At 67.6% G+C, this 56385-nt stretch carries 53 protein-coding genes and 1 tRNA gene (2 of these 54 running past the window's edge); 37 read left to right on the top strand and 17 right to left on the bottom strand.

The features are described 5' to 3' along the window. On the top strand, positions 1-279 hold the 3' portion of the coding sequence (locus tag ACIP5T_RS15260; protein WP_400865245.1) for an Lrp/AsnC family transcriptional regulator. 201 nt of this gene lie to the left of the window's left edge; 279 of the gene's 480 nt are visible here — the last part of the coding sequence; the start codon falls outside the window, past its left edge; it ends in the stop codon at positions 277-279. Between the two features lie 3 nt (positions 280-282). Here ACIP5T_RS15260 and ACIP5T_RS15255 read toward each other — a convergent pair whose 3' ends face one another. Continuing rightward, positions 283-1836 (bottom strand): dolichyl-phosphate-mannose--protein mannosyltransferase, encoded by a 1554-nt coding sequence (locus ACIP5T_RS15255; RefSeq protein WP_400865242.1) that lies wholly within the window; start codon positions 1834-1836, stop codon positions 283-285. Between the two features lie 48 nt (positions 1837-1884). On the opposite strand from ACIP5T_RS15255, the gene rsmI reads away from it, so the two are divergent. Both rsmI and ACIP5T_RS15245 read left to right on the top strand, forming a co-directional pair. Next, entirely contained in the window at positions 1885-2703 is an 819-nt protein-coding gene (gene rsmI / locus ACIP5T_RS15250) for a 16S rRNA (cytidine(1402)-2'-O)-methyltransferase (RefSeq protein WP_400865239.1), read from the top strand. Next, a complete protein-coding gene (locus ACIP5T_RS15245; RefSeq protein WP_400865236.1) occupies positions 2703-3317 on the top strand; it encodes a class I SAM-dependent methyltransferase in 615 nt (204 codons plus the stop codon). Before rsmI ends, ACIP5T_RS15245 begins: the two co-directional genes overlap by 1 nt. A gap of 6 nt (positions 3318-3323) precedes the next feature. On the opposite strand, the gene ACIP5T_RS15240 is transcribed toward ACIP5T_RS15245, so the two are convergent. Next, positions 3324-3776 carry a nuclear transport factor 2 family protein gene (locus ACIP5T_RS15240; protein ID WP_400865233.1) on the bottom strand — a complete coding sequence of 151 codons (453 nt, stop codon included), beginning with the start codon at positions 3774-3776 and terminating at the stop codon, positions 3324-3326. Between the two features lie 32 nt (positions 3777-3808). Here ACIP5T_RS15240 and ACIP5T_RS15235 point away from each other — a divergent pair, with 32 nt between their 5' ends. The 10 genes from ACIP5T_RS15235 to ACIP5T_RS15190 all read left to right on the top strand — a co-directional run bounded on the left by ACIP5T_RS15235 (position 3809) and on the right by ACIP5T_RS15190 (position 16281). Then, the gene (locus ACIP5T_RS15235; RefSeq protein ID WP_400865230.1) at positions 3809-4450 is read left to right on the top strand and encodes a TetR/AcrR family transcriptional regulator; all 642 of its coding nucleotides are present in this window, start codon (positions 3809-3811) and stop codon (positions 4448-4450) included. Next, positions 4447-5553 carry a LacI family DNA-binding transcriptional regulator gene (locus ACIP5T_RS15230; protein WP_400865227.1) on the top strand — a complete coding sequence of 369 codons (1107 nt, stop codon included), beginning with the start codon at positions 4447-4449 and terminating at the stop codon, positions 5551-5553. The genes ACIP5T_RS15235 and ACIP5T_RS15230 overlap by 4 nt, the downstream gene beginning before the upstream one ends. A gap of 178 nt (positions 5554-5731) precedes the next feature. Beyond that, a complete protein-coding gene (locus ACIP5T_RS15225; protein WP_400865224.1) occupies positions 5732-7402 on the top strand; it encodes an ABC transporter substrate-binding protein in 1671 nt (556 codons plus the stop codon). Then, entirely contained in the window at positions 7399-8379 is a 981-nt protein-coding gene (locus tag ACIP5T_RS15220; RefSeq protein ID WP_210098511.1) for an ABC transporter permease, read from the top strand. Before ACIP5T_RS15225 ends, ACIP5T_RS15220 begins: the two co-directional genes overlap by 4 nt. After that, positions 8376-9290 carry an ABC transporter permease gene (locus ACIP5T_RS15215; RefSeq protein ID WP_400865220.1) on the top strand — a complete coding sequence of 305 codons (915 nt, stop codon included), beginning with the start codon at positions 8376-8378 and terminating at the stop codon, positions 9288-9290. Before ACIP5T_RS15220 ends, ACIP5T_RS15215 begins: the two co-directional genes overlap by 4 nt. Then, the gene (locus ACIP5T_RS15210; RefSeq protein WP_400865217.1) at positions 9287-11011 is read left to right on the top strand and encodes an ABC transporter ATP-binding protein; all 1725 of its coding nucleotides are present in this window, start codon (positions 9287-9289) and stop codon (positions 11009-11011) included. The genes ACIP5T_RS15215 and ACIP5T_RS15210 overlap by 4 nt, the downstream gene beginning before the upstream one ends. A 12-nt stretch (positions 11012-11023) precedes the next feature. Next, on the top strand, positions 11024-12193 hold the full coding sequence (locus ACIP5T_RS15205) for a glycoside hydrolase family 1 protein (RefSeq protein ID WP_400865214.1): 1170 nt from the start codon (positions 11024-11026) through the stop codon (positions 12191-12193). Positions 12194-12236: 43 nt separating this feature from the next. Further along, positions 12237-13778, top strand: a complete 1542-nt coding sequence (locus ACIP5T_RS15200) for a molybdopterin-dependent oxidoreductase (protein ID WP_400865211.1) — start codon at positions 12237-12239, stop codon at positions 13776-13778. A 38-nt stretch (positions 13779-13816) separates the two neighbouring features. Continuing rightward, positions 13817-15394 carry a methionine--tRNA ligase gene (metG, locus tag ACIP5T_RS15195; protein ID WP_400865208.1) on the top strand — a complete coding sequence of 526 codons (1578 nt, stop codon included), beginning with the start codon at positions 13817-13819 and terminating at the stop codon, positions 15392-15394. 2 nt (positions 15395-15396) lie between these two features. Beyond that, a complete protein-coding gene (locus ACIP5T_RS15190) occupies positions 15397-16281 on the top strand; it encodes a TatD family hydrolase (RefSeq protein WP_400865205.1) in 885 nt (294 codons plus the stop codon). Here the strand turns inward: ACIP5T_RS15190 and ACIP5T_RS15185 are convergent. Then, on the bottom strand, positions 16263-17555 hold the full coding sequence (locus ACIP5T_RS15185; protein WP_400865202.1) for an MFS transporter: 1293 nt from the start codon (positions 17553-17555) through the stop codon (positions 16263-16265). The two genes, ACIP5T_RS15190 and ACIP5T_RS15185, sit on opposite strands and share 19 nt — an antisense overlap. Before the next feature lie 73 nt (positions 17556-17628). Here ACIP5T_RS15185 and rsmA point away from each other — a divergent pair, with 73 nt between their 5' ends. The 7 genes from rsmA to ACIP5T_RS15150 all read left to right on the top strand — a co-directional run bounded on the left by rsmA (position 17629) and on the right by ACIP5T_RS15150 (position 25848). Then, on the top strand, positions 17629-18498 hold the full coding sequence (gene rsmA / locus ACIP5T_RS15180; RefSeq protein WP_400865199.1) for a 16S rRNA (adenine(1518)-N(6)/adenine(1519)-N(6))-dimethyltransferase RsmA: 870 nt from the start codon (positions 17629-17631) through the stop codon (positions 18496-18498). Positions 18499-18507: 9 nt separating this feature from the next. Then, positions 18508-19575, top strand: coding sequence for an L-glyceraldehyde 3-phosphate reductase (mgrA, locus tag ACIP5T_RS15175; protein ID WP_400865196.1), 1068 nt, complete (start codon positions 18508-18510; stop codon positions 19573-19575). Positions 19576-19588: 13 nt separating this feature from the next. After that, entirely contained in the window at positions 19589-20521 is a 933-nt protein-coding gene (locus tag ACIP5T_RS15170; RefSeq protein ID WP_400865193.1) for a 4-(cytidine 5'-diphospho)-2-C-methyl-D-erythritol kinase, read from the top strand. 100 nt (positions 20522-20621) lie between these two features. Further along, entirely contained in the window at positions 20622-21635 is a 1014-nt protein-coding gene (locus ACIP5T_RS15165) for a LacI family DNA-binding transcriptional regulator (protein ID WP_400865190.1), read from the top strand. A 155-nt stretch (positions 21636-21790) separates the two neighbouring features. Further along, positions 21791-23311 carry a multiple monosaccharide ABC transporter ATP-binding protein gene (gene mmsA / locus ACIP5T_RS15160; protein ID WP_400866981.1) on the top strand — a complete coding sequence of 507 codons (1521 nt, stop codon included), beginning with the start codon at positions 21791-21793 and terminating at the stop codon, positions 23309-23311. Continuing rightward, the gene (gene mmsB, locus ACIP5T_RS15155) at positions 23308-24666 is read left to right on the top strand and encodes a multiple monosaccharide ABC transporter permease (RefSeq protein WP_400865187.1); all 1359 of its coding nucleotides are present in this window, start codon (positions 23308-23310) and stop codon (positions 24664-24666) included. The genes mmsA and mmsB overlap by 4 nt, the downstream gene beginning before the upstream one ends. A gap of 60 nt (positions 24667-24726) precedes the next feature. Further along, complete coding sequence (locus tag ACIP5T_RS15150) at positions 24727-25848, top strand: substrate-binding domain-containing protein (protein ID WP_400865184.1); 1122 nt, start codon at positions 24727-24729, stop codon at positions 25846-25848. Between the two features lie 154 nt (positions 25849-26002). Here the strand turns inward: ACIP5T_RS15150 and ACIP5T_RS15145 are convergent, their stop codons facing one another. The 4 genes from ACIP5T_RS15145 to ACIP5T_RS15130 form a co-directional block, all read right to left on the bottom strand. Continuing rightward, positions 26003-26929: a hypothetical protein gene (locus tag ACIP5T_RS15145; protein ID WP_400865181.1), complete on the bottom strand. Its 927-nt coding sequence runs from the start codon at positions 26927-26929 to the stop codon at positions 26003-26005. A gap of 255 nt (positions 26930-27184) precedes the next feature. Continuing rightward, positions 27185-27751 (bottom strand): hypothetical protein, encoded by a 567-nt coding sequence (locus ACIP5T_RS15140; protein ID WP_400865178.1) that lies wholly within the window; start codon positions 27749-27751, stop codon positions 27185-27187. 269 nt (positions 27752-28020) lie between these two features. Then, on the bottom strand, positions 28021-28548 hold the full coding sequence (locus ACIP5T_RS15135; protein WP_400865175.1) for a hypothetical protein: 528 nt from the start codon (positions 28546-28548) through the stop codon (positions 28021-28023). A gap of 171 nt (positions 28549-28719) precedes the next feature. Further along, positions 28720-30054 carry a DUF222 domain-containing protein gene (locus tag ACIP5T_RS15130; protein ID WP_400865172.1) on the bottom strand — a complete coding sequence of 445 codons (1335 nt, stop codon included), beginning with the start codon at positions 30052-30054 and terminating at the stop codon, positions 28720-28722. Between the two features lie 102 nt (positions 30055-30156). Between ACIP5T_RS15130 and ACIP5T_RS15125 the strand changes: the two genes are divergently transcribed. The 7 genes from ACIP5T_RS15125 (at position 30157) to ACIP5T_RS15095 (ending at position 38301) form a co-directional block, all read left to right on the top strand. After that, positions 30157-30894: an alpha/beta fold hydrolase gene (locus ACIP5T_RS15125; protein WP_400865169.1), complete on the top strand. Its 738-nt coding sequence runs from the start codon at positions 30157-30159 to the stop codon at positions 30892-30894. A 9-nt stretch (positions 30895-30903) separates the two neighbouring features. After that, on the top strand, positions 30904-31710 hold the full coding sequence (locus ACIP5T_RS15120) for a hypothetical protein (protein WP_400865166.1): 807 nt from the start codon (positions 30904-30906) through the stop codon (positions 31708-31710). 39 nt (positions 31711-31749) lie between these two features. Further along, positions 31750-33561, top strand: a complete 1812-nt coding sequence (locus ACIP5T_RS15115) for an ABC-F family ATP-binding cassette domain-containing protein (RefSeq protein ID WP_400865163.1) — start codon at positions 31750-31752, stop codon at positions 33559-33561. 123 nt (positions 33562-33684) lie between these two features. Continuing rightward, positions 33685-35487 carry a Na+/H+ antiporter gene (locus tag ACIP5T_RS15110; protein WP_400865160.1) on the top strand — a complete coding sequence of 601 codons (1803 nt, stop codon included), beginning with the start codon at positions 33685-33687 and terminating at the stop codon, positions 35485-35487. A 91-nt stretch (positions 35488-35578) separates the two neighbouring features. Continuing rightward, positions 35579-36499 (top strand): MetQ/NlpA family ABC transporter substrate-binding protein, encoded by a 921-nt coding sequence (locus ACIP5T_RS15105; protein WP_400865157.1) that lies wholly within the window; start codon positions 35579-35581, stop codon positions 36497-36499. 99 nt (positions 36500-36598) lie between these two features. Next, positions 36599-37642, top strand: coding sequence for a methionine ABC transporter ATP-binding protein (locus tag ACIP5T_RS15100; protein WP_400865154.1), 1044 nt, complete (start codon positions 36599-36601; stop codon positions 37640-37642). Further along, positions 37642-38301: a methionine ABC transporter permease gene (locus ACIP5T_RS15095; RefSeq protein ID WP_400865151.1), complete on the top strand. Its 660-nt coding sequence runs from the start codon at positions 37642-37644 to the stop codon at positions 38299-38301. Before ACIP5T_RS15100 ends, ACIP5T_RS15095 begins: the two co-directional genes overlap by 1 nt. Here ACIP5T_RS15095 and ACIP5T_RS15090 read toward each other — a convergent pair. Genes ACIP5T_RS15090 through ACIP5T_RS15080 form a run of 3 tightly spaced genes read right to left on the bottom strand, consistent with a single transcriptional unit; the run spans position 38288 to position 40230 of the window. Next, complete coding sequence (locus ACIP5T_RS15090; protein WP_400866978.1) at positions 38288-39211, bottom strand: pseudouridine synthase; 924 nt, start codon at positions 39209-39211, stop codon at positions 38288-38290. The genes ACIP5T_RS15095 and ACIP5T_RS15090 overlap by 14 nt on opposite strands. A gap of 16 nt (positions 39212-39227) precedes the next feature. Next, entirely contained in the window at positions 39228-39722 is a 495-nt protein-coding gene (locus ACIP5T_RS15085) for a MarR family winged helix-turn-helix transcriptional regulator (RefSeq protein ID WP_042537429.1), read from the bottom strand. 7 nt (positions 39723-39729) lie between these two features. After that, the gene (locus ACIP5T_RS15080) at positions 39730-40230 is read right to left on the bottom strand and encodes a GNAT family N-acetyltransferase (protein ID WP_400865146.1); all 501 of its coding nucleotides are present in this window, start codon (positions 40228-40230) and stop codon (positions 39730-39732) included. An 81-nt stretch (positions 40231-40311) separates the two neighbouring features. On the opposite strand from ACIP5T_RS15080, the gene ACIP5T_RS15075 reads away from it, so the two are divergent. From ACIP5T_RS15075 to ACIP5T_RS15050, 6 genes are all read left to right on the top strand, one after another. Further along, positions 40312-40383, top strand: a tRNA-Gln gene (locus ACIP5T_RS15075). A gap of 1 nt (position 40384) precedes the next feature. Further along, positions 40385-41815 (top strand): bifunctional UDP-N-acetylglucosamine diphosphorylase/glucosamine-1-phosphate N-acetyltransferase GlmU, encoded by a 1431-nt coding sequence (gene glmU, locus ACIP5T_RS15070; protein ID WP_400865143.1) that lies wholly within the window; start codon positions 40385-40387, stop codon positions 41813-41815. An 8-nt stretch (positions 41816-41823) separates the two neighbouring features. Further along, the gene (locus ACIP5T_RS15065) at positions 41824-42858 is read left to right on the top strand and encodes a ribose-phosphate diphosphokinase (RefSeq protein ID WP_400865140.1); all 1035 of its coding nucleotides are present in this window, start codon (positions 41824-41826) and stop codon (positions 42856-42858) included. Between the two features lie 85 nt (positions 42859-42943). Continuing rightward, positions 42944-43414 carry an FMN-binding protein gene (locus ACIP5T_RS15060; protein ID WP_400865137.1) on the top strand — a complete coding sequence of 157 codons (471 nt, stop codon included), beginning with the start codon at positions 42944-42946 and terminating at the stop codon, positions 43412-43414. A gap of 16 nt (positions 43415-43430) precedes the next feature. Beyond that, positions 43431-44288 carry an FAD:protein FMN transferase gene (locus ACIP5T_RS15055; RefSeq protein ID WP_400865134.1) on the top strand — a complete coding sequence of 286 codons (858 nt, stop codon included), beginning with the start codon at positions 43431-43433 and terminating at the stop codon, positions 44286-44288. A gap of 27 nt (positions 44289-44315) precedes the next feature. Next, positions 44316-45890 carry an FAD-dependent oxidoreductase gene (locus tag ACIP5T_RS15050; protein WP_400865131.1) on the top strand — a complete coding sequence of 525 codons (1575 nt, stop codon included), beginning with the start codon at positions 44316-44318 and terminating at the stop codon, positions 45888-45890. Positions 45891-46118: 228 nt separating this feature from the next. On the opposite strand, the gene ACIP5T_RS15045 is transcribed toward ACIP5T_RS15050, so the two are convergent. The 3 genes from ACIP5T_RS15045 to ACIP5T_RS15035 all read right to left on the bottom strand — a co-directional run bounded on the left by ACIP5T_RS15045 (position 46119) and on the right by ACIP5T_RS15035 (position 49576). Then, positions 46119-46952, bottom strand: coding sequence for a DUF559 domain-containing protein (locus ACIP5T_RS15045; protein WP_400865128.1), 834 nt, complete (start codon positions 46950-46952; stop codon positions 46119-46121). A 378-nt stretch (positions 46953-47330) separates the two neighbouring features. Further along, positions 47331-48821, bottom strand: coding sequence for a sensor histidine kinase (locus ACIP5T_RS15040; protein WP_400865125.1), 1491 nt, complete (start codon positions 48819-48821; stop codon positions 47331-47333). A 26-nt stretch (positions 48822-48847) separates the two neighbouring features. Next, positions 48848-49576 (bottom strand): response regulator transcription factor, encoded by a 729-nt coding sequence (locus tag ACIP5T_RS15035; protein WP_140037585.1) that lies wholly within the window; start codon positions 49574-49576, stop codon positions 48848-48850. Between the two features lie 164 nt (positions 49577-49740). Here ACIP5T_RS15035 and ACIP5T_RS15030 point away from each other — a divergent pair, with 164 nt between their 5' ends. Together ACIP5T_RS15030 and ACIP5T_RS15025 are read left to right on the top strand one after the other, a co-directional pair. Further along, positions 49741-51204: an ABC transporter permease gene (locus tag ACIP5T_RS15030; RefSeq protein WP_400865122.1), complete on the top strand. Its 1464-nt coding sequence runs from the start codon at positions 49741-49743 to the stop codon at positions 51202-51204. A 39-nt stretch (positions 51205-51243) separates the two neighbouring features. Then, positions 51244-51969 (top strand): ABC transporter ATP-binding protein, encoded by a 726-nt coding sequence (locus ACIP5T_RS15025; protein WP_400865119.1) that lies wholly within the window; start codon positions 51244-51246, stop codon positions 51967-51969. Positions 51970-52027: 58 nt separating this feature from the next. Here ACIP5T_RS15025 and gndA read toward each other — a convergent pair whose 3' ends face one another. After that, positions 52028-53476, bottom strand: a complete 1449-nt coding sequence (gndA, locus tag ACIP5T_RS15020) for an NADP-dependent phosphogluconate dehydrogenase (RefSeq protein ID WP_400865116.1) — start codon at positions 53474-53476, stop codon at positions 52028-52030. Positions 53477-53573: 97 nt separating this feature from the next. After that, complete coding sequence (locus ACIP5T_RS15015) at positions 53574-53699, bottom strand: hypothetical protein (RefSeq protein ID WP_256381367.1); 126 nt, start codon at positions 53697-53699, stop codon at positions 53574-53576. Positions 53700-53920: 221 nt separating this feature from the next. On the opposite strand from ACIP5T_RS15015, the gene ACIP5T_RS15010 reads away from it, so the two are divergent. After that, positions 53921-54529 carry a 50S ribosomal protein L25/general stress protein Ctc gene (locus ACIP5T_RS15010; RefSeq protein WP_400865112.1) on the top strand — a complete coding sequence of 203 codons (609 nt, stop codon included), beginning with the start codon at positions 53921-53923 and terminating at the stop codon, positions 54527-54529. Between the two features lie 121 nt (positions 54530-54650). Further along, positions 54651-55232: an aminoacyl-tRNA hydrolase gene (pth, locus tag ACIP5T_RS15005; protein WP_400865109.1), complete on the top strand. Its 582-nt coding sequence runs from the start codon at positions 54651-54653 to the stop codon at positions 55230-55232. Positions 55233-55264: 32 nt separating this feature from the next. Here the strand turns inward: pth and ACIP5T_RS15000 are convergent, their stop codons facing one another. Together ACIP5T_RS15000 and trpS are read right to left on the bottom strand one after the other, a co-directional pair. Continuing rightward, complete coding sequence (locus tag ACIP5T_RS15000) at positions 55265-56161, bottom strand: hypothetical protein (protein ID WP_400865106.1); 897 nt, start codon at positions 56159-56161, stop codon at positions 55265-55267. A 24-nt stretch (positions 56162-56185) separates the two neighbouring features. After that, positions 56186-56385 carry the 3' end of a tryptophan--tRNA ligase gene (trpS, locus tag ACIP5T_RS14995; protein ID WP_400865103.1) on the bottom strand. 805 nt of this gene lie beyond the right edge of the window, so the window shows 200 of its 1005 coding nt (coding positions 806-1005); the start codon falls outside the window, past its right edge — the gene reads right to left on this strand; the stop codon is at positions 56186-56188.

Below are 56385 nucleotides of genomic sequence, written 5' to 3'. Positions count from 1 at the left end.
TTCTGCCTCGTCGAGATCGATCAGAAGGTCGGCCATGACGACGTCGCCACGGCCCTCGCCGATGCGGTGCCCGAGATCGTCGACATGCACACGGTCACCGGAGCGAGCGACATGCAGCTGCGGCTCGTCGCCCGTGACGCGACCCAGCTGCAGGAGGTGCTCGATCGGGTCGCTCTGGTGCCGGGGGTCGCTCGCACGGCTTCCTCGATCGCGATGCGGACGCACCTCTCCGGGCGGGTGCTGCCTCTGGTCGAGCATGTCGCCGGCGACGCCGGCTGAGGATCAGATCCAGCCGGGCAGCCAGTTGTGCAGCAGCCAGAAGTCGTAGGGCACGCTCATGCCTGTCCACACCGGGTAGTAGAACGCGGAGACGAGCAGCACGATGACGAGGAAGACCATCACCGTGCGCTCTCCCGACTGGCGGCGATGCAGCGGGTCCTCCCGTCGGCCCCCGATCTGACGGAGAGCGACCGCGAGCGCGATCACGAGGAACGGCGCCATGGCCACGGTGTAGAACTGGAAGATCGTGCGCTCGGGGAACAGCAGCCAGGGCACGTAAGTCGCAGCGAGTCCGACCAGCGGGAACGTGAACGCGGGGCCGACCGGCGTGCGGTCGATCCATCCGCGCACGAGCCGGTAGATCAGATAAAGCGCCGCGGCGACGCCGACATACCAGATGAGTGGATTGGGGATCGTCGAGATCACCGCGATGCAGTGGTCGACGCCGCAGGGCGCAGGATCAGTCCCCACCCAGACCGCTGTGGGCCGAAGCAGCAGCGGCCACTCCCAGGCGGGACTCGCGTAGGGGTGGCCCTTGCTGAGACCGACGTGGAAGTTCAGGATCGCCTCGTGGTAGTTCCACAGCGCGATCAGCGGATTGGGATCGCTCTGACGGGCATAGCCGCCGGCCGTGACGAGCCACCCCGTCCAGCTGACGAGGTACGTGGCGAGCGCCGGCAGCACCAGCAACACGAAGGACACCGGACCCTGGCGGAACGCGGCGGCGGTCGGCCACAGCACGATGCCGGCGCGGCGTCTCGCCAGAGCATCCGTCACCACGACGTAGAGCCCGAAGGCGGCGAGCGCGTACAGCCCGGACCATTTGACGGCGCATGCGGCGCCGAGGGCGACACCCGCGGCGATCAGCCAGGGGCGTCGCCAGAGCACGGGCCCCCACATCGGTTCGGGGGAGTCGGGGTCGGTGCGTTCGAGCAGGGGTATCGACCGTTCGCGGTCGACCAGGATGAACAGTGCACCGAGCATCACGAAGAACGTGAGCGGACCGTCCAGCAGCGCGGTGCGGCTCATCACGATGCTGAGGCCGTCGATCGCGAGCAGGCTGCCGGCGACGGTGGCCACCACGAGCGAGCCGGTCAGTCTGCGGGCCACCAGGTAGACGAGCAGCACTGTGGCCGTGCCTAGGACAGCCGTCGCGATGCGCCAGCCCACCGTGTTGTCCGGGCCTCCGACAGCCATCCCCAGGGCGATCAGCCATTTGCCGAGGGGCGGATGCACGATGAACGATCCGGCGTCCGACAGCGGCAGCTCCTGCAGTGTGATGAACGCCTCGTTGGCGTCCTTTCCCCAGGTGCCCTCGTATCCGAGGGTCCAGAGCGACCAGGCGTCCTTGACGTAGTAGGTCTCGTCGAAGGCGAGCTGGTGCGGGTGGCCGAGGTTGACCAGGCGCAGCACCGCGGCCAGGGCGGTCACGACGAGCGGCGCGAACCAGCGCATCGTGCGCCCCCAGTCCGGATCCCGCAGGACGCGGTCGCGCAGTCGCTCGTAGCGTGTCAGACGCTCCTCGGGTGGAGGAAGCAGGGGCAGGGGCGCGGTCACCGCACCAGCCTAGACACTCCGCCGATGGGCCCCGCCTAAGCTGGACGGGTGATCATCCTCGCCGCAACACCGATCGGAAACCTCGGTGATGTCTCGCGTCGCCTCGTCGAAGTGCTGGAGAACGCCGAGGTCGTCGTCGCGGAGGACACCCGCACCACCGGACGGCTGCTGCAGGCGTTGCAGATCACGAACCGGCCGCGGCTGATCGCGCTGCACGACCACAACGAGAAGCAGAAGGCGGCAGAGCTCGCGACCCTCGCCATCGAGACCGACGTCGTCGTCGTGAGCGATGCGGGGATGCCGGCCATCAGCGACCCCGGCTACGCGCTCGTCGCCGAAGCCGTCGCGCAGGGTGTGACCGTGACGGCGATCCCCGGGCCGAGCGCGGTGCTGATGGCGCTCTCGATCTCGGGGCTGCCGACCGATCGTTTCACGTTCGAGGGGTTCCTGCCGCGCAAGCCGGGGGAGCGGCGGTCGACCCTGCGGGCGCTCGCCGTCGAGCCCCGCACGATGGTGTTCTTCGAGTCGCCCGCCCGGCTGGCGTCGGCGCTCGCCGACATGGGCGTCGCGTTCGGTGCCGACCGTCGCATCGCCGTGTGCCGCGAGCTGACCAAGTTCTACGAGGAGGTGCGCCGCGGCACCTCCGCCGAGCTCGTCGAGTGGGCGACGGCGGGCGTCAAGGGCGAGATCGTCGTCGTGGTCGAGGGCGCCCCTCACCGGGAATCCTCTGCAGAAGACGCTCTCGCGCAGGTGCAACACCTCGTGGCATCGGGTGTGCGCCTGAAAGAGGCATGCGCCGAGGTCGCCGCGGCCACAGGCCTCTCGTCGCGCGACCTGTATCAGGCAGCGCTGGCCGCTCGCAGCTGATGGGCGCGGATGCCGGCATCGCGGCCGCCTATGACGCCAGGGCCGCGGAGTACGTCGAGCTGGCCGGCGCGATCGGGCAGATGGACGCGCGGGATAGGGCGTCCATCGCAGCCTGGCGCGACGCGGCCCCGGGACAGCTGCTCGATGCCGGCTGCGGGCCCGGGCACTGGACCGAGTTCCTCGGCAGGGGCGGGCGCGAGGTGCGGGGAGTCGACCTGTCGGCCGAGTTCATCGCGACCGCGCGGATGCAGCACCCCGGTATCCCGTTCGAGGTCGGCTCGTTCCGCGATCTGCCGTTCGACAGCGGGTCGTTCGGCGGCATCCTCGCCTGGTACTCGCTGATCCACACACCTCCGGAGGCCGTGCCCGAGATCTTCGCAGAGTTCTCCCGTGCGCTCGCATCGGGCGGCAGCATCCTGATCGGGTTCTTCGACGGAGAGCCGCGCGAGCCGTTCGCGCACGCCGTCGCCCCGGCGTACTTCTGGTCGGCCGACGCGCTCGCCGCACTCCTCGCCGACGCGGGCTTCGAGGTCGTGTCGATGGAGACCCGCGGGCGGGAGCCGGGCGAGATCAGCACCCGCCCTCACGGCGAGATCTCGGCGATCCGTCGATAGCGGGCCTCAGCCCTCGATGGGCTCGGCGAGGGCCTCGTCGATTCCCGAGGCCGCGACGACGGCGAGCGCGTGCTGCAGGACCTGCAGGTCTTCGACCGTCTCCACGTCCGTCACTCGGCCCCATCGCAACGTGAGGAACTGGAACACTGTGTTCTCGTAGCGGGTGCCGTCGGGCAGATCTCCCGATACTCGAGCCCGGGTCGCCACCCTCGTCCGCCAGGGCGGTCCGTTGACGAGGACGTCCAGCAAGGTGAACTGAGCTCCGGGCAGCAGCCGCAGCGTCCGTTCCCACCACCGATTCATGGCGTCCTCGGTCGTGCGCCGGCCACCGAGCGCATGTTCGCCATGAAACACATAGGTGAACTCGTCGGCGAGTCCGTCGACCATGGCGTGGTAATCGCCGCGATTGATCTTCGCGAAGACACCACGCACCGTGGCGCGCACGATCATCGTGTACATCACGACCCCCTAACGTTACGATGAGTCACATAATGACATCGAGCGGTAGGCCGCGTAAAGGGGAGATCGATCGCGCGATCCTCGACGCGTTCGCGGTGCTCGTCGAGGAGCGTGGCTACGCACGCGTCTCGGTGGAAGATGTCGTGCGCCGCGCGGGATCCAACAAGCCCGCGTTCTACCGACGATTTCGAGACCTGGCGTCGGTCGTTCCGCGACTCCTCGAGGATCGGCATGGGCTCGATTCCGACATCGACACGGGGTCGCTGGTGGGCGACCTCTGCGAGATCCAACGCCGTCAGGTTCGTCTCTTCTCCGATCGTGCCATCGCTCGAGGTCTCGTCGGCTGGGCCGCGCACGTCGAGGGGCGTCCGGAGCAGGCCGTGCCGTTCGTCGACGCCTATCTCGCCCCGCGTCGTGCGTTCACGCACGTCGTCCTGGCGCGGGCCGTCACCCGCGGCGAGATCTCGGATGACTCGGATCCTGACTGGATAGCCGACCTGCTCACCGGCCCGCTGCTGATGCGGATCACTCTCCCGGGGCTGCCGCCTGTCACCGAGGCGCTCGGAGTTCAGACCGTGCATGCGGCGCTCGATGCGGTGCGCTTTCGCGGCGATCGTTCTGCTCTCGCGGCGGGTACCCTGGTGCACACGCGACCGGAGGAGGACCAAGCGTGAGCAAGAAGGCGACCGTCTATGACGTCGCAGAGCGCGCCGGGGTCTCGATCGCCACTGTGTCACGCGTGCTGCGGCAGCCGGATGCCGTGCGCCCCGCCACGCGCGAGCGCGTGCTCGACACCGTCTCGGAGCTCGGGTACGTGCCCAGCGGCAGTGCGCGCGGCCTGGCCGAAAGGCGCACCGGGGTGATGGGCCTCTACTTCCCGGGTTTCGACGCGTCGGAGGACGCGCCGGTGCTCGATGTGCTCGCCGAGGAACAGGCCGACGCGCCGCCGTTCACGGTCGAGCAGGCGCCTGCGGACGCCGATGCGCCGCATCCGACCATGCTGTTCCTCGACGAGGTGCTGCGTGGTGCCGAGCTCGAGGCGTGGAAGCAGGGCTTCGTGCTCATGATCGGCGTAGGCAGGGACGATCCCACCCGTGAGACCGTGCGCGACATCGCCGGCCGGGTCGACGGGCTGATGGTGCTGGCGCAGAGCGTGCCGGATGACGTGCTCGCCCGGCTCGCTCAGCGGATCCCTGTGGTCGTGCTCTCGGGCCCCGCGCGGGGCGACAGCTATGACCACGTGACGGTCAGCAACGCCGAGGCGATGACCGAGCTCACGCGTCTCGTGCTCGCACAGGCCGACCCCGGGGGCATCGCCTTCCTCGGCGGTCCGGAGGACTCGCCCGACGGCGCGCAGCGCTGGGAGGGCTTCGCGACCGCGGTCGCCGAGGCGGGGCTCGCGATCGACGACGTGACGGTTCTCCGCGGCGACTTCACCCGCGCGTCGGGTCACGCCGCGGGGGAGCGGCTCATCGCCCACGGGGTGCCGTCTGTGCTGGTCGCGGCGAACGATCAGATGGCTCTCGGTGCGATCGACGCGTTCCACTCCGCAGGCATCCGCGTGCCGGACGACGTAAGGGTCACCGGCTTCGACGGGCTCGAGGCGGCCGCGCTCTCGCGCCCCGCGCTCACGACCGTCCGCCAGCCGATGATCGACCTCGGGCGCGCCGCCGTGCAGCTGCTCGCGCGCCGTCTCGAGCAGCCGGATGCCGATCCGATGACCGTGCGCCTGCCCCTGCAGATCCTCGTCCGCGAGAGCTCGCAGCGCCCCGAGTAGCCACGAGTTTGGCACCGCTCCCATCCCTGTCTCCGAGGGCTATGGGAGCAGCTGAAACCCTTGTCAAGGGGTTGCAATCGCAAAATGTATGCGCTTACAATCGCTCATGCGGCGTATGCCGTGGGGCGCCCCGACCCCCGGGACCCCCTTCATGACACAGACGACATGAGGTGGCAGTGTGGCGAAGACGCACATGCTCCGGCGCTGGCGGAGAGCCGCGATCGTGGGACTGGCGGCAGCAGCCGTCGTGCTCAGCGGTTGCAGCATCCAGATCAGTTCGCAGCCCGATCCATCGATCGGCGACGACACGATGCTCATCAATGCGGACAAGGGGAACCCGTTCTTCACGCGGAACTTCAACCCGTATCTCACCAACACGCGCACCGCGTCGAGGTGGATCTATGAGCCTCTGATCCTGGTGAACCCGCTCGACGGAACCCAGAACCCCTGGCTGGCGAGCGAATGGTCGCAGCCCGACGCCCGCACGATCGTGATGACGATCCGCGATGACGTCGAGTGGAGCGACGGTGAGAAGCTGACGCCCGAGGACGTGGCGTTCACTTTCCAGCTGCTCAAGGACAACCCCTCGCTCGACATCAAGGGCGCCTGGCAGCACCTCGAGACCGTCGAGGTCGACGGCGATGACGTCATCATGCACCTGCAGACCGATGACGCGCCGTCGCTGCCGATCCTCGGCCAGACCATGATCGTGCCCGAACATCTCTGGTCGGATGTGAAGGATCCGGGCACGTATCGCAACGAGAACCCGGTCGGCACCGGCCCGTTCGTGCTCGGCAACTACAACGACCAGCAGTACTCGGTGGACAAGAACCCCGACTACTGGCAGGCCGACAAGATCGAGATCGAGCACATCGTCCTGCCGTCCACGAACTCGCAGCTCGACACCGTCACGCGCGGCTACGACTGGGCGTACTCGTTCATCTCCGATGTCGAGGGCACGTGGGGCGCAGCGAGCGAGCACAACGCCTGGTGGTTCCCGCCGGGAGGCGTGATCGGGCTGATGCCGAACCTCGAGGTCGCACCGTTCGACGACGTCAACGTGCGCCGAGGCATCGCCCTCTCGCTCGATCGCGAGGAGATCGCCGAGACCGCATCCGAGGGGTACATGGAGCCCGCAGGGCAGACCGGGCTCGTCCTTCCCAACCAGGAGGAGTTCCTCGACCCGAGCATCCCCGACGGGGGCATGATCACGCAGGACACGGATGCCGCACTCGCGGCGTTCGCCGAAGCGGGATACACCCTCGACGGCGACCGCCTCATCGGCGCCGACGGAATGCAGCTCGAGTTCGCGCTGACCACGGCCAACGGCTTCTCCGACTGGACCCGCGCCGCGCAGACGGTGCAGAGCCAGCTGGCGAAGGTCGGCGTCAAGGTGACGCTCAAGCTTCCTCAGCCTGCCGGCTACCAGAGCGCCATCAGCAACGGCGACTTCGAGATGGCCATCGGCGGCATGGGCAACGGCGACGTCTACCAGGCGTACAACAACCTGCTCTCGAGCGAGTTCTACGTGCCGTCAGGGTCCGGCGAACCCACCGCCAACAACTTCGAGCGGTACCGCTCGGACGAGGCCGACGCGCTGCTCAAGGAGTACCGCGAGACCGTCGACCCCGCGCGCCAGACCGAGATCGTGCAGGAGCTGCAGGCCATCGTCTACGAGGAGATGCCGGTCATCGGCCTCTACTACGGCGGCATCTGGGGCCTGTTCAACGATTCCAAGTTCACCGGATGGCCGACAGAGGACGACCCGTACATGATTCCGCAGAACTACGACTCGGCGCCGCTGGGCATCTTCACCCGGCTCGAGCGCGTGAAGGAGGACGACCGATGAAGTACGTCCTTCAGAAGGTCGGACTGTTCGTCCTCACGCTGTGGGCGGCCGTTACTCTGAACTTCTTCCTTCCGCGTCTCATGCCCGGCTCGCCGGCCGACGCCGCGATCGCGAAGCTGTCGCAGAACGGTCCGGTGTCGGATGCGACGCGGGCAGCGATCGAGGCCCAGCTCGGCGTGCCGACCGGGTCGATCTGGGACCAGTACGTGGCCTACCTCGGCCAGGTGGCACGACTCGACTTCGGCGTCTCGTACACGTTCTATCCGCAGACCGTGTCGAGCATGGTCTCGACCGCGCTCCCGTACACGATCGGCCTGGTCGGAATCGTCACGATCCTCGCATTCGTGATCGGCACCCTGATCGGCACCGCCGCCGCCTGGCGCCGGGGCACTTGGTTGGACTCGCTGCCGACGCTGACCGGGTCGTTCCTCAGCACCTTCCCGTACTTCTGGACGGCGCTGCTGCTGCTGTTCTTCTTCGGGTACGTGCTGCACTGGTTCCCGACGACCGGCGCCTATTCGGCGACCACCACGCCGGGCTTCACCTGGGATTTCTTCATCGACCTCGTGCAGCATGCGATCCTCCCGGCGGTGACGATCCTGTTGACGTCGCTCGGCGGATGGATCATCGGCATGCGCAACGCGATGATCAACACCCTCGGTGACGACTACGTGACCTTCGCAGAGGCGAACGGCCTGCACGGTCGTACCATCGCCCTCCGCTACGCCGCACGAAACGCGATCCTGCCGAACCTCACCGGATTCGGGCTCACGCTCGGCGGCGTCGTCGGCGGATCGATCCTCGTGGAGCAGGTGTTCGGCTATCCCGGCATCGGATATCTGCTCTTCAACGCCGTGATCGGGCAGGACTACCCGCTCATGCAGGCGCTCTTCCTGATGATCACCGTGAGCGTGCTCGTCGCCAACTTCCTCGTCGACATCCTGTACGGCGTGCTGGATCCAAGGACCCGCCGATGACCTCCACCATGAATGTCAAGGTTCCCTCCGACCGGATCGCGGCTCCCAGCCCGTGGCGCTCGTTCGCCCGGATGGTGGGCACCCTCTGGTCCAACGGCAAGGCCCGGCTGGGCCTCATCATCCTCGGTCTGTTCATCGTGGTCGCGGTGTTCGCGCCGCTGCTCGCGCCGTACGGCCCCAAGGAGAACACGTTCGAGCGCAACGCCGACGCGTCGGCCGCGCACTGGCTCGGCACCACCGCCGCCGGCGAAGACGTCCTGAGCCAGCTGATCTACGGTTCGCAGATCAGCCTGCTGGTGGGCATGGCAGCCGGCATCCTCTCGACGATCGTCGCGGTGCTGATCGGACTCAGCTGGGGCTACATGCGCGGGTTCCTGGGTGAGGTGGTCGGCTTCATCGTCAACCTCTTCCTCGTGATCCCCGGACTCCCGCTCATGATCGTCATCGCCGCCTACCTGCAGAACGGCGGCATCCTGATGATCATCGCGGTGATCGTCGTCACCGGATGGGCCTGGGGTGCGCGAGTGCTGCGCAGCCAGACCCAGTCGCTCCGGGGCAACGACTTCGTCACGTCGGCGCAGTTCTCGGGCGACAGCCGGGCGCGCATCGTGTTCCGCGAGATCCTGCCGAACATGACCTCGATCATCGCGGGCACGCTCTTCGGAGCGGCGACCGCGGCGATCCTCGCAGAGGCGGGCCTCGAGTTCCTCGGCCTCGGCGACTCCAGCATCGTCAGCTGGGGCACCATGCTCTACTGGGCGCAGAACTCCAACTCGCTGCTCACCGGGCAGTGGCTGCTGCTGTTCGCCCCCGGTCTCTGCATCGCCCTGCTCGCTCTGAGCCTGACACTGATCAACTTCGGCGTGGACGGCATCTCCAATCCGCGCCTGCGAGAGGGGAAGGGCCGATGAGCGCCATGCAAGCGAACACTCGCACGGACGACGTGCTGCTGGATGTCCAGGGGCTGTCCGTCGAATACGCCTCTCCGGGTACGACGCCGGTCACGGCGGTCGAGGACGTCTCGTTCACGCTGCGTCGTGGCGAGTTCGTCGGGCTCGTCGGCGAGTCGGGCTCGGGCAAGTCGACGCTCGGCTTCGCCCTGACACGGCTGCAGAAGCCCCCGGCCCGCATCAGCGGCGGACGCATCCTGTTCGACGGCCGCGACATCCGTGAACTCGACGCCGAGGAGCTGCGGCGTCAGCGTCAGGGCGGGTTCGCGATGGTGCTGCAGTCGGGCATGAACGCGCTGAACCCTGTGCGCACGATCGGCAACCACTTCCGGGACATCTTCGCGGCTCACGGGCACGTCGCCAAGGAGAGCCGCGATGCCAGGGCGCGGGAGCTGGTCGGCAAGGTCGGCCTCGACCCCGTGGTGCTCTCCCGCTACCCGGGTGAGCTCTCCGGCGGTATGCGCCAGCGCGCCTCGATCGCGCTCGCGCTGTCGCTCGAGCCGCAGCTGATGGTGTTCGACGAGCCGACCACGGCCCTCGACGTGCTCGTGCAGCACGCCGTCATGGACACGATCAAGGATCTGCAGCGCTCCGAGCACTTCACCGCGATCCTCATCAGCCACGACCTGGGCATCGTGCTCGAAGCGACCGACCGCGTGATGGTCATGCACGAGGGGCGGATCGTCGAAGACGCGCCGAGCCTCGACATCCTGCACCGTCCGAAGGACGAGTACACGCGGATGCTGCTGAGCCACTACGCCGACCCCCGAGCCGAGTCGATCTCGATCCCCGGATTCGTCGACCTCGGCACCCGGCGACGCGAGGGGCATTCGCGCACCGACCTCACCGAGACCCTGCCCACGGTGTCGCAGCGCGACACCCGCCGGGCGGACGCCGCGATCGTGGTGGAGGGCGTGTCGAAGCGCTACCCGGCTCCTCGTCGCGGTGAGAAGCCGGTCGTGGCGGTCGACGACGTGTCGTTCCGGCTCGAACCCGGCGAGGCTCTGGCTCTCGTCGGCGCCTCGGGATCGGGCAAGTCGACGATCGCGAAGCTCATCACCGGAGTAGAGAAGCCGACCGAGGGCACCGTCCGCTTCGGCGATGTCGACGTCGTGACGCTGAGACGAAAGGGACTCCGCGATCTGCGCAAGGACGTGCAGATGGTGTTCCAGGACCCGTATGCCGCGCTGAATCCGCTGCACACGGTCGAGTACGCGCTGAGTCGGCCGATCCGCAACTACACGCCGCTCCGAGGGCAGGAGGCGCGAGCCCGAGTGCTCGAGCTCCTCGAGACGGTAGGACTCACGCCGGTCGAGCAGTTCGCGGCCAAGCTGCCTCATCAGCTGTCGGGCGGTCAGCGTCAGCGTGTGGTCATCGCCCGGGCGCTCGCGAGCGATCCGCAGGTGCTGATCGCCGACGAGCCGGTGTCGATGCTCGACGTGTCGCTGAGGGCCGGCGTGCTCGCGCTGCTCGAGGACCTGCGTGAGAGGTGGGGCATCAGCATGCTCTACATCACGCACGACCTGCTCAGCGCGCGGCTGGTCACCGAGAACATCCTCGTGCTCAACGGCGGTCGCGTCGTCGAGCGCGGTGAGACCTCTCAGGTCCTCCAGCACCCCGAGGACCCGTACACGGTGCAGCTGCTCGACGCCGTGCCCAATCCATCCCGAATCTCGAAATAGAGAGGAGCACTCGTGCTCACATTCCCTGACGGCTTTCTCTGGGGCGCTGCGACCGCAGCCCATCAGGTGGAGGGGAACAACACGACCAGCAACTGGTGGGCCATGGAGCACGCTCCTGGTTCGTCGATGGTGGAGCCCTCGGGCGACGCCGCCGACCACTTCCACCGGTACCCGGAGGACATGCGTCTGCTGGCGGATGCGGGTCTGAACTCGTACCGCTTCTCTGTGGAGTGGGCCCGCATCGAGCCCGAGCGCGGGTTCGTCTCGCGGGCGATGCTCGACCACTACCGTCGCATGATCGACACGGCACGCGAGAACGGACTCGACCCCACGGTCACACTGATGCACTTCACCGTGCCGCAGTGGTTCCAGAAGGACGGCTTCTGGCGCGCGGACGACGCGGTCGACCTGTTCTCCCGCTACGTGGAGACGGTGCTTCCGATCCTCGAGGGAGTGAAGTACGTCTGCACGATCAACGAGCCGAACATCGCGGCGATGCTCGCCGGGGGAGAGGATGCGGCCAATCTCGTCGCCTTCGGTCTGCCGAACCCCGACCTCGCGGTCGCCGACACGCTGCTCGACGCGCACCACCGCGCCTCCGAGATCCTGCACTCCGTCTCGGGGGTGCAGGCCGGTTGGACCATCGCGACGCAGGCGTTCCACTCCACGGGTGAGCCCGGTGCCGACGAGATGCTCGCCGAATACGGCGACCCTCGCGACCACTGGTACCTCGACCAGTCGGCCGGAGACGACTTCGTCGGCGTGCAGGCCTACACCCGCACGTTCATCGGACCCGAGGGCCCCCGGCCCGTGGCGGACGATGTCGAGACGACGCTCACCGGCTGGGAGTTCTTCCCCGAAGCTCTCGAGATGGGCGTCCGCAGCGCCTGGGAGCGCAGCGGCGGGGTGCCGGTGCTCGTGACCGAGAACGGCATCGCGACGGCCGACGACACCCGTCGCATCGCCTACACGCAGGGCGCTCTCGAAGGGCTGCACCGGGCGATCTCCGACGGCATCGAGGTGAAGGCGTACCAGCACTGGAGCGCGCTCGACAACTACGAGTGGGCCAGCGGGTTCCGCCCGACCTTCGGTCTGATCGGCTTCGACCACGAGACGTTCGAGCGCTCCCCGAAGCCCTCGCTCGCCTGGCTCGGCGAGGTCGCACGTCGCAACGGGCTCTGAGCCGGACGACCCCGGGGCACTGCCCCGGGGTTACCCTCGGATCATGAGCCATGCAGCCCGTACGACGCGCGGCGACACGCTCCGATCGGCGGCCGCCGGCCTGAGCGCGGCGGTCGTCGCGGTCGGCCTGGCGGAGCTCGTCGCAGCGGTGGTCGAGCCGAGCGCGAGCCCGTTCGCGGTGATCGGCAGCGGTCTGATCGATCTCGCCCCCAGCTGGGCGAAGGATGCGGCCATCGCGCTGTTCGGCACGGGCGACAAGATCGCGCTGCTCACCGGGATCGCGATCGTGCTCGTGGCGGTGGCCGCTGTCGCCGGCATCCTGGAGTCCCGCCGAGCGGGTGTGGGATCCGCGATCCTCGCAGCGCTCGGCGTGCTCGCCCTCGTCGCCGCCATGATCCGCCCGGGCGCGGGTCCGTTCGCCTGGCTCCCCGGTCTCGTCGCCGGCGTGACCGCGGTCGTCGCCCTGCGGCTGCTCATGCGCAGGGTGCATCCGATTCCCTATCTTCGCGCCGAGCACGAGGAACGCCGTCAGTTCCTGCTCTGGACCGTCGGCGTCGCCGCCACGGGCATCGTGGCGCTCGCCATCGGCAACGCGGCCCGCGGCGTGACCCGATCGATCGAGACGGTGCGCGGCGCGCTGCGACTGCCGAGTCCGGTCAGCCCCGCGCCGGCGGTGGCGGCGGGCGCCAAACTCGACATTCCCGGTCTCGCCTCCGTCGTCACCTCGAACGACGAGTTCTACCGCATAGACACGGCGCTGATCGTTCCACGGATCGACCCCGCCGACTGGACGCTGCGCATCCACGGGATGGTCGACCGAGAGACCGTGATCACGTGGGAGGAACTGCTCGCCCTGCCGATGCAGGAGTCGCATGTGACGCTCGCGTGCGTGTCGAACGAGGTAGGCGGAGACCTGATCGGCAACGCCCTCTGGCTCGGGCATCCGGTCCGCGAGCTGCTGGCCCGAGCGGGCGTCGACCCGGACGCCGACATGGTGCTGTCCCGGTCGTCCGACGGGTTCACGGCGTCGACACCGATCGAGGCGCTCACCGACGACCGCGACGCACTGCTCGCCGTCGGCATGAACGGCGATCCGCTGCCGATAGAGCATGGATTCCCGGTGCGCATGGTGGTGCCGGGGCTCTACGGCTATGTCTCTGCGACCAAGTGGGTGACCGAGCTGGAGGTCACCCGGTTCGATCGGGCATCCGCGTACTGGACCGACCGCGGGTGGTCGGAGCGAGGGCCGGTGAAGCTGCAGTCGCGCATCGACGTGCCGAGTCGCGGGACTCGGATCGAGTCGGGTGACGCCGTCATCGCCGGCATGGCGTGGCAGCAGCACGTGGGTGTCGAGGGCGTCGAGGTGCGCATCGACGAGGGCGAATGGCGTCCGGCCGAGCTCGCCAGCGCCATCTCGGACGACACCTGGGTGCAGTGGCGTCTCGACTGGTCGGCCGAGAGCGGTGCGCACACGATCGAGTGCCGGGCGATCAGCGCGGACGGCGAGACGCAGACGTCCGATCCGGCGGACGTCGTGCCCGACGGCGCCCAGGGGTGGCACCGCATCGAGGTGTCGGTCGCCTGAGCGTAACGACGCCCCGCATCCCACCTAGAATTGTCCCCATGCCCGCAGGCGAATCGTTCTACATCACCACGCCCATCTACTACCCCTCCGATGTGCCTCACATCGGCCACGGGTACACCTCGGTGGCGGTCGACGCGCTCGCGCGCTGGCACCGTCAGGGCGGCGATGACACGTGGATGCTCACGGGCACCGACGAGCACGGCCAGAAGATGCTCCGTGCGGCGGCGGCGAACAACGTCACCCCGCAGGAGTGGGTCGACAAGCTCGTCACGGAGGCCTGGTTCCCGCTGCTCGAGACGCTCGACGTGGCGAACGACGACTTCATCCGCACCACGCAGGAGCGCCACGAGACCAACGTGCAGACGTTCTTCCAGCGTCTCTACGATCGCGGCTACATCTACGCGGGCGAGTATGAGGCGCTCTACTGCGTGGGCTGTGAGGAGTTCAAGCCCGAGTCCGAGATCGTCGACGGCACCGGGCCCTTCGAGGGCCTGAAGGTCTGCGCGATCCACTCCAAGCCGCTCGAGCTGCTGCAGGAGAAGAACTACTTCTTCAAGCTCAGCGAGTTCCAGGACCGCCTGCTCGAGCTCTACAAGACCCAGCCCGACTTCGTGCGCCCGGATTCGGCGCGCAACGAGGTCGTCTCGTTCGTCAGCCAGGGCCTCAAGGACCTCTCGATCTCGCGGTCGACGTTCGACTGGGGCATCCCGCTGCCGTGGGACGAGTCGCACGTCATCTACGTGTGGGTCGATGCCCTGCTCAACTACGCCACGGCCGTGGGCTACGGCTCCGACCAGGAGAACTTCGACCGCCGCTGGCCCGCCTATCACGTGGTCGGAAAAGACATCCTGCGCTTCCACGCCGTGATCTGGCCCGCACTGCTCATGGCCGCAGGCCTCGACGTGCCCAAGGGCGTGTTCGCGCACGGCTGGCTGCTGGTCGGCGGCGAGAAGATGTCGAAGTCGAAGCTCACCGGCATCGCGCCGACCGAGATCACCGACGTCTTCGGATCCGATGCGTACCGCTATTACTTCCTCTCTGCGATCGCCTTCGGCCAGGACGGCTCGTTCTCGTGGGAGGACCTCTCGGCCCGCTATCAGGCCGAGCTCGCGAACGGCTTCGGCAACCTCGCGTCGCGCACCACGGCGATGATCGAGAAGTACTTCGAGGGCATCGTGCCGCCGCCCGCCGAGTACACCGAGAAGGATCTCGAGATCCAGACGATCGTCGCGGATGCGGCCTCGAACGCGGATGCCGCGATCGAGCAGTTCCGCATCGACGAGGCCATCTCGTCGATCTGGACGATCGTCGATGCCCTCAACGGGTACATCACCGAGAACGAACCGTGGGCGCTCGCCCGCGAAGAGGCTCAGCGCGGTCGCCTGGGCACGGTGCTCTACACGTGCGCCGAGGGTCTGCGCGCCCTCGCGGTGCTGCTCTCGCCGGTGATGCCGCAGTCGACCGAGAAGCTCTGGGTCGCCCTGGGCGCCGCCGAGAGCCTCGGCCGTCTGCAGGATCAGGCGATCCGTGAGGCCGGAGCCTGGGGCGTGCTGCGCCCCGGCACCAGCGTCAACGGCCTCACCCCGCTGTTCCCGCGGGTGGAGTCCGCCGGCTGAGCATGACGTACGTGCAGCAGCGAGACGGCGAGGGGCGTAAGAACCTGCGATATCCGGCGGCCCCCGAGCCTCTCGCCGTGCCCGTCTACGACAACCACGCGCACCTCGAGATCCTCGACGGCGATGAGCCGCTCTCGTTGACCGAGCAGCTCGACCGCGCCCAGGCTGTGGGCATCGCCGGTGTGGTGCAGGCGTCGGGCGACATCGAGTCCTCTCGGTGGGCGGTCGAGGCTGCCGAGTCAGACCCCCGGGTGCTCGCGGCTGTCGCGATCCACCCGAACGACGCCCCTGCCTACGCCGAGGAGGGGCGCCTCGGCGGTGTCGGTCTCAGTGAGGCCATCGCGGTGATCGACGAGCTCGCCGCGCACCCGCGCACCCGGGCGATCGGCGAGACGGGTCTCGACTTCTTCCGCACCGAGCCGGAGCGCCGAGCACCGCAGTTCGAGTCTTTCGAGGCGCACATCGCGCTCGCCAAGAAGCACGGCATCGCGATGCAGATCCACGACCGTGATGCGCACGACGCGGTGCTCGAGACGCTGACCCGGGTGGGAGCGCCCGAGAGAACGGTGTTCCACTGCTTCTCCGGCGGCGATGCGATGGCGAGGATCTGCGCGGATGCCGGATACCACCTGTCGTTCGCGGGCAACGTCACATTCAAGAACGCGCAGAACCTGCGGGATGCCCTGAAGGTGACGCCGCTCGATCGCATCCTGGTCGAGACCGACGCGCCGTTCCTCACGCCGACGCCGCTGCGCGGTCGGCCGAACGCCCCCTACCTCGTGCCGATCACGGTGCGGTTCATGGCCGCCGAGCTCGGCATCGACGTCGACGAGCTGTCTGCGCAGATCGCCGCGAACACCCTGCGGGTCTACGGTTCGTTCGACTGAGGCTCGTTCGACTGAGTCTCGATCGCCTGCGTGTCCGAGACGGGCTTCGCCGACACGATCTGCGAGATCGGCTTCCACACGAACAGCAGTGTGAGCGCGGCGCCGACGAAGGCGAACCACCACGGAGCCGTGAGACCCCAGAACTGGGCGATCACGCCGCCCAGTGCCTGCCCGATGACCATGCCGCCGAACACGCCGACCATGTTGACCGAGGCGACCCGGCCCTGCAGCTCTGGCGGCACGAGGCGCTGACGGACGGTCGTCGAGATCGTGCCCCAGATGAACGCGTAGGCGCCGAAGACGAACATGATCACGAGCGCGACCCACCCGGTGCTGGTGAGCGCGAACGCGAGGTGCATCAGCACTTCGAGCGACAGCACGACACGCATGAGCGTGGCGAACGATACATGCCGTTCGAGCCACCCGAAGCACAGCGTGGCCAGGATGCCGCCGGCGGCGGATGCCGTGGTCAGTGCTCCGTAGCCGACGGCGCCCATGTTCAGATGCTCGGTGGCGTAGAGCACGAGCACACCCCAGGGAGCGGCCCAGGTCACGTTGAACACCAGGATGATGAGCACGAGCATCCGCACCGGCGGGTTCTGCCAGAGCCAGCGCAGGCCCTCGGCGATGTCCGTGTGCACGTGCGGCTTGGCGCCGTCGTCTGCTGCACGAGGGGGCACGGGGGTGCGGGCCATGCGCGAGATCAGCACGACCGCGAGGAGCACGCACAGTATCTCGAGCAGGAACGGCCACGCCGTGCCCGCGGCGAAGAGGAACGCGCCCAGCGGCGGCCCCGCGAACTGGTTCGCCACGAGGTAGCCGGCCTGCAGCCGGGCGTTGCCGATGCCGAGATCGGCCGGCTTCACGAGCATCGGCAGCAGCGTGCTTCCCGCCGTGTCGACGAAGACCTCTGCCGTGCCGTAGAGGAAGGCGACGGCGAGCACGATCCAGATGTTCGCCGTGCCGGTGAGCAGGAAGGCGCAGAGGCCGGCGAGCACGACGGCCCGTGCCGCGTTGGCGAACATCACCAGGCGTCGGCGGTCGAACCGGTCGGCGATGGCGCCCGCGTGCAGACCGAACAGCAGCCACGGGAGGAACTGCATGATGGCACCCGCGGCGACGAGGATCGGCGACGACGTCATCGAGGCGATGAGCAGGGGAGCAGCCGCCAGAGCGACGCCGTCTCCGACGTTGCTCGTCCACGATGAGGCGAGCAGCCAGCGGAAGTCCCTGCCCATGCGACGGGGCGCGATCAGTTCACCGAGGGAGGGCATCACAGAAGACTACTGGCCGGTTCGGACACCGGCGGCGGCGTCGAAGGAAGGGGTGGTGGGGGACAATGGAGCAATGACAGTCACCCTGCTCGGCGCCACCGAGATCCGCCGGCTCGCCGCCGAGCTCGATGTCACCCCGACCAAGAAGCTCGGACAGAACTTCGTCGTCGACGCGAACACCGTGCGCAAGATCGTGCACGCCGCCCGCGTGCAGCCGGGGGAGCGGGTCGTCGAGGTCGGGCCGGGGCTCGGTTCTCTCACCCTCGCGATCCTCGAGACCGGGGCATCGGTCACCGCCGTCGAGATCGACCACCGGCTCGCAGCCCGACTCGCTCAGACCGCGGTCGAGCACGGCGTTCCCGCCGAGAGGCTCACGGTCGTCGATGCCGATGCCCTGCGCATCACCGAGCTGCCCGGCGAGCCGACCGTGCTGGTAGCGAACCTCCCCTACAACGTCTCCGTCCCGGTGCTGCTGCATTTCCTCGAGAACTTCTCGTACCTGAAGCGCGGGGTCGTGATGGTGCAGGCCGAGGTCGCCGAGCGCATCGCGGCCAAGCCGGGATCGAAGATCTACGGCACCCCGAGCGTCAAGGCGGCCTGGTACGGCGAATGGAGGCTCTCGGGCACCGTGTCCCGTCAGGTCTTCTGGCCGGTGCCCAACGTCGACAGCCTCCTCGTCGGCTTCGACCGGTCGGAGGGCGAGCGCGGCACGGAGGACGAACGCCGACTCACCTTCAAGATCGTGGATGCCGCCTTCAACCAGCGACGCAAGATGCTGCGTCAGGCGCTGTCCGACCTCTTCGGCAGCTCCGCCGCGGCATCCGAGATCCTGATCGCGGCAGGAGTCGCGCCGACTGCTCGTGGCGAGGACCTCACGGTCGACGACTATCACAGTATTGCGCGGCACGTCGCTCAGATCGAAGACGCCGCCATCACCGGCTAACCTGGCACGGTGACCGAGTCTCCCCGCTTCCGTCCGAACGTCCCTGAGCTGCACCGGCCGTACGCCGCCGATGAGAGCCGCTACCAGCAGTTCGAGTATCGCCAGGTCGGCACCTCAGGGCTCTACCTGCCGCCGATCTCGCTCGGCCTGTGGTGGAACTTCGGCGACAACATCCCGCTCGACAACCAGCGTGCGCTGCTGCGTCACGCATTCGACCGCGGCATCACGCACTTCGACCTCGCGAACAACTACGGTCCGCCCTACGGCTCGGCCGAGAAGAACTTCGGCCGCATCTTCGCCGAGGACTTCCGCCCCTACCGCGACGAGCTGATCATCTCGTCGAAGGCGGGATGGGACATGTGGCCGGGGCCCTACGGCGATCTCGGCAGCCGCAAGTACATCCTCGCGAGCGCCGAGCAGTCGCTGACCCGCATGGGCCTCGACCACGTCGACATCTTCTACTCGCACCGTGCAGACCCCGTGACGCCGGTCGCCGAGACCATCGGTGCGCTCGACACGCTCGTACGTCAGGGCAAGGCGCTCTATGTGGGCATCTCGTCGTACAGCGCCGAGCGCACGGCCGAGGCCGTCGCCGTCGCGACCGAGCTCGGCACCCCGCTCGTCATCCACCAGCCGGCGTACTCGATCCTCAACCGCTGGGTCGAGGACGGTCTCACCGAGACCCTCGAGCAGTCCGGTGTCGGCGCGATCGCCTTCACGCCGCTCGCGCAGGGTCTGCTCACCGACAAATACCTCGGTGACGGCACCGCACCGCGGGCGCAGAAGCGCGGGTCGCTGCCGGATGCTCCACTGCCGGATGCCGCCGTGCAGACGCTCCGATCGCTGAACGCCATCGCCGAACAGCGCGGACAGTCTCTGGCTCAGATGGCGATCCAGTGGACGCTGCGCAACCCGGTGGTCGCCTCGGCGCTGGTCGGCGCGTCGCGCCCCGAGCAGCTCGACGAGAACATCGCCGCCGTCAACGGCCCGGCGTTCACGGCTGACGAGCTCAGCCGCATCGACGAGGCGGCCGGGGCCATCGACGTCGACCTGTGGGCGTCGTCCACGGAGCTGTGACGGGAGCACCCGGATGAGCTTCGCCGCCCCCGCCGACTCCGTGCATGTACGCGCGCCGGGCAAGATCAACGTCTACCTCGGAGTGGGCGGCCGTCACGACGACGGGTACCACGCGCTGGCGACTGTGTTCCAGGCGGTGTCGCTGTACGAGGACGTGATCGCCCGGCATGCCGACGACTTCTCGATCACGGTATCGGGGGTCGAAGACCCCGACACGGTGCCGCTGGACGATCGCAACCTCGCGATGCGGGCGGCGAAGCTGCTGGCGACCGCCGCGGAATACGGCGGCGGGGTGGCGCTCGAGATCCGCAAGAGCGTGCCGGTCGCCGGGGGCATGGGAGGCGGATCGGCGGATGCCGCTGCCGCCCTCGTGGCCTGCGATGCGCTGTGGGGCACCGGGTTCTCGACGGCGCGCCTGCACGAGCTCGCGGCACGCCTCGGTGCCGATGTGCCGTTCGCCCTGCACGGGGGAACCGCCGTCGGCACAGGCCGTGGAGATCAGCTGAACCCGGCACTGGCGAGGGGACGCTTCGACTGGGTGCTCGTCCCGAGCGACGAGGGGCTGTCCACGCCTGTCGTCTATGCGCGGCTCGACGCTCTGCGCGATGCCGAGGGCGCGCTCGCCGACGATCCGCCTCTGTCCCTCGAGGTTCCGGCGCCGGTGCTGCAGGCGCTGCGCTCGGGGGATCCGGATCTGCTGTCCGAGAGCATCTACAACGACCTGCAGGAGGCCGCTCTGCATGAGCGGCCAGAGCTCGAGACCACGATCCTGCGCGGCATCCATGCCGGAGCCCTGCAGGGGATCGTGTCCGGTTCAGGGCCCACGGTCGCACTCCTCTGCGCGAGCCCTGAGGGTGCGCAGGAGGTCCAGGCGCTGCTGCGCGAGCACGGGCTCGAGTCGCTGCACGTGCACGGCCCGGTGCCCGGCGCCCGCATCCTCGCCTGACCCGCTCCGTCCGCCCTCTCGCGTCGACGACGTGCGTTCGGCGTGCCTGGCGTACATAATGAAGTGACGATGTGACCGTGCACATACAAGGAGGTCTGTGATGTCGACTGCCTCCGAGCGTGCCCGGATGCCGAGCATCCGCGATGTCGCTCGACTCGCGGGGGTGTCGCACCAGACCGTCTCGAGGGTGCTGAACGACCACCCGAGCATCCGTCCTGAGACGAAGGCCAAGGTCCTCGACGCCATCGCGGTGCTCGACTATCGCCCCAATCTCGCCGCGCGGGCGCTGGTGACCAGCAAGTCGAACATGCTGGGCATCCTCTCGGCCACGGTGGGGGAGTTCGGGCCGACGTCCTCGATCGTCGGCATCGAGGATGCCGCTCGCGAGGAGGGGTATTCGGTCTCGACGCTGAACCTCTCGGCCACGACGCCCGAGGCGATCGGCAACGCCCTGCGGCAGCTGGCGCGCGAGCAGGTCGACGGCATCGTGGTCCTGGCGCCGCAGGTCCGGGCGTTCCATGTGCTCAAGGGCATGGCTGTCGAGATGCCGTTCGTATCGCTGCAGACCGCCTCCGGGTCCGATGGGGTGACCCTGTCGGCCGATCAGGTCGCCGGTGCGCGCACCGCCACCGAGCATCTGATCGCACTGGGGCACAGCGACATCATCCACATCGCGGGGCCGCAGGACTGGATCGAGGCCGAGTCGCGTATGCGCGGGTACCTGGATGCGCTGCGCGAGGCCGACCTTCCGACCTTCCCGCCGATCCGCGGCGACTGGACGGCGGACTTCGGCTACTTCGCGGGCCAGGAGCTGTCGCGGCGACGCGATTTCACAGCCGTGTTCGTCGCGAACGACCAGATGGCGATCGGTCTGATGCACGGCTTCCGGGATGCCGGCGTCCGCGTGCCGGAGGACGTGAGCGTCGTCGGCTTCGACGACATCCCGGTGGCCGCGCACGTCGCGCCGACTCTGAGCACCGTGCACCAGGACTTCCCCGAGCTCGGGCGCCGGGCGGTGCGGCTCCTGCTCGCGCAGATCCGGGGTGAGCAGGTGCCGCAGTTCGGGCCGCTCCAGACCACCCTGCGCACGAGGGAATCGTCCGCACCTCGATAGAGCCACAATTTCGCTCGTGGTCTTGACAGCGTCTCAGCGAGCGTAGACTATGTAATCCAATGTGAACGGTCACATCGAAGGTGACCGCCCGTCGCGAGGAAGATCTTGTGAGCACCACAGCAACGTTGCCGGTCGTGTCAGGCCCCATCCTGGAGATGCGCAGCATCACCAAGGAGTTCCCGGGTGTCAAGGCGCTGTCTGACGTATCCATCACCGTCCGCGCAGGAGAGATCCATGCGATCTGCGGGGAGAACGGCGCCGGGAAGTCGACCCTGATGAAGGTCCTCTCCGGCGTGTACCCCTATGGCTCGTACGAGGGGGACATCCTCCTCTACGGCCAGGAGCAGCGCTACCGAGACATCGCGGCCAGCGAGCAGGCGGGCATCGCGATCATCCACCAGGAACTCGCGCTGATCCCCGAGCTCTCGATCACCGAGAACATCTTCCTCGGCAACGAGATCCGCCGCTTCGGCGCGATCGACTGGCGCGCACAGCGTCAGCGCACGGTCGAGCTGCTGGCCCGCGTCGGGCTGCGCGAAGACCCCGACGTCGCCATCAAGACGCTCGGTGTCGGCAAGCAGCAGCTGATCGAGATCGCGAAGGCCCTCAACAAGGACGTCAAGCTCCTCATCCTCGACGAGCCCACCGCCGCCCTGAACGAGAACGACTCGCAGCACCTGCTCGACCTGATCCTGGGCCTCAAGGCCAAGGGCATCGCGTCGATCATGATCAGCCACAAGCTCAACGAGATCGAGCAGATCGCCGACGAGATCACGATCATCCGCGACGGCCGCACGGTCGAGACGCTCGACATCTCGCGCGGCGAGATCAACGAGGATCGCATCATCCGCGGGATGGTCGGCCGCTCGCTCGAGAGCCGCTACCCCGACCGCACCCCCGAGATCGGCGAGGTGTTCTTCGAGGTCAAGGACTGGTGGGTGCAGCACCCGACGGTCTCCGAGCGCATGGTCGTCAAGGGATCGAACCTCGATGTCCGCCGCGGCGAGGTCGTCGGCATCGCCGGACTCATGGGCGCGGGACGCACCGAGTTCATGATGAGCATCTTCGGTCGCTCGTACGGCAACTTCCTGGGCGGCCAGATCGTCAAGGACGGCCGGGAGATCTCGATCCCCGACGTCTCCTCCGCCATCAAGCACGGGCTCGCGTACGTCAGCGAGGACCGCAAGGTGCTGGGGCTCAACCTGCTCGACACCATCAAGCGGTCGGTCGTGGCGGCCAAGCTGTCGAAGATCTCGAAGCGCGGCGTCGTCGACGAGCGCGAGGAGTACTCGGTCGCCGAGCGCTACCGCAAGGCGCTGCGCATCAAGACGCCGAGCGTCGAAGAGGGCGTCGGCAAGCTCTCGGGAGGAAACCAGCAGAAGGTCGTGCTGGCGCGGTGGATGTTCACCGACCCCGACCTGCTGATCCTCGACGAGCCCACCCGCGGCATCGATGTGGGGGCGAAGTACGAGATCTACGCGATCATCAACGAGCTCGCCTCGCAGGGCAAGGGCGTCATCGTCATCTCCAGCGAGCTGCCCGAGCTGCTCGGCATCTCCGACCGCATCTACACAGTCTTCGAAGGTCGGGTCACCGACTGCATCCCGGCCGACCAGGCGACACCCGAGGCCCTCATGCGCAGCATGACCTCCGCGACTCAGAAAGCATCAGCATGACCACCGACCTCACGACAACGAAGCGCGGCTTCCACTTCGGCGACATCCGCAAGATGTTCGGAAGCAACGGCACCTCGTCACTGCGCCAGTTCGGCATCCTCGGCAGCCTCATCGTCATCATCGTCCTCTTCGAGGTGCTGACGCTGCTGCGCAACGGACCGAACGGCGCGACGCTGACGTCGGGCAACCTGATCAACGTCATCAACCAGTACTCGTTCATCCTGATCCTCGCGATCGGCATGGTGATGGTGATCATCATGGGACACATCGACCTGTCCGTCGGCTCGGTGGCGGCCTTCACCGGCATCATCGTCGCGAAGTCGATGGCCGACTGGAACCTCCCTTGGCCGCTGGCGATCCTGCTCGGCCTCGGAGTCGGCGCCCTCGTGGGTGCTTGGCAGGGGTTCTGGGTCGCGTACGTCGGCGTGCCCGCGTTCATCGTGACGCTCGCCGGCATGCTCTTCTTCCGCGGGGCGCAGCAGTGGATCGGCGACGCTCAGACGATTCCGGTGCCCAAGGGCTTCCAGGTGATCGGCACCGGCTATCTGCCTGAGGTCGGACTTCCGCTCGACTTCAACGTGCCGACGATGCTCCTCGCTCTGGTCGCCGTGGCGTGGCTGGTCTTCTGGGAGATCCGCACCCGTCGCCAGCAGCACAAGATGGGCTCCGACAGCGCGCCCCTGTGGGTCAGCGTGGTCAAGGTCGTGCTGCTCTCGGTCGTCGTGCTCGCCGCGGCGTGGATGTTCGCCACCGGTCGCCCCGGCACGAGCTTCCCGGTTCCGGGTCTGATCCTGCTCGCCCTCGTCATCATCTACTCGTTCATCACCCGCAACACGGTGTTCGGGCGTCACATCTACGCCGTGGGTGGCAACCGCCAGGCCGCACGCCTCTCCGGTGTGAAGGACCGCTGGGTCGACTTCTTCGTCATGATGAACATGTCGATGATGGCCGCACTCGCCGGCATGATCTTCGTCGCCCGCTCGCAGGCCTCCGGCCCCAACGACGGCACCGGCTGGGAGCTCGACGCCATCGCCTCGGTGTTCATCGGTGGCGCCGCCGTCGCCGGTGGCATCGGCACCGTGATCGGGTCGATCATCGGTGGTCTGGTCATGGCCTTCCTCAACAACGGTCTGGCGCTGCTCGGCCAGGGTGCCGATGTCGTCTCGATGATCAAGGGCCTCGTGCTCCTGCTCGCCGTCGGCATCGACGTCTGGAACAAGCAGCAGGGCCGCCCGTCGCTCATCGGTCTGCTGACGCGCCGCTCCGCTCTCAGGAGCGACCCGGAGGCGAACTCGACCTTCGAACCCAACAGGACTTACCAAGCCCCTCCCGTCGACAAGACAAGGGCCGAGTAAGCGGAATCTCCGCGCAGTGCTCGCACGCAGAATCCGTCACATCACACAGAAAGAGATCACATGAAGAAGATCATCGTCACAGCGACAGCGCTCGTCGCGACGGCTGCCTTCGCACTCACGGGCTGCTCCGGTGAGCGCGGCGGCGGAACCGACACGGGATCCGGCGAAGAGGCCGAAGCAGGCTTCGCCGCCGACTCTCCGATCGGCGTCGCGCTTCCCGACAAGACCAGTGAGAACTGGGTCCTCGCGGGCCAGCTCTTCACCGACGGCCTCGAAGAGGCCGGCTTCAAGGCCGACGTGCAGTACGCTCCGGCGAGCAACACGGTCGCCGAGCAGCAGAACCAGATCCAGGCCATGGTCACCAACGGTGCCAAGGTCATCATCATCGGCGCGAAGGATGGCAAGCAGCTCGCCACCCAGGTGCAGGCCGCCAAGGATGCAGGCGCATACGTGATCGCGTACGACCGTCTGATCGAGAACACCGAGGCAGTCGACTACTACGTCGCGTTCGACAACTTCAAGGTCGGCCAGCTGCAGGGCCAGGCTCTGCTCGACGGTCTCGCCGAGCGCGCAGGCCACGAGGCTCCGTACAACGTCGAGCTCTTCTCGGGCTCGCCGGATGACGCCAACTCGAAGGTCTTCTTCGACGGCGCCATGGACGTGCTCCAGCCGGAGATCGACAACGGCAACCTCGTCGTCGTCTCCGGTCAGACCGAGATCGCGCAGACCGCGACCGAGGGATGGCTGCCGGAGAACGCACAGAACCGCATGGACACGCTGCTGACCTCGTCGTACAGCGGTGACACCGTCGTCGACGGTGTGCTGTCGCCGAACGACACCCTTGCTCGCGCCATCATCACTTCGGTGCAGCAGGCCGGCAAGCCGGTTCCGGTCGTCACGGGTCAGGACTCCGAGGTCGAGTCGGTGAAGTCGATCATGGAGGGCATCCAGTACTCCACGATCAACAAGGACACCGCGCTGCTCGTCGAGCAGTCGATCAAGATGGTCGGCCAGCTGCAGAAGGGCGAGGACGTCGACGTCAACGACGAGGAGTCGTACGACAACGGCGCCAAGATCGTTCCGGCATACCTGCTCGACCCGATCATCGTCACGAAGGAGAACGCCGCTGAGGCGTACGCCAACGTGCCGAGCCTCCTCGAGATCGTGAAGTCGTACCAGTAAGCGATTAGCCCTTGCCGAGGGCGAACGAAGAGCCGTCCGGGTCATATGACCCGGACGGCTTCTTTGTCATGTCGGGTCGACTTTTCACACCGCGCGCTGGCGAGCCGCGGGCGGGAAGCGGACGTCCTGTCGGAGGACGTCCGCACACGGTGCACTAGCCCCAGAGGGGGTCGTCGGGATCGGGAGAGTCTGTGCCGTCGGCATCTGTCATGATGCGCGCCTCAGCGATCCACGACGTCAGAGGGCCATCGCGGAGGAGATGAGGTCGCGGTGTGTCGAGCAAAGCGGCGGCGGTCACCTTGTCCAGCGGCTCATCGCTCGCGAAAATGACGACGTTGCCGAGTTGCCCTTCCGCATCTTCCGGCTCTGCGTCGAGCACGACAGCGACGTGATCGAACACGGTGCTCAGGGTCGCGGCCTGTCGTCGTGAGTATTCGAACGGATGCCCGTCGAGCAGGTTCACGGCGACCACGCCCGCTGCTGCGGAGCGCGCGGCGACCCGGCGGTAGAACTCCTGGCTGGCCACACGATGCCGGATGACGGCGGCATCCCAGAGATCGACGACGGTGAAGCACGCCTCCACCCAATCGGTGTCGATTGCGGTGGGATCACTCGCTGCGTCGTCGAGTCCGGGGGACGGAGGTGACTGCACCGGCGATGGCTTCTCATTCGGAAGCGCCGCGTCCGCGACCGTCCGAGCGTCGCCGAAGATGACTCGTATGTCGGAGCCGGGAGGCAGTGGCAGCGCGGCGATGACGGCGGCGTACAGTGCGGGTTCGAACTCCACCACCAGCTGACGTGATCCGGCGCGTGTCGCCTGGACGTAGCGTGCCAGCGTGAGTGCTCCGGCCCCCAGGTGCACGGTGAACAGCGGCGCATCAGGCTCGGCGGCGGCATCCATTGCGCGGGCGATGTGTTGGGTGTAGCTGTACTCGAGGGAGGTGGGTTCGGTGATCGAGACGACGGACTGCGCGATTCCATCCACGCTGAGCTCGAAGCGACCGGGTCGCCTTCTCGACTGCACCAGCTTTGCCTTGCGGTTGGCTAGTGAGAGCGAGAACACCCGGCGACTCCATGGCACCTGTCTAGTTTAGGCCGGAGGGGATCGGTCGGAGGCTGCCTCTCGAGGAGCGGGGCGCCGTAGGCGTATTCGCTCTCGAAAGGCGAGGAACGTCTAGCTTCACGCGACTACCCAGGAGGCGTTCGCCAATGTGTCGAGCCTTCTCGAGATCGTGAAGTCGTACCAGTAAGCGATTCCGCTCTCACAGCAGACGAGCCGTTCGGACCTTCGGGTCCGGGCGGCTCGCTCGCTTTCCCCCTGCGTCTATCGGGATGGTCAGCACCCGATGCCGTCGGGGTCTTCCTCGCACGTGTGAGCGACGAGGGCGGTGCGGGCCTCGAGGATGCGGATCTCCTGAGTGGGGCCGTCGGTCGTGAGTCGTCCTGCGACCGGCATCCAGCTGCCGCCGACGTAGATCTGGGCGCTGTACCGGATGTCGACGTCGGCGAGATAGGTACCGGGCTCGCGGTATACGTGGCTCGTCGGGGTCGGGGTGAACTGGGCCTGACCGAGCGTCTCCCAAGTCTGCCCCGGCGTGGTCAGCGTCGCCGAGCTGCCATCTCCGTAGGTGTAGTCGTATGCGGCCGGGGTGAATCGCACGCGCAGTGGGATGCCGAACAGCTCACCGCTCTGCTCCTGCACCGAGGCGGCACCGAGGAAGTTGGTCGGCATGCCAGCGATCCCGACGTCGCCCGGTTCGGCGGTTGCGAGAACGGATGCCGGCGCGAAGCGCACCAGGTCGGAGATGGTGATCGTCGGAGTACCAGGCGCCGACGGATTGGCAGCCGGGGACGCGGGCTGGTTCGCGCGGCGCGCGCACCGTGTGGTGCCCGAATCGTTCATGCACGCCGCGAGGTCGATCGCCTCATCGCTCGGCCCCGTCCGCGTGCCGGGACCGGCTTGGTCGCCTGGGCCGCCGTTGCTGCGGGGTGGGTCCGTGCCGGGATCAGTGCTCGGCTGTTGCTGAGTGCCTGAGATCTCAAGGGAGTTGCCGTTGTTGGCCCCGCAGATGCCCAGCAATGCGGATTGCTCCGAACATGTGGGTGTGCTTGCTGACGCCGAAGCAACGGGCATAACCGCGACCAATACAGCGACGAGCGCGCTCACTCGGTTCAGCACGTCGAGCCTTCCCACGTGATCTCGTCAGAGATCAACAGGGAACTGATGGCACCTTGAAGGGTCACTCGTTGCGCGACGGTGTCGCCTCGCTCGGGAGGCGTCACATCAGCACGAGATTCGTCAAGCAGCGTGACGTCCGACGCGTCGAGGCACACAATGCCGATGATGGTCGCGACGCTGTCGTCCAGCACGAAAGAATCACCGACGAAAGACTGAACTACCGCGGTCCCCTTTGCCTTTAGATCATTCGAGGACAACAGATTTTGGGTGTCGATGTCGCCTTCAAGGGCGAGTCCTGTTAAGTAGCGCTGCGGATCAGCGGTTTCCTCACCAGCGCGTCTTGCGTTCCCAGCATCGTTGTACGCCCGGTAGACCTCTTCCGCTGCCGCGAACGCCTCTTCCTCGCTGGCGAAGGCAGGCGTTGGCGTGGTAACCGGAGCGGGCGCCGGTGCGCACCCGAGCATCTGGCTGAGCGTGATCGCGACGATCACGACAGCCGCGGTTCTTCCACTGGTTTTCATCGCTGTCTCATTCCGGGAGCAGCTGCCGATGTCGGTCCGGTTGGGACCGTTGCCGATGTCGCTTCAGCGGAGGGCGTTGACGAGTGTCGAGAACGAGGAGAGGTCACCGCGCAACCGTAATGAATCCGAGCTCAGCGCCGTCGTGGTTATCCACAGCGCGACCATCGTCGGTCAGAAAGGCGCGCGCACGGCATCCGACTCGGTGAAGGTCACCGTGTTCGGTGCAGGAGGGGTGTCGATGTAGGTGCGGCCGGTAGGGCTCGTCCATTCCATGACTCCGCCCGGCTTCTGCTTGACGTGCCAGGGGGAGTGGTGTTTCAGAACGTGATGTCGGCGACAGAAGAATGCGAGGTTCGTGTCGCAGGTCGCGCCACCCGTCGAGGCTGCGTGATTGTGGTCTAGATCGCATTTGCGCGCCGCGATCCCACAGGCGGGGAATCGACATCGTTGGTCACGCGCCCGCAGATGCCTGCGCAGGTGGCGGCTCGGTCGATAGCGGTCGACCGCGAGCACTCGACCGCTGATCGGATGCGTCAGCACCCGATCCCACCCCTTCGTCTGACCGGCCATGGTGCGTGCGGTGTCGACATCGATCGGGGTCCGCCCGTCGAGCTCGGCGGGTGGCGCCGTATCGGCATCCGACGCCTCGTCCGCATCGTCATCCATCAGCGTCGTCACCGGCACGGTGATCTCGATGCGGGCACTGATCGCTCCGAGCAGTCCGTCTTCGCTGTCGTGACCTGTCGGCTGTCCGCTGAGCACGAGGTCGGCGAGCAGATCGGCGCGGATCTCATCGATTGTCCGATCATCCGGCTCGAACTCGCTGCCGTCGCGAGCCGCCTGGCGCTTCGCGCGACGGTTCTCGTCGCGCAGTGCATGCGCCATCTGCGAGAGGCGGTCGAACATGCCGTGGACGAGCGCGGCAGGCGCGTGCGTGTGCAGCGCAGCCATCCCGTCTTCGCCGTCCGTCATCCACACCCTCCGCTGAGACCTGGCCCGACGATGTCTCTCGGACACCGTCGTGGGTGCGAATCGCTCCGCCACGCGGCGCGCGAGGGCGCGCAGACGGTTGGGCGACTCCGCCTCGGCGATCGGGAGGATGACCGCGGAGTACTTCTCACGATCGCTGGGCGACTCGATGCCCGATCCCGCGTCGACGATCACCCGGGAATGGGCCGGGCTGATCCGCCCCGCCCCCTGCGCGGCCCACACTGCCGGGAACTGATCGACCAGCAGCTCTGCGGCCGCCATCCGCCGCTCGATCGTGCGATCGCTGACGCGCTGAACAGCGCCGATCTCGGCAGCCACAGTGCGGAGAGAGTGGTCTCCGCGATCGGGATGATCGCCCTGCCTGGCGATGTCGATCGCCAATCGTCCGGCGATGGCCAGCAGCCCGTCGCGTGCGGCGCTCATGCTGCTCAGCGTCGCCTCCGCGACCTGCAGCGCGTCGACGAGATCGGCGAGTGTCGCCATCTGTGCGTCTGTCGCGTCGAGCAGTGCTGTCATGTCATAAGTAGATCAGAGACCACCGACATTCGAAGATAGATACGAGACATTCCGATCGGGACATGATTACGAAGAGGTAACGAACAGTGCCACACTGGCGGGATGCTTCTCCACGCGATCGATACCGGAACAGGCCCACGCACTGTGCTACTGCTGCACGGAATGATGGGGTCTTCCGAGAGCTGGTGGCGCCTGATCCCGCCGCTCGCAGCCAACGGCCACCGCGTGATCGCTCTCGATCTGCCCGGTCACGGCCTGTCGGATCGTGACCCGCGCCTCACGATCGGGCAGGCGGCGGCGTCTGTGGTCGAGACGGCTCAGCACCTCGCCCCCGGGCGCCCGCTCGCAGCCGTCGGCCATTCCTATGGGGCGACCGTACTCGCCGCGGCCGCCGAGATGCTGCAGCCTGACCTGTCCGTCTATGTCGACGCAGCGCTCTCCCTGACCGGAGGTCACGACCGCGCAGCACTCGCCGCGCAGTATGAGCGCGACCGCAGAACGCGCCTGTCTCCGGAAGAGCTGCTCGCCTCCCGCCCCTTCTACTCCGCGAAGGATGCCGAGGTCGAGGCTCGCGCCGCTGCACTCTTCGACCCGGCGACGACCGCATCCATCTCCTGCGATACGGATCACTCCTGGCTCCCCGACGCCGGCTCGATCGTCGTGCGCGCAGACCCGAGCGCGTGGGTCAGCGACGACGACGCCCGCAGGCTCATGGCGAACGGCGCCGACGTGCGCAGCATCCCCGGGGCCGCGCACACCATCTGGTACAGCCATTTCGACGAGTTCACCGCAGCCCTCCCCGAACTCTTCGGCTCACCGGCGCCAGAAAAGCTGTCGTAGCCTCGGATCATGACGACCGCGACGCCACCCCCGAGCGCGGTCCTCGCGGAGTTCGGAGTGCCCGCCCCGCACCACGAGGGACTCCGTAACCTCCCGGGTGGACGCGGTCTGACCTGGCGTGCGGCCGACACGGTGCTGCGTCCGTCGGCCGGAGACGGTGAGACCCTGTGGAAGGCGAACGCCCTCGCGCGTCTGCCGCACTCCTCGGCATTCCGCACGCCGCGCCCGATTCCGTCAGCATCCGGAGCATGGACGATCGACGGGTGGGAGGCCTGGCAATGGCTGCCCGGCCGCGCGGATGAGACCCGCGTGACCGACGTGCTCGCCGCCGGCGCCGCATTCCATCGTGCTGTCGCCGACCTCGACCGTCCGGACTTCCTCGATGCCGCACAAGACCCCTGGGCGCGGTCAGACAGGATCGCCTGGGAAGAGGAGGCTCTCCCGCCGGGCGACACGCTTCAGCGCCTCGCCGCCGCCTTCCGCTCCGTCACCGCCCCGGCTCAGATCATCCACGGCGATCTTCTGGGCAACGTGATGTTCGAACCTTGGCAGCCCCCCGTGATCATCGACTGGGCACCGTACTGGCGTCCGGTCGGATTCGCCGACGCGATCGTGTTGGCCGATGCCGCGTGCTGGCATGGCTTCGCACCGTCGGAGATGCTCAGGCTTGCAGAGGAGAGAGCAGACGGCCGCCAGCACGTCATCCGCGCCCTCGTGTTCCGCATCGCGACCTTCCAGCTCTTGGGCGCCTGGGATGCCGGTATGGAGGCGAGACACGCTCCGGTCGTCGACGCTGTCCTCGACACCGTCAGCTGACCGAGCCACCCAGCGTGCCCGACTACCCTGGGGAATGACATGGCACATCTTCTCGGGGCAGAAGCCCTTCACCTCGAATATCCGACGAGAGTCGTCTTCGACTCCGTGACCCTCGGCATCGAAGAGGGGGACCGCATCGGCATCGTCGGCCGCAACGGCGACGGCAAGTCGAGCCTGCTCGGCATGCTGGCGGGAATCAAGGAGCCTAACTCCGGACGCGTGACGGTGCGCGGAGGCACGACGATCGGCGTGCTCGATCAGGCCGACACCCTCAGCGACGACCTGACCATCAGCGCCGCGGTCGTCGGAGACACGCCTGAATACGAATGGGCCGGCGACCCCCGCATCCGTGACGTGATCGAGGGACTGCTGAAGGATCTCCCGTGGGATGCCGAGATCGGCTCCCTCAGCGGTGGCCAGCGCCGACGCGTCTCGCTCGCCAAGCTGCTCACGGGCGACTGGGATGTCATCGCCCTCGACGAGCCCACCAACCATCTCGACGTCGAAGCCATCACCTGGCTCGCCGGGCACCTCAAGAAGCGGTGGAGCCCGAACTCCGGAGCGCTCATGATCGTGACTCACGACCGGTGGTTCCTCGACGAGATCTGCACCGAGACCTGGGAGGTGCACGACCGCATCGTCGAGCCCTTCGAGGGCGGATATGCCGCCTACATCCTGCAGCGCGTCGAACGCGACCGGATGTCGGCCGCGACCGAGGCCAAGCGCCAGAACCTCGCCAAGAAGGAACTCGCCTGGCTTCGCCGAGGAGCTCCCGCGCGCACGGCGAAGCCGAAGTTCCGCATCGACGCGGCCAATGAGCTCATCGCCGACGTGCCCGAGATCCGCGACAAGATCTCGCTGCAGTCGCTCGCCGTATCGCGCCTGGGCAAGGACGTCGTCGACCTCCTCGACGTGGGAGTGACCTACCCGACCGTCGACGGCGGCACGCGAGAGGTGCTGCGGGATGTCGAGTGGCGCATCGCGCCGGGGGAGCGCACCGGCATCCTGGGTGTCAACGGCGCCGGCAAGTCGACGCTGCTCGGCCTCATCTCGGGCACCGTCGAGCCGACCGTGGGCCGCGTGAAGCGCGGCTCGACCGTGAAGGTCAAGACGCTCACGCAGCGCCTCGACGAACTCGAGGATGTGCGGCGCGAGCCGGTGCGTGTCGTGATCTCGCGGCTGCGCACCTCCTACACGATGGGCTCGGGCTCGAAGGCGCAGGAGCTCACACCGGGGCAGCTGCTCGAGCGGCTCGGCTTCGACTCCGCCCAGCTCTCCACTCCGGTGAAGGATCTCTCCGGTGGGCAGCAGCGGCGACTGCAGCTGCTGCTCGTGCTCCTGGACCAGCCCAACGTGCTGATCCTCGACGAGCCGACCAACGATCTCGACACCGACATGCTCGCGGCCATCGAGGACCTGCTCGACTCGTGGTCGGGAACCCTGCTCGTCGTCAGCCACGACCGGTACTTCCTCGAGCGCGTGACCGACCAGCAGTTCGCGATCCTCGACGGCCACCTGCGGCATCTGCCCGGAGGTGTCGACGAGTATCTGCGGCTCCGTCAGCTGCAGACCTCGGCGCCCGGCAAGTCGCAGACGGCTGTCAACACCGAGAAGAAGACCTCCAGCCTCGACGGCGCCGCCCTGCGCTCGGCGCAGAAAGAGGTCTCGTCGCTCGAGCGCCGCATCCAGAAGCTCACCCAGCAGGTCGACAAGGCGAAGACCGCTCTGGCCGAACACGACCAGTCGGACTTCGCGGGCCTCGGCGACAAGATGAAGGCGATCAGCGATCAGCAGGCCGAGATCGAGGAACTCGAACTGCGCTGGTTCGAACTCACCGAAGAACTCGACTGACACGAGGTCTCGCCATTCGGCCGTAGCGGGAATACGGTGGCAGTGCGATGCGCTGTGCTCTGGGCGGGGTTCGATGCCATCCGGGATCGCACAGCTTGATCCTGCGGTACCCGGGAGGTTCAGATGGAAGGACTCGAGGTCACCGTCCTGATCGGACTCACGATCCTCGTGGGCACGTTGCTGGCGCCGCGCGTGCGGCTCGCGCTGCCGCTCGTGCTCGTCATCCTGGGCCTGCTGCTCGGCTTCGTGCCACAGCTGCGTGAGATCCAGCTGCCGCCCGAGACGGTGCTGCTGCTGTTCCTCCCGGTGATGCTGTTCTGGGAGAGCCTGACCACGTCGCTGCGGTCGATCCGCCGCGACTTCCGTTACATCCTGCCCATGAGCACGCTGCTCGTCGTGGCGTCCGCCTTCGCCGTCGCCGGCATCGGGCTGCTGTTCGGGATGCCGTGGGAGACCGCCCTCATCCTCGGCGCGGCCGTCGCCCCGCCGGACGCCACGGCCGTCGCCGCTCTCGGCCGTCTCCTGCCGCGGCGCATGTTCATGAAGCTCAAGGCGGAGAGCCTCACGAACGACGGCACCGCGCTGGTGCTCTACGCCATCGCGATCTCGCTCGCACTCGGCGGCAACGTGACGCCGCTGTCGGTGACGATGTCGGTGCTCACCTCGTACATCGGAGGCATCGCCGCCGGTGTGGTCATCGCGGCGCTCGGCTATCTGCTGCTCCGGCGCACCTCGTCGACGACCGTCATCAACGTGACCCTGCTGCTGATCCCGTTCTCTGCCTTCCTGCTGGCCGAGATCGTGCACGCCTCCGGCGTCCTCGCCGTCGTGGTCGCCGGGCTCATCGTCGCCTACGTGTCTCCTCGGGTGACGACCGCCTCGTCGCGTCGTCAGGTCGCTGCAGCGTGGCCCTTCGGGGTCTTCCTGCTCAACGGCGCGCTCTTCGTCCTCATCGGTCTCGAGGTGCAGTTCGTCGCGCATGAGATCTCGGCGGCGGCGATCGGCCGCCTCGTGCTGATCACGCTCGCCGTGTGGGTGACGCTGCTGGTCGTGCGCTATCTCTTCCAGGTGATGAACGCGCCGTTCCAGCGACGCAACGCCGCGCGTCCTTCTCGTGGTGCGAGGGCCCGATCGATGGCGGTGTCGACGGTCGCCGGCATGAGAGGCGCGGTGTCGCTCGCCATCGCGCTGTCCGTGCCTGCGGCCAGCACCACCGAGGGTGAGATCGCGGGGCGTGACGAGATCGTCTTCGTCACCGCCGGGGTGATCCTGCTGAGCCTGCTGGTTCAGGGACCGCTGCTCCCGGCCATCGTCCGCTGGGCGCGCTTCCCCGTCGACCATGCCGAAGACGAGGAGTACGAGCTGGCAGAGCGCACGATCTCGGGAGCGGCCCTCGCGGCCCTCGACGATCTCGCGGTGGAGCACGGCGTCGGGCAGGAGATCCGCGACAAGGTGCGCGCCGAGGGCTATCAGATGCTCGAGTTCTCGAACGCCCGCGCGCTGGCCCGCGAGCAGGCCATCGTCGATGCCGAGGCACAGGCGCTCGACGTCATGCTGGGCGAGCCCGATCCGCTCGGCGACGGCGACCAGCAGATGGACGGTGGGTCGGATGCCGACGGAGCCAATTCCACGCAGGTGGCACTGCGCATGCCGGATGCCGTCACCGACGCCGGAGACGGCGCAGAAGGCGAGGTCAGGACGCTGCAGATGCTCGCCACCTCGGCCGACGTCGATGTCATGCAGCGCTCGCCGCTCCTGAGGCACGAGGAGCACACGAGGCTGAAGCTCGCTCTCCTCGACCGCAAGCGCGAGGTGCTGCTCGGGCTGCGCAGAGACGGCACCGTCGACGACCTCGTGGTGCGTCGCATCTCGGCCCGGCTCGACCTCGAGCAGGTGCGACTGCAGGGCATCGAGGAGTACGACTGAATGCTGTGACGCTCTGTGACGCTCGATTGTCGCGCAGTACGTCGCCCTGTCTAACGTATTCGAGTCCCCCAAGAGAGGAACCCGAACACTCATGTCCATCACAGCATCCCGTCGGACCACATCCGTCATCGCCGCGCTCGCCGCGGTCCCGCTCTTCGTCGCACTCGCAGGCTGCGCGACGGCATCCTCCGACGCCGGCTCCGGCGGCGGTGACTCCGAGAACGAGACCGTCAAGATCGGCGTCGTCGGCAAGGGAGACGCCCAGTGGGCGCCGTTCGTCGAGGCCGCCGCTGAAGAGGGCATCACGGTCGAGCTCGTCGACTTCGGCTCCTACGAGCAGCCGAACCCCGCTCTGACCGAGGGCGAGATCGACCTCAACCAGTTCCAGCACATCGTGTACCTCGCCGAGTACAACAGCGCCTCGGGCTCTGACCTGACGCCGGTCGGATCCACCGCGATCTACCCGCTGGGTCTGTACTCGCAGAAGCACGACGATGTCGACGACATCCCCGAGGGCGAGACCGTCGCCGTTCCGGATGACGCGTCGAACCAGGCACGTGCTCTGCTGGTGCTGCAGTCGGCCGGTCTCATCGAACTCAAGAGCGGCGGAACGATCTTCTCGGATCTCGCCGACGTCGACACCGAGAAGTCCAAGGTCAAGGTCACTGCCCTCGAGGCCGCCCTGATCCCCACGTCGCTGCCTGACGTCGCCGCGGCGATCATCAACAACGACTTCGTGGAAGACGCAGGACTCACCTTCGACGACGCCATCGCGAAGGACGACCCCGAGGACCCGAACGCGCTGCCGTACGTGAACATCTTCGCGGCGCGCGCCGAAGACGCAGACAACGAGACCTACCTCAAGCTGGTGGAGATCTTCCAGACGAACGAGGACGTGCAGGCCGGTCTGCTCGAGTCGTCCGGTGACGCGGCCCTGCCGCTCCAGACCCCGGTCGAGGACCTCGTCGCCTCGCTGAAGAAGGTCCAGGAGGACACCGAGGCCAAGAAGTAGGACGACCGGGTGCGTGACACCCCCGTCCGATGAGGGAGAATCGGGTGGCGCTTCGTGCGTCACCCGATTCTTCGTTCCCGAAGCAGACCGGAGCACCACATGCCGATCGTCACCCTGACGAACGTCTCGAAGACCTACCCCTCCCGCACCCGCGAAGACGCCGAGGTCGTGGCCGTCGACGACGTCACCCTCTCGATCGAGAAGGGCGACGTCTTCGGCATCATCGGATACTCCGGTGCGGGCAAGTCGACCCTCGTGCGCCTGATCAACGCGCTCGAACCCGCGACGAGCGGCACCATCACGGTGGACGATGTCGACATCACGGCGCTCAAGGAGAGCGATCTGCGCAAGGTGCGCGGCGGGATCGGCATGATCTTCCAGCAGTTCAACCTCTTCGCCTCGCGGAGCGTCAAGGCGAACATCGCCTACCCCCTCAAGCTCGCAGGCTGGTCGAAGGCCGACATCGAGACACGTGTCACGGAACTGCTCAGCTTCGTCGGCCTGGCAGACAAGGCCAAGGCCTACCCCGAGCAGCTGTCCGGCGGCCAGAAGCAGCGCGTCGGCATCGCCCGCGCGCTGGCGACCGGCCCGGCGATCCTGCTCGCGGATGAGGCCACCAGCGCCCTCGACCCGCAGACCACGCACGAGGTGCTCGATCTGCTCAAGCGGGTCAACCGGGAGCAGGGCGTCACGATCGTGGTCATCACGCATGAGATGGATGTCATCCAGACCATCGCCACGAAGGTCGCGGTGATGGAGAACGGTCGTGTGATCGAGCAGGGCGATGTCTTCGACGTCTTCTCCGCCCCACAGAACCCCGCGTCGCAGCGTTTCGTCGGCACCGTCGTGAAGGGCGTGCCCTCGCCGTCGGAGCGGGCCGTGCTGCGCGATCGGCATCAGGGGCGTCTCGTCACGTTCTCGTTCCGCGACGGCGATTCGTCGCAGGCGCAGGTGTTCCTCGATCTCGCGAGTGCCGGTCTCGACTTCGAACTCGTATACGGCGGCATCAACGACATCCGTGGTCGCGCCTTCGGCCACCTCACGCTCGCGATCCGAGGTGACGACGCCGTGATCGACCGCACTCTCGCCGACATCGCCCAGCGCGTCGAAGTGACCGAGATCGCCGGAGAGGAGGCGCGCTGATGGATCGTCTGAACGAACTGTGGCCGGAATTCTGGGCGGCCGCGCTCGAGACCCTCTACATGACGTCGTTCGCACTCGTGCTCGGTGGGATCCTCGGTCTCGCGATCGGTGTCATCCTCTATGTCACCCGGCCCGGCGGGCTCGCTCAGAACAGAGCCGTCTCGGTCGTCGCGAACCTCGCGGTGAACTTCTTCCGGCCGATTCCGTTCGTGATCTTCATGGCTGTCGCCCAGCCGTTCGCACGCGCAGTGGTGGGCACCGGAATCGGAACCACTGCAGGCGCGTTCATCATCGGCCTCGCTGCGGCCTTCGCGATCGGCCGCATCGTCGAGCAGCACCTGGTGTCGGTCTCGCCCGGAGTCATCGAGGCTGCTCGAGCGATGGGTGCCGGACCATGGCGCATCCTCTTCACTGTGGCGATCCCCGAATCTCTCGGCCCGCTCATCCTCGGATACACGTTCATCGTCGTCGCCCTCATCGACATGACGGCCATGGCCGGACTCATCGGCGGTGGCGGCCTCGGTGCTTTCGCGCAGATCTACGGATTCCGCCAGTTCGAACCGCTCGTCATGTGGGCGGCGATCGTGCTGATCGTGGTGTTCGTGCACCTCGTGCAGATGCTCGGAACGCGGCTCGCGCGCAAGATCATGCGCCGCTGACAGGCGCTTCCTGCAGCGTGCGCGTCGTGGTGAAGACCCGCGGCGCGCCGCTCAGCGGATCGACGAAGTGCAGCTCGCGCGCGAGCAGCTGCATGGGGTGATCGAAGTCGTCGGGCCGCTCGCCGCGCAGCTCCGGGTAGAACGGATCGTTCAGGATGCCGAGGCCGAGAGCTGCGAGGTGCACCCGCAGCTGATGCATCTTGCCGCTGTGCGGTCGCAGCAGCGTGTGCACGACGCGTTCGTCGGCATCGAGGACCTCGATCTGCGTCTCGGCGTTCGGCTCGCGTTCGTCGTCGACCTGGACCTTCAGCTCGTTGCGGAGCTTCACGATGTGGTTGCGGTAGACGAGGGGGAATCGCGACGCATCCCAGTCGGCAGGACGAGCGGACACCGCCTCGTAGACCTTCTGCACCTGCCGGTTCTCGAACAGCAGCTGGTAAGGACCCCTGGTCTGCGGGCGTGCCGAGAACATCAGCACGCCGGCGGTCGCTCGATCCAGGCGGTGGATCGGCGCGAGCTCGTCGTTGTCGAGCAGGTTGCGCAGCCGGATCAGCGCCGAGTTCTGCAGGAACTTGCCGCCCGGGATCGTCGGCAGGAAGTGCGGCTTGTCGATGACCACCAGGTCGTCGTCCTGGTGAATGACCTCGATCTCGACGGGCAGGCGAGTCTCGACGGGCGGATCGCGGTAGTACCAGATGAACTCGTGGACTCCCAGAGGGGTGTCTCGAGCCAGGGGGCTGCCGTCACGTGCCACGATCTCGCCGCGGTCGAAACGGGCGAGCAGGCCTTCGGGATCGAGGTGGAAGAAGCGCTCGATCATGTAGGCGCCCACCGTCGGCCAGTCCCCGCTCATCGGGACGTGCAGACGCGTCGCGCCGACGCCGTCGCGCACCGGAAGAGGGGAGAGCATGGCCATGTTCAGATCCTCACGCGTCGAAGCTGAGGCTCAGCTTGCGCAGCAGCGCGGCCAGGCGATCGCGGTCACCACGGGAGAGCGCCCGCAGGAGGTCGTCCTCGACGTCGACCAGACGGGTGATCGCGGCATCCACCCTGATGCGCCCGTCGTCCGTGAGGGTGACCAGCACGCTGCGACCGTCGGCCGGGTCGCCCTCCCGACGCACGAAACGCCGACCGACCAGCCGGTCGATGCGATTGGTCATCGTGCCGCTCGACACCAGCGTCTGCTGCAGCAGCTGCTTGGGGGAGAGCTGGAAGGGCGCGCCCGCGCGGCGCAGAGCCGACAGCACGTCCCACTCCCAGGCCTCCAGATCGCTGCGCCGGAACACATCCCTGCGGGCCCGGTCGAGCAGCCTGGTCAGTCGATCCATCCGCGACAGCACCTCGAGGGGTGAGAAGTCGAGATCGGGTCGCTGGGTGTTCCAGGCACCGACGATCCGGTCGACCTCATCCGCCTCAGTCATCCGTCCATTATCGCGTGCGAGGCACCGGAGGCCCGACCTCCTCGAGCTCGACGCTCATGAATGTGCTGTGCGGGTCGAGCGCATAGTCGCCGAACGGCCCGCACTCCCGGAATCCGGCGCGAGCATAGAGTGCGTGTGCCGGTCGGAAGAAGTCGGCACTCCCGGTCTCGAGCGACACCCGGCGCACCCCGCGATCACGAGCATCGGCCAGCAGAGCCTCCACCATGAGGGAGCCCAGCCCCCGGCCACGGCGCGCTGGGTCGGTGCGCATCGACTTCAGCTCCTCGTGGTCATCGTCGTCCGTCATCGCGGCCAGTGCCCCGGTGGCCACGAGAACACCGCCGTCGCGCGCGGTGAACAGGCGCACTCCGGGAACGAGGAGCCCGGCCAGTGGCAGAGCGTGCTGACTCTCGACCGGCGCGGTGCCCGCCATGTCGGCGTGGTGGGCCAGGAGGAACTCGGCGAGGTCGGGTGTGGCCGTCATCACCCTGTCGATCACGATGCTCATCACCGCAGGATGCCAGAGTCGTGTTTCACGCCGATGTCGGCGTGGCAGAATGAGCGGGCGGCTTCCTCATGGAGCCCGCGGTCCGCCGTGGTGTAATGGCAGCACGACAGCCTTTGGAGCTGTTAGGTCTAGGTTCGAGTCCTGGCGGCGGAGCATGACTGGGAACAAGCTCGCGATCATCATCCTCGCCGCAGGCCAGGGAACCCGCATGCGTTCGCGCCTGCCCAAGGTGCTGCATCCGATCGGCGGGCGCCCACTCGTCGGGCACGTCCTGACGACGGCCGGTCGCCTCGAGGCCGACCACGTCGAGGTCGTCGTCCGGCACGAGCGCGACCAGGTGGTCGCCGCACTCGAGAAGGACTACCCCGGCGCTGTCTTCATCGACCAGGACGATGTTCCGGGCACCGGACGCGCGGTGCAGGTCGCGGTCGATGCACTGCCCGCGGACTTCGACGGAGACGTGCTCGTGCTCTCGGGCGACTGCCCTCTGGCGGATGCCGACACGCTGCGTTCGTTCCTCGATGCGCACCGCGCCGCCGAGGCGGAGGCGACCCTGATGACCGCGGTGGTCGAGGACCCGACCGGCTACGGCCGCGTCATCCGCGATGCAGACGGCGGCGTCGACCGCGTGGTCGAGCAGAAGGACGCGACGGCAGACGAAGCCTCCGTCAGCGAGATCAACGCGGGCATGTACGTCTTCCGGGTGGGCACCCTGCGCAAATACCTCCCGTCTGTGGGCGTCGACAACGCACAGGGCGAGATGTATCTGACCGACGTGCCGGGGCTGCTGCGTCGCGACGGCAGTCGTGTCGCGGCATCCGTCGTATCCGACGTCACCGTCACCTATGGCGTCAATGACCGTGCTCAGCTCGCCGAGGTCGGGCGCCTGCTCAACCGGCGTATCGTGCGGCGCTGGCAGCTCGAGGGCGTCACGGTGATCGACCCGGCGACGACCTGGATCGACGACGACGCCACCCTGGCACCCGACGTCACGATCCTCCCGAACACGCACATCCTGCGAGCCACGACGATTGCCGAAGGGGCGATCATCGGCCCGGACACCACCCTCGTCGACTGCGAGGTGGGTGAGGATGCGATCGTCCGCCGCACCGACGCCACGCTCGCCGTGATCGGTGCGGAGGCCACGGTCGGACCCTTCTCGTTCCTCCGCCCCGGCACGGTGCTCGGCGCCAGAGGTAAGATCGGCGCCTACGTCGAGACGAAGAACGCCGAGATCGGCGAGGGCAGCAAGGTCCCGCACCTGTCGTACGTCGGCGACGCGACCATCGGCCGCGGCGTCAACCTCGGCGCCAGCACGATCACCGCGAACTACGACGACGTGAACAAGCACCGCACCGTGGTCGAGGACGAGGTGCACACCGGCTCGCACACGACCCTCGTCGCGCCCGTTAGGCTGGGAGCCGGCGCCAAGACAGGTGCCGGCGCCGTCGTCCGCAAGGACGTCCCCGCCGGTTCCCTTGCCATGAGCGTCGCCCCTCAGCGCAACATCGAGGGTTGGGTCGAGAAGAACAGGGCAGGCACGGGCGCGGCAGACGCCGCAGCCCGAACCCGAGTGGCGGAGTAGGCAGAACGATGGCGCGCAAGAAGAAGACGGTCGATCTGGACCGGGACAACGGCATCGCTCCGGGTCTCGTGGCCAAGACCAAGAAGCGACTCGTGGTCGCCGGTGGTCGATCGCACCCCGCGCTGACCGCGGCGGTGGCCGAATCGCTCGGAACGGAGGTCGTGCCCACCGAGCACCGCACCTTCGCATCGGGTGAGATCTACGCCCGGTTCGAGGTGTCGATCCGAGGCTGCGACCTGTTCCTGATCCAGACCTTCGGCGAGCCGGTCAACGAGTGGCTCATGGAGACGCTCATCATGATCGACGCGGCGAAGCGCGCCTCGGCCAAGCGCATCACCGTCGTCGCCCCGTACTATCCGTATTCGCGTCAGGACAAGAAGGGCCGCGGACGTGAGCCGATCAGCGCCCGCCTCGTCGCAGACCTGCTGAAGACGGCCGGCGCCGACCGCGTCATGAGCGTCGACCTGCACGCCGCGCAGATCCAGGGATTCTTCGACGGTCCCGTCGACCACCTCTTCGCCAAGCCCGTGCTGATGGACTACTTCAAGAGCACGTTGAGCGCCGAGGATCGCAAGATCCTCACCGTCGTCTCGCCCGACATGGGCCGCGTCCGCGTCGCCGACACCTGGTCGGACAGCCTGGGTGCGCCGCTCGCCATCATCCACAAGCGCCGTGACCCGAAGGTCGCCAACCAGGTCTCGGTGCACGAGATCGTCGGTACGGTCGAGGGGCGCACCTGCCTCCTCGTCGACGACATGATCGACACCGGCGGCACGATCGTCAAGGCGGCGCAGGCACTGAAGGCGAGTGGCGCACACCGCGTGATCGTCGCCGCGACGCACGCGATCTTCAGCGACCCGGCATCCGAGCGCCTGCAGGACGCATCGATCGACGAGGTCGTGATCACCGACACCATCCCGCTGACCGAGTCGCGACAGTGGGACAAGCTCACGATCCTTCCGATCGCTCCGCTGCTCGCACGCGCGATCCATGAGGTCTTCGAAGACGGATCTGTCACGAGCATGTTCGGCGGAGACGCCTAGGCGACTCATATATCGGACACAGCCCGCGCATAGACGCTGTCCCTACGGTCGACACAACACACCCATCAAGGCCGGGAGGACCATCATGATCCGCACGACTGTACCGACTTCTGTTCGCAAGGGCGCAGCCCTGGCCGGTGTCGCAGGACTCCTCGTCCTCGCGGGATGCTCCGGCACGGCTGACGCCGAAGACCAGTCCACCGACACCGGAACCGACACGAGCACCGAATCGACCGATTCCGGCGCGGCGGCCGGCGGGGAGTACACCGACGGTACCTACACCGCAGACGGTTCGTACCAGACGCCCGAGACCGTCGAGACGATCAGTGTGACCCTCACCGTCGCCGACGGCCTGGTCACGGATGTCGAGGTGACCGGCGACCCGCAGGCCCGCGAGAGCGAGCAGTACCAGGGCGAGTTCATCGGCGGCATCGCCGATGAGGTCGTGGGCAAGTCGCTCGACGACATCGAGGTCAGCCGCGTGGCGGGCTCGTCGCTCACCAGCGGCGGATTCAACGAGGCCGTCGAGTCGATCAAAGAGCAGGCCGCCGCCTGAGGCGCCTGATCACGTCATGGCGATCTGGCGTTTCGACGCGATCGGCACACTCTGGGAGATCGAGACGTCGCACGAGCTCGGCGCGGAAGACCGCGACAGTGTCGGCGCCGAGATCGAGCGGTTCGACCGGGAGTGGTCGAGGTTCCGCGAGGACTCGTCGGTGACCCGTGTCGGCCGAGACGGCGGCACGATCTCGTCGCCGGATGCGGGAGTGATGCTCGATGCCTATCGTGACCTGTCGACCGCGACCGCAGGCGCGGTGAACCCCCTCGTGGCCGAGAGCCTGGATGCCCTCGGCTACGACGCGTCGTATTCGCTCGTCGCGGGCTCGCCGATCGCCGCCCCGGGGGACTGGGCTGAGCGCGTGCGCTGGTCCGCGGGGGAGGCCACGGCATCCGCTCCCGTTCTCCTCGACGTCGGGGCGCTCGGCAAAGGGCGTCTGGTCGATCTCGTGGCCGAGGTCCTCGCGGACGTGCCCGGTGACCTCGTGGTCGATGCCGGAGGCGACATGAGGGTCCGCGGAGACGCGGTGCGTGTCGGACTCGAGCATCCGTACGATGCCACGAAGGCGATCGGCGTGATCGAGCTGCAGAACGCCGCGCTCTGCGCCTCGGCGGTCAACCGCCGGGCGTGGGGAGACGGCCTGCACCACGTGCTCGACGCCCGCACCGGGGTGCCGGTCCGCACGTGGGCAGCCACGTGGGCGATCGCCCCTGATGCGATGCGAGCGGATGCCGTGGCGACCGCCCTGTTCTTCGAGGGCGGGCCCGAACTCGCCGCATCGTGGGGCGTCGAGTGGGTGCGGATGACGACCGACGGACGTGCGGAGCGTTCGCCCGGCTGCCCCGCGCAGCTGTTCACCACCCGCCGATGAGGCTCCGAAGTAGGGAAGAGTAGACCTGTGATCACCTCCATCACCGCGCTGCGGCAGCGGGTCCTCGCGTTGCTCGGCGGCATATCCATGTACCGCCTGGTGCTGTTCGCGCTGCTGCTGCTGGCGCTCATCGCCGTGGTGCTGTCGGCGCTCGGCGTGATCGTCTCGCCGACTCCGGTCGAGATCCTCGCGACCTTCGTCGTGCTGGCGGTGGTCATCTCGCTGGTGGATGCGGCAGCCCAGCGCATCCTGCGTTTGCCGTGGCGCATCGAGTCGTCGCTGGTCACGGCACTGATCCTGCTCTTCGTGCTCCGTCCCGGCATCGAGCCGACCGCCCTCCTCGGGCTCGCCATCGCGGGAGCCGTCGCGAGCCTGTCGAAGTACCTGATCGCGTGGCGCGGTCGGCACATCCTCAACCCTGCGGCCTTCGGCGCGGCCGTCGTATCGATCCTGGGATCATTCGGAGCGTTCGAATGGCTCGGGACGTCGTCGTCGTGGTGGGTGGGCACACCGTCGCTGTTCGTCCCCGTCCTGATCCTCGGACTGGCCGTCCTCTGGCGCACCGAGAAGGTGCGCATCGTCGTCGTCTTCCTCCTCGTGGCGATCGCGGTGTCGATCCTGCGACAGGCGGTGCAGGCTCAGGAGTTCGCGATCGCCTTCGATCCCGGAGCAGCCCTCTCGTTCGCGATCCTGCAGTCGCCGTTCCTGTTCCTCGGAGCGTTCATGCTCTCCGAGCCGCTGACTCTGCCGCCGCGCCGGTGGCAGCAGTACTCCGTCGCCGTTCTCGTCGGAGCGCTGGCCGGTTGGCCGATCGCGATCGGCGGCCTCTTCACCCTCGGCCAGGAGCGTGCGCTGCTCATCGGCAATCTGCTCGCGTTCGCCTTCGCGCTGCGAGGGTCTGTGCGGCTCGTGCTCGAGAAGCGCCGGTTCATCACCCCGACCGCTCAGGAGCTGACGTTCCGTGCGAAGGGCAAGGTGAGCTTCCTGCCTGGGCAGTACCTCGAGCTGGACGTGCCGCACGCCCGCCCGGACGCCCGCGGAACCCGCCGCGAGTTCAGCATCGTCTCGGCCCCGGCAGACCTCCCGACGCTCCGCATCGCCTACAAGGACGGCGATCAGAAGCATCCCTCGAGCTACAAGCGAGCACTGGCGGCAGCGGAACCGGGTTCTGCGCTCGCCGTCACGGGCACCTGGGGCGATTTCCTCCTTCCGCGTTCTGAGACCCCCGTCCTCATGGTGGCCGCCGGAATCGGCGTCACCCCGTTCGTGTCACAGCTGCGGCAGCTCCAGCTCACGGAGCAGCGGCGTGACGTCGTGCTGGTCTATGTGGCATCCGACAGCTCGGAGCTGGCTTTCCGCGACGAGCTGGCTTCGACCGGCGCGCGCGTCATCGTGTTCACGCGCGACGAGCCGGCCGATCTTCCGTCGCACTGGACCTGGGCGCAGGGTGCGCGCCTCGATGCGGCGGGACTCGAGCGGTATGTTCCCGACATCGGCGAGCGGCACTCGTACATCTCCGGTCCTCCGCGGCTCATCGCCGACCTCGCTCCCGCACTGCAGAAGGCCCGCTCCCTCACGACCGACGCCTTCGCCGGGTACTGAGCCCGGGGTTCGTTCTGCGGCCAACCCGACGGCATCCCCTGTGGAGGGATGATCTTGATCATCGCCCCGGTTTCTCCCCGGCCCGTCTGCAGGATGCCTGCACGTTCTGCGCGACGCTCTTACTGGTTTCCTCCTGCACTCGTGCCGTGGTCCTGTATTCGGTACAGACCGGGTCGGGATGCCGATGGACAAAGGCTCTGTGGTCGGCGCGGTCCTGCAGACGGCCCGTCAGACCCGCGCGCGAAGGCGATCAACGGCCGCGATGATCGCGGCTTTCACGATCGGCCAGTCGTGGACGATCAGTGCGTAGTCGAAACGCAGGGTTTCGTACCCCAGCGTGGATGCCGCCGCATCGCGAAGGAGGTCTCGATGGCGGTGCGATTCGCTGTCATGGTTCTCTGCCCCGTCAGCTTCGAGGATGAGCAGCTCATCGAGCACGAAGTCCACGCGCCCGACCGAGGGGATCTCGACCTGGCATGCCAGACGGATGCCGAGCATATGAAGCCGCATCCGCAGGAGGGACTCGAGGCCGCTGTCGGCATCCGTCCGAGCCAGATCGACGAGCCACCGTGCCTTCGCCGGCAGACGCGAGCGGATGCGCGCTCGACCTGCCGCTCCGATCTTGCGCAGCCTCAGGGCTGACTCGATGGAGACGAAGAACGACTCATCGCCTCGGCAGAGGTACACATGCACGAGGGCGTCTTGCAGGGGAGCGAGACCGAGCACCGTTCGTCCGTCGAAGTGGTGACCGGTGCAGGCGCACTCGACGTGGTGGGTTCGGCCGTGCGTTCCGAGCCAGACATGCGGACTCGCATCGTGGTCGAGCGTCCAGATGCCGTGCATGCGCAGAGCGCGAGAGCATGTGAGCGCGCCGCCATGCGCCGCGGCGGTGAGCAGATCGACGGGTGCAGAGGGTATTGCGAACACTCCGTTGCGGACGCGGGTGATCGTGCCGTCGCGAACGGCTGCCGAGAGTATTCGTCTGCTGAGTCCGAAGTCGTGCAGAGCCGTGCCCCTGGCCACATCGCCGAGGTGGGAGAGGACGTGTGCGGCGGTCGACATCTGAACGATCCCGCCGGTTCTCAGACGACGGCATGACCGGAACTGAAGGTTGGGGAGAGTGCGTCACCGGTTCACGATCGGTGCAGGGGAGGTCGGCTCGACGTGCGAGGGGCGTTCTTTCGCCGTGTGCACGACCCCGTACCGTCTGCAGGACGGAAGCACGGATGCGGGCCTGATCTCGTCCGTTCGTCCTGCAAACGTGTCTCGGTCCTGCAGACGGTACCGATGACTTCCACGCACCGGACCCGGCCAGAGCGGTACCCCGTACCGTCTGCAGGGCGGAAGCACGGATGCGGGACCGATCTCGTCCGTTCGTCCTGCAAACGTGTCTCGGTCCTGCAGACGGTACCTGCGGGTGGGAGGGGCGCCGGCCCGGGGTCAGTCGGCGGAGTCGGCGGAGTCGGCGGATGCGGCGGATGCGGGGGTCAGCGGGAGTCGCACCGTGAACGTCGTGTCGCCGGGTTCGCTGGCGACCGTCAGGTGGCCGCCGTGGCCCTCGACGATGGCTTTCGCGATGGCCAGTCCCAGGCCGGTGCCGCCGGTCTGACGAGCGCGTGAGCTGTCGCCACGCGCGAACCGGGCGAAGAGCTCATCGCGCACTCCTGGGTCGATGCCGGGCCCGTCGTCGTGCACCCGCAGCACGGCGTCATCGCCCTCGCGACTCACGCGGAGGGTGATCGAAGTGCCGGCGGGTGTGTGCGTCCGCGCATTGGCGAGGAGGTTCGCGACGACCTGATGCATCCGCCCTGCATCGCCGACGATGACGATCGGCTCGTCCGGCGCCTCGATGTTCCAGTGATGGTCGGCCGCGGTCGGGCGTGCGTCGGAGAGGCCCTCGAGCGCGAGCTGGGTCAGGTCGACGGTGCCGTAGACCAGCTCGCGCCCCTCGTCGAGGCGGGCGAGCAGCAGCAGATCCTCGACGAGGCGCGTCATGCGCAGCGACTGGGCCTGGATGCGCTCGAGTGAGGTCGTGGTGCTCTCGATGGCCGCCTCACCGCCCTGCTGCTTCAGTGCGCGCAGCGACAGCTCGGAGTAGCCGCGGATCGACGACAGCGGAGTGCGCAGCTCATGGCTCGCGTCGGCGACGAAGCGCCGCATCCGCTCCTCGTTCTTCTGCCTCGACGCGAGGGAGGCGTTCACGTGATCGAGCAGGGTGTTCAGCGAGGCCCCGACCAGCCCGGTCTCGGTGCGCGGATCTGCTTCTGCGGCAGGAACGCGCTCCGTGATCTGCACCTCGCCACGATCGAGCGGCTGATTCGCGACGCGGGTGGCGGTGGCCGCGACGGCGCGCAGCGGTCTCAGACCGACGCGGATCGTGATGGCCGTCGTGAGCGCGAGGAGGATCAGGCCGCCGATCGTCGCGAGGGCGATCACGGTGAGCAGCGTCGCCAGCTGGTTCTGGATCTCGGTGCGGGGGAGACCCGTCACGACGTTGACGCCGTTGGGGGCTTGCTTCACGACCACCAGGTATGAACCGAAGTCGTCCAGAGTCACCGTGCCGCTGACTCGACCGCCCAGTGCCGCGTCGATGCGATCGAGGTCGGCGCTCGTGAGCGTCTGGGACACGCCGTCCCATTGGCTCTTCGTGTCGGGGAAGATGACCCCGCCCGTGCCCCCGTCGGAGCTTGATACCGCCAGCAGGATTCCGGGTACGGGGTTGGTCCCCTCGACGATGTAGTCGATCGTCGCGTATTTGGCGGGCACCTGCGTGACCAACTTGGCCACCTGACTCGAGTATCCGTTCAGCCGGTCCTCCAGCTGACGCTCGAGAGTCGCTCCGAGAGTCGCGCTGGTGATCACGGCGACGATCACGAGGATGAGCGACACGAACCCGATCACGGCTGTCATCAGCCGGGTCTGCAGGCTCATCGGTCGTCGCGCCATCCTCGTCTGGCTCACTGCGGCGCCTTGATCATGTAGCCGACGCCTCGCACCGTGTGCAGCAGCGGGGTGCGCCCTGCGTCGATCTTCTTCCGCAGGTACGAGATGTAGAGCTCCACGACCGAGGACTTGCCGCCGAAGTCGTAGCTCCAGACCCGATCGAGGATCTGCGCCTTCGACAACACTCGTCGCTCGTTGCGCATGAGGTAGCGGAGCAGCTCGAACTCAGTCGCGGTCAGCTCGATCTCGGTGCCGTCGCGCATCACCTCGTGGCTGTCCTCGTTGAGGGTGAGGTCGGCGACGCGGAGGATCGACTGGCCGTCGTCGGCTGTCGCGTGACCGGTGCGACGGATGATCGCGCGCAGCCGGGCGATCACCTCTTCGAGGCTGAAGGGCTTCGTGACGTAGTCGTCCCCGCCGGCGGTGAGACCGGCGACCCGGTCGCCCACGGCATCCTTCGCCGTCAGGAAAAGCACCGGCACGAGGCTGCCGGACTCGCGGAGCCGGCGCAGCACGGCCATGCCGTCGAGGTCGGGCATCATGATGTCGAGCACGAGAGCATCGGGCTCGAACTCACGCGCGACCTGCAGCGCTTCGAGGCCCGAGGATGCGGTGCGCACCTCCCAGCCCTCCATCCGCAGAGCCATCGCGAGCAGATCGGTGAGCATCTGCTCGTCGTCGACGGCGAGGATGCGCAGGGGAGAGCCGTCGGGGCGGCGCAGTTCGGGGAGATCGGAGCTCATGAGTACATTCTGCGGAATCACCTATGGGGTTTCTATGGAGAACGCTATGCGTCCGCTGTGAGATCAGCCACCCATAGTGTTCTCATCGCTCTTCCCTCGATCGCGCAGAAGTCGGCTCCCTAGCGTCATCATCGGTCCGCGAACGGCGCGGCGGAAGGAGACACATGTACGGGACATATCTGCGGCGCGAGTTGGCTGGCCGCAAGAGACAGACGATGATCGTCGCGGTCGGGCTCGCCGTCGCGATCGCCCTGGTCATCATCGTCAACGCCCTCACCGCGGGAGTGCGCGATGCACAGGCTCAGGCGCTGGAGTCGGTCTATGGTGTCGGCACCGACCTCACGGTCACCGGTGCCGCGACGGAACCGGGGGAGGGCGGCGGGCAGCGCTTCGACTTCGGATCGGAGGACGGCGCAACCGAGGGCGACACGACCACGCTGAGCCAGTCGACCCTGATGACGGACTTCATGCGCGGGACGCTCGAATCGTCCGTGCTCGACACGGTCACCTCGACCGAGGGCGTGACCGCAGCGTCCGCGGCGCTCAGCCTCACCAACTCGACCTTCTCGGGCGAGCTTCCGAGCGGCGGCTTCGGCGCGCAGGACGGGACCGCTGAAGGCACCGCGCCCGCTGAAAGCGACGCGCCGCCCCAGGGCGGCGCGGGAGGCGGCTCGTTCGGCGTCGACTCGTTCACGGTGCTCGGCATCGACCCTGCCGTGACGTCCGTGGGTCCGCTCGCCTCGGTCGGGATCAGTGACGGTCGCGCTCTCGACACCGATGACGGCGGGGCTCTCGTCGCCCTCGTCGACGCCACCTACGCGACCACGAACGAGATCGCCGTCGGCGACACGATCGATGTCGCCGGTTCCGACGTCGAGATCGTCGGCATCGTGGCATCCAGCTCCGACTCTGCCGACACCGCGGCGAACGTGTACCTGCCTCTCGACACCGCGCAGGAGCTCTCCGGCGCCGGCGACGTCATCTCGACCGTGTACGTCCAGGCGGAGTCCGCATCGTCGATCGATGCGGTGCAGGCGGCCCTCGCGGAGGAGCTGCCCGAGGCGACGATCACGTCGCAGTCCGAGCTCGCCTCGACCGTCTCGGGCTCTCTGTCGAGCGCGACGTCGCTGATCACGAACCTCGGCACCTGGCTGTCGGTCATCGTGCTCGCGGTCGCCGTGCTGCTCTCGGTGCTGCTGACGCTGTCGGGCGTCTCCCGCCGCACCCGCGAGTTCGGCACCCTCAAAGCGATCGGCTGGTCGAACGGGCGCGTCGTGCGCCAGGTCGCGGGCGAGTCCATGGTCCAGGGGCTGATCGGGGGCGCGGTGGGACTCGCTCTCGGGATCGCCGGAATCGTCGTCATCAACCTCGTGAAGCCGACGGTCGCCGCTGCTGCTGCGGGCAACGCGGAAGGCGGCCCCGGCGGCATGGGCGGAGGCCCCACCGGGGGAGGCGGCATGTTCCAGACCCAGCAGGCGGCCGACATCGTGCTGCAGGCTCCGTTCACCCCGTGGGTGCTGGTCGCCGCGGTCGGTCTCGCGGTGCTCGGCGGCCTCGTCGCCGGAGCGTTCGGAGGTTGGCGCGCTGCTCGTCTCAGCCCGGCCGAAGCCCTGCGATCCGTCGCCTGACGGCTCACCAACACACGTCACAGACAAGGAGACACGGACATGACAATCGCAGACATCGCCCCGGCCGCGAACGGCACGGCTGCCACGCCACCGCTGTACCGCGCGAAGGACGTCACGCGCACCTATTCACAGAAGGGACGCACGGTGAAGGCGCTCACGGGTGTCGACCTCACCATCGACTCCGGCGAGTTCGTCACGATCCAGGGGCCGACCGGAGGGGGAAAGTCGACTCTGCTGCAGATGCTCGGCGCGCTCGACAAGCCCTCGTCAGGGTCGTTGACGCTCGGTGACGTCGAGCTGGCCTCGGCATCCGCTCGTGAGCTCAGCCGAATCCGCGCCGAGGAGATCGGCTTCGTCTTCCAGGGGTTCAACCTGATCCCCACGCTCACCGCCGCCGAGAACGTGAACATGGCTCTCGAGCCGGCAGACCTGAGCCGCACCGAGCGGTCGACCCGCGTGGCGCAGGCACTCGCCCACGTCGGTCTCGACGACCGCGGCGATCATCTGCCGACCGAGCTGTCGGGTGGCCAGCAGCAGCGCGTGGCGATCGCGCGGGCGATCGTGAAGCGGCCTCGCGTGCTGCTCGCGGACGAGCCGACAGGCAACCTCGATGAGAGCATGCGCGATGAGATCCTCGCGCTGCTCGAAGGGCTGTGCGCCGAAGGCATCACGGTGATCGTCGTCACGCACGATTCGGCGGTGGCTCGCAGGGCGACAAGACGGCTGCGGCTCGCGAAGGGGACTGTGCAGGACATCACCCGATGAGACGTGACGAAGGCCCCGGCGATACTCGCCGGGGCCTTCGTCACGTCTCAGACAGCGCTCAGTGCGTGTCCTCTGCTTCGATCTCGGTGCGGTCGCCCGACCACTGCGTGTGGAACGTGCCCGGCTTGTCGATGCGCTTGTAGGTGTGCGCACCGAAGAAGTCGCGCTGTCCCTGCACGAGTGCGGCCGGCAGGCGGTCGGCGCGGATGCCGTCGTAGTAAGACAGCGACGACGAGAACGCCGGAGCAGGGATGCCGGCCTGAGCCGCCGCGACCACGACGCGACGCCACGGCGCCTGTGCGCGTGTGATCGCCTCGGTGAAGTACGGAGCGGTCAGCAGCACGGGCAGGCCGGGCTCTGCGGCATACGCGTCGGCGATGCGGTTGAGGAACTGGGCGCGGATGATGCAGCCGCCTCGCCAGATCTTGCTGATCGCGCCGAGGTCGATGTTCCAGCCGTACTCGGCTGCACCGGCGCGGATCTCGTCGAAGCCCTGCGAGTAGGCGACGATCTTCGACGCATACAGCGCCAGACGGACATCCTCGATGAACGCGGCCTCGTCGGTGACGACGAACTCCTCGTCGGGGCCGGGGAGCGAGCCTGCGACCTCGCGCTGCTCGGGGTGCGACGACAGCGAGCGGGCGAATGTGGCCTCGGCGATGCCAGAGACGGGGACGCCGAGCGACAGCGCGGTCTGCACGGTCCAGGCACCGGTGCCCTTGGCGCCGGCCTGGTCGAGGATGACGTCGACGAGCGGCTTGCCGGTCTCGGCATCCACCTGACGCAGCACCTCTGCGGTGATCTCGATCAGGTACGACTCGAGCTCGCCCTTGTTCCACTCGGCGAAGATCTCGGCGATCTCGGCGGGGGACTTGCCCGTGCCGCGACGGATGAGGTCGTAGGCCTCGGCGATCAGCTGCATGTCGGCGTACTCGATGCCGTTGTGCACCATCTTCACGAAGTGGCCGGCACCGTCGTGGCCGACGTGCGTCACGCATGCCTCGCCCTCGGCAATCGCGGCGATCGACTTGAGGATCGGGCCGAGGGTGATCCAGGACTCGTCCGAACCGCCGGGCATGATCGAGGGGCCAGTGAGCGCACCCTCCTCGCCGCCCGAGATGCCGGCGCCGACGAAGTTGATGCCCGTCTCGCGGACGGCCTTCTCGCGGCGGATCGTGTCGGGGAAGTACGCGTTGCCACCGTCGACGATGATGTCGCCCGGCTCGAAGACCTCGACGAGCGAGTCGATCACGGCGTCGGTCGGGCCGCCGGCCTTGACCATGATGATCGCGGTGCGCGGCTTCTGCAGCGAGTCGGCGAACTCCTGGTACGTCTTGGCGGCGATGAAGCCGGCCTCAGGGTGGTCGGAGACGAGCGTCTCGGTCTTCTCGTAGCTGCGGTTGAAGATCGCCACCGTGTTGCCCTCGCGGCTGGCGAGGTTGCGGGCGAGGTTCGAACCCATGACGGCGAGTCCGACGACTCCGATGTTCGCTGATGCTTCGGGCACAGATGGCTCCTAGATCGAGAAGAAGGGGATGCTTCCAGATTATCGCGGCGCCCGGGGTGGTGCTCCCGTGTGACGGGTGGTGTCGGACGCGAGGAGGTCAGTCCTTGCGATAGCCGGAGCGTCCGAGTGAGAACAGGGCCGCGAAGGTGAAGCCGGCGGCGCACACGGTCATCGCACCGATGAGCCAGGCGATCGCGTGGGAGAAGAAGACGCCGTCGAGCATGAGGGAACTCCGTGTTCTGCAGAGAGGGATCGGTGTTCTCAGCCTACCGGCTCATCCGGTACCATGAGAGGAGTACCTCGGCGAGGGATGCTTCTGCGCGTGCGCTGGCATCCGTTATCGACGCGGCGAAGCAAGCCGGTGGCTTTCCTCACGTGTCAGCGTTCGAGAACAATTCCAAGACCACCGCGTAGCTGTCGCTGCGTGCCCCGAAGGAGAACCCCATGTCTGAAGACACCAAGGTCAAGGCCGAGCTCCGCGAGAGCTTCGGCAAGGGCTTCGCCCGTCGTCTGCGTGCCGCAGGCAAGATCCCCGCCGTCATCTACGGCCACGGCACCGACCCCGTGCACGTCGCGCTGCCGGGCCACCAGGTCTCGCTCATCATCCGCCGCGCGAACGCGCTGCTCGAGCTCGACATCGACGGCAAGGACCAGCTCGCCCTCGTCAAGGACGTCCAGCGCGACCCGGTGCACCAGATCATCGAGCACATCGATCTGCTCGTCGTCCGCAAGGGCGAGAAGGTCACGATCGACGTTCCCGTCATCGTGACCGGCGAGTCCGCTCCCGGCACGATCGTCAACCAGGACGCGAACACGATCTCGATCGAGGCCGAGGCCACGCACCTGCCGCAGAACGTCGAGGTCTCGGTCGAGGGTCTCGAGGAGGGCGCGCACATCACCGCCGCCGACGTCACGCTCCCCAAGGGCTCGACGCTGCTGACCGACCCCGAGGTGCTCGTCGTCGCGATCTCGATCCCGGCTGAGGAGTCGCTCGGTGAGGACGAGGCCGGAGCCGACGAGGCTTCCGCCGAGGAGGCTTCCGCCGCGGAGTGATCTCCGCAGGCGCAGCGCACAGCTGACTGCAACACAGAGGGGGCGCGAGCAGATCGCGCCCCCTCTGTCGTATTCTGACCCGGGCACCGTGAAGGGCCCGAATGCGAGAGGACGACCACACATGGCATCCACCTGGCTCGTGGTGGGGCTCGGCAACCCCGGCCCGCGATACGAGGCGACGCGCCACAACATCGGTCAGATGGTCGTCGACGAGCTCGCCTCTCGCCGCGGTGAGAGCTTTCGCGAGCACAAAGGCGGGGCACGTGTCGTCGAGACCTGGGTGCGACCGGGCGGTGACAAGCTCGTGCTCGCCAAGCCGAACACGTTCATGAACGTCTCGGGCACTCCGGTGGCGGCTCTCGCCCGCTTCTACTCGGTGCCGCCGGAGCAGGTCATCGTCGTCCACGACGAACTCGACATCCCCTTCGACACCGTCAAGCTCAAGATCGGCGGAGGTCACGGCGGACACAACGGTGTGCGCGACATCGCCCGTGCTCTCACCACCGCGGAGTTCCCGCGGGTGCGTGTCGGCATCGGGCGCCCGGTGGGGCGGCAGGACCCCGCCGACTGGGTGCTCTCGCCGTTCGGCAAGGACGAACGCGCGAACCTGCCGATCCTCGTGTCGGACGGGGCTGACGCGGTCGAGCTGCTCGTCGAGGATGGTCTGCTCGCCGCGCAGCAGAAGCACCACGCACCGCGCTGAACTCAACGAGGTGCGGTTGTCGTGTGGCGACGTTACGGCACGAGGCTGGTCGCGGTTCCGGTCGACAGTGTCACCAGCAGCACGACCCAGAAGATGATCGGGCCGAGCACCGCGACGACGAGCGCTGTGATGCCGGCGCCGCGCGCCTGCTTCTTGCGGATCGCGATGATGCCGATGACGATGGCGGCGATGCCGAGGACGGTCCCCGTCCAGAACGAGATCTCCGCCCACAGCACCTGATCCCGCGCGGGCGAGAGGATCGACAGGAAGTCGGGATCGGTCGTGTCGAGACCGCCCGGAAGACGACGGCCGATCTCGAACCCCGCGACTCCGGCGACGATCGGCGTGACGACAGCGGCCACGATGGCGAGGATCAGTGCCAGGATGCCGAGCAGCCCTGACTTCTTCTCTGCGGTGACCGGCGCCTGGTATGCGCCCGCGGGCGCCGCGTAGCCGCCGACCGGAACCTGGTACGCGCCGGGAGGAGCCGCCTGATAAGCGGGCGCACCGGGCTGCTGGCCGGCGAGGTGCGGGTAGACGGGAGCTCCCGTCGGTGCCGGGTAAGCGGGGGCGGGCTGAGCTGCGGTGAACGTCTGGCCAGGGGCACCGGGAGCGGGGAAGGCCTGCTCGCTGGGGTCGGCGGGAGCCGCCGGAGGACCTCCCGGATAGGCGGGAGGAGCGTTCTGATATGCGGGAGGAGCGCTCTGATATGCGGGAGGAGCCGGCTGATATGCGGGAGGAGCCGGCTGATACGCGGGAGGAGCGGGGGGCGTCGCGTACGAAGGCGGTGCCGGCGACGCGGGCTGTGATGCCGCTGGCGGCGCGGTGGACGGCTCGGGTGTCGCGAACTGCGGCTGCTCGTCGGCCGGCCGGGGCAGGGGAGGCACAGGCGGAACGGCACCGGACGGGGGCTGCTGCGGATCAGTCACGCCCCCATCCTATGGCTGTCGAGGTCAGACGCGACGAAGCAGTCCGACCCGCTCGTAGACCGCTCCGAGAGTGGCGTCGGCGACGGCATCCGCACGTGCGGCGTTCTGCGCGAGGATTCGATCGAGCTCGGCCGGGTCGTCGAGAAGCTCGAGCGCGCGGGCGCGCACGGGTTCGAATTCGTTCACGACGACCTCGGCGAGACCCTTCTTGAAGTCACCGTAGC

The sequence above is a fragment of the Microbacterium sp. NPDC088619 genome (assembly GCF_044752825.1).
Taxonomy (GTDB): domain Bacteria; phylum Actinomycetota; class Actinomycetes; order Actinomycetales; family Microbacteriaceae; genus Microbacterium.
The sequence above is the reverse complement of the archived record's forward strand: the minus strand, read 5'-3'. Positions and strand labels throughout refer to the sequence as shown.

Excerpts from the sequence above, each read along its gene's own strand:
- mmsA (WP_400866981.1), top strand. The coding sequence starts at position 21,791 with ATGCGCAGCATCACCAAGGAGTTCCCGGGTGTCAAGGCGCTGTCTGAC.
- ACIP5T_RS15110 (WP_400865160.1), top strand. The coding sequence starts at position 33,685 with ATGGAAGGACTCGAGGTCACCGTCCTGATCGGACTCACGATCCTCGTG.
- ACIP5T_RS15105 (WP_400865157.1), top strand. The coding sequence starts at position 35,579 with ATGTCCATCACAGCATCCCGTCGGACCACATCCGTCATCGCCGCGCTC.
- ACIP5T_RS15135 (WP_400865175.1), bottom strand. The coding sequence starts at position 28,548 with ATGAAAACCAGTGGAAGAACCGCGGCTGTCGTGATCGTCGCGATCACG.
- ACIP5T_RS15095 (WP_400865151.1), top strand. The coding sequence starts at position 37,642 with ATGGATCGTCTGAACGAACTGTGGCCGGAATTCTGGGCGGCCGCGCTC.
- ACIP5T_RS15210 (WP_400865217.1), top strand. The coding sequence starts at position 9,287 with ATGAGCGCCATGCAAGCGAACACTCGCACGGACGACGTGCTGCTGGAT.
- pth (WP_400865109.1), top strand. The coding sequence starts at position 54,651 with ATGGCATCCACCTGGCTCGTGGTGGGGCTCGGCAACCCCGGCCCGCGA.
- ACIP5T_RS15025 (WP_400865119.1), top strand. The coding sequence starts at position 51,244 with ATGACAATCGCAGACATCGCCCCGGCCGCGAACGGCACGGCTGCCACG.
- ACIP5T_RS15055 (WP_400865134.1), top strand. The coding sequence starts at position 43,431 with ATGGCGATCTGGCGTTTCGACGCGATCGGCACACTCTGGGAGATCGAG.
- metG (WP_400865208.1), top strand. The coding sequence starts at position 13,817 with ATGCCCGCAGGCGAATCGTTCTACATCACCACGCCCATCTACTACCCC.
- ACIP5T_RS15015 (WP_256381367.1), bottom strand. The coding sequence starts at position 53,699 with ATGCTCGACGGCGTCTTCTTCTCCCACGCGATCGCCTGGCTCATCGGT.
- ACIP5T_RS15220 (WP_210098511.1), top strand. The coding sequence starts at position 7,399 with ATGAAGTACGTCCTTCAGAAGGTCGGACTGTTCGTCCTCACGCTGTGG.
- rsmA (WP_400865199.1), top strand. The coding sequence starts at position 17,629 with ATGACAGTCACCCTGCTCGGCGCCACCGAGATCCGCCGGCTCGCCGCC.
- ACIP5T_RS15125 (WP_400865169.1), top strand. The coding sequence starts at position 30,157 with ATGCTTCTCCACGCGATCGATACCGGAACAGGCCCACGCACTGTGCTA.
- ACIP5T_RS15060 (WP_400865137.1), top strand. The coding sequence starts at position 42,944 with ATGATCCGCACGACTGTACCGACTTCTGTTCGCAAGGGCGCAGCCCTG.
- ACIP5T_RS15240 (WP_400865233.1), bottom strand. The coding sequence starts at position 3,776 with ATGTACACGATGATCGTGCGCGCCACGGTGCGTGGTGTCTTCGCGAAG.
- ACIP5T_RS15085 (WP_042537429.1), bottom strand. The coding sequence starts at position 39,722 with ATGACTGAGGCGGATGAGGTCGACCGGATCGTCGGTGCCTGGAACACC.
- ACIP5T_RS15150 (WP_400865184.1), top strand. The coding sequence starts at position 24,727 with ATGAAGAAGATCATCGTCACAGCGACAGCGCTCGTCGCGACGGCTGCC.
- ACIP5T_RS15065 (WP_400865140.1), top strand. The coding sequence starts at position 41,824 with ATGGCGCGCAAGAAGAAGACGGTCGATCTGGACCGGGACAACGGCATC.
- mmsB (WP_400865187.1), top strand. The coding sequence starts at position 23,308 with ATGACCACCGACCTCACGACAACGAAGCGCGGCTTCCACTTCGGCGAC.
- ACIP5T_RS15185 (WP_400865202.1), bottom strand. The coding sequence starts at position 17,555 with ATGCCCTCCCTCGGTGAACTGATCGCGCCCCGTCGCATGGGCAGGGAC.
- ACIP5T_RS15165 (WP_400865190.1), top strand. The coding sequence starts at position 20,622 with ATGTCGACTGCCTCCGAGCGTGCCCGGATGCCGAGCATCCGCGATGTC.
- ACIP5T_RS15120 (WP_400865166.1), top strand. The coding sequence starts at position 30,904 with ATGACGACCGCGACGCCACCCCCGAGCGCGGTCCTCGCGGAGTTCGGA.
- ACIP5T_RS15130 (WP_400865172.1), bottom strand. The coding sequence starts at position 30,054 with ATGACAGCACTGCTCGACGCGACAGACGCACAGATGGCGACACTCGCC.
- ACIP5T_RS15100 (WP_400865154.1), top strand. The coding sequence starts at position 36,599 with ATGCCGATCGTCACCCTGACGAACGTCTCGAAGACCTACCCCTCCCGC.
- ACIP5T_RS15190 (WP_400865205.1), top strand. The coding sequence starts at position 15,397 with ATGACGTACGTGCAGCAGCGAGACGGCGAGGGGCGTAAGAACCTGCGA.
- ACIP5T_RS15245 (WP_400865236.1), top strand. The coding sequence starts at position 2,703 with ATGGGCGCGGATGCCGGCATCGCGGCCGCCTATGACGCCAGGGCCGCG.
- ACIP5T_RS15140 (WP_400865178.1), bottom strand. The coding sequence starts at position 27,751 with ATGAACGATTCGGGCACCACACGGTGCGCGCGCCGCGCGAACCAGCCC.
- ACIP5T_RS15035 (WP_140037585.1), bottom strand. The coding sequence starts at position 49,576 with ATGAGCTCCGATCTCCCCGAACTGCGCCGCCCCGACGGCTCTCCCCTG.
- ACIP5T_RS15090 (WP_400866978.1), bottom strand. The coding sequence starts at position 39,211 with ATGCTCTCCCCTCTTCCGGTGCGCGACGGCGTCGGCGCGACGCGTCTG.
- ACIP5T_RS15010 (WP_400865112.1), top strand. The coding sequence starts at position 53,921 with ATGTCTGAAGACACCAAGGTCAAGGCCGAGCTCCGCGAGAGCTTCGGC.
- ACIP5T_RS15235 (WP_400865230.1), top strand. The coding sequence starts at position 3,809 with ATGACATCGAGCGGTAGGCCGCGTAAAGGGGAGATCGATCGCGCGATC.
- ACIP5T_RS15200 (WP_400865211.1), top strand. The coding sequence starts at position 12,237 with ATGAGCCATGCAGCCCGTACGACGCGCGGCGACACGCTCCGATCGGCG.
- ACIP5T_RS15115 (WP_400865163.1), top strand. The coding sequence starts at position 31,750 with ATGGCACATCTTCTCGGGGCAGAAGCCCTTCACCTCGAATATCCGACG.
- ACIP5T_RS15170 (WP_400865193.1), top strand. The coding sequence starts at position 19,589 with ATGAGCTTCGCCGCCCCCGCCGACTCCGTGCATGTACGCGCGCCGGGC.
- ACIP5T_RS15040 (WP_400865125.1), bottom strand. The coding sequence starts at position 48,821 with ATGAGCCTGCAGACCCGGCTGATGACAGCCGTGATCGGGTTCGTGTCG.
- ACIP5T_RS15080 (WP_400865146.1), bottom strand. The coding sequence starts at position 40,230 with ATGAGCATCGTGATCGACAGGGTGATGACGGCCACACCCGACCTCGCC.
- glmU (WP_400865143.1), top strand. The coding sequence starts at position 40,385 with ATGACTGGGAACAAGCTCGCGATCATCATCCTCGCCGCAGGCCAGGGA.
- ACIP5T_RS15030 (WP_400865122.1), top strand. The coding sequence starts at position 49,741 with ATGTACGGGACATATCTGCGGCGCGAGTTGGCTGGCCGCAAGAGACAG.
- ACIP5T_RS15215 (WP_400865220.1), top strand. The coding sequence starts at position 8,376 with ATGACCTCCACCATGAATGTCAAGGTTCCCTCCGACCGGATCGCGGCT.
- ACIP5T_RS15045 (WP_400865128.1), bottom strand. The coding sequence starts at position 46,952 with ATGTCGACCGCCGCACACGTCCTCTCCCACCTCGGCGATGTGGCCAGG.